The sequence below is a fragment of the Methylobacillus sp. genome (assembly GCF_036844465.1).
Lineage (GTDB): Bacteria > Pseudomonadota > Gammaproteobacteria > Burkholderiales > Methylophilaceae > Methylobacillus.
Genome location: NZ_DAIUFW010000007.1, coordinates 57672 through 110324 on the forward strand (window position 1 = coordinate 57672; position 52653 = coordinate 110324).

Genomic DNA, 52653 nt, shown 5'->3' on the forward strand with positions numbered 1-52653 from the left:
ACGCCGATATTCATAAATAAAGGGAACCACGATACGGGAACGCAGAAACTGTTCGTTGACGGCACTGGCAATGATCAATTCCAGCGCAGGTAGATCCTGCAACAATTGATTGAGCACAGGCGCCACCTGCGTCACATGTCCGTAGCCATGACCCGAGATATAGACAAGCAGGCGCTGCCTGCGGGAAGATGCAGTCACAACTGCCGCCTAATTGAGCGCTGCTGCCGTGACTGGCGCAATGACTGGCTGATAGGTCCAGGATTTGCGCCAGGCATTGACCACAAGATTGGGATATTCCGGCTTGCCCAGGCTGCCATTGTAGCGACCCAAGGCGCGGAACAGGTCGCCCTGCTCGATATCTAGATAATGCCGCAGGATGGTGCAACCGTAGCGCAGGTTAAGACGCATATGGAACAGGTTATGGTCGTTCACGCCGATCGCCTTGACCCAGAACGGCATGACCTGCATGTAGCCGCGCGCGCCCACGGACGACACCGCATATTTCTTGAACGCGCTTTCCACATGGATCAGCGCCAGCACCAGTTGAGGGTCAAGTCCAGCCCGCATGGCCTCGTAATGCACGGTACGCAGAAAATCCTCGCGCATCTGCATGTCGGGAATGCGCTTTTGCAATCGCCTGGACATGGCTTGCAGCCATGCCTGCCCTTCCTCTTCGCTGGCAAACACCAGCCGGGGAGCAGCGCTGTCGCTGATGGAGCGCTGCATTAAGGCACGCACGCTGTTGGACAATGGCTCCTCGCGCTGCCCGCCTGCCATGCTGCCTGCGCTGACGCAGAGCAGTACCATGGCAGCCAGCACAGGGAGCCAGCGCATTACACCGTTTCCCGGATTACACGCACGATGTCGGCCAGCGCCACTGTCTCGGCACTAGCAGCAGTACGTGCCTGGTATTCGACCTGACCTTCCTTCAAGCTGCGGTCGCCGATGACGATACGGCGCGGAATACCAATTAGTTCCAGGTCGGCAAACATCACACCTGGGCGTTCGCCGCGGTCGTCCAGCAGTACATCGACCCCGGCTGCCTGCAGCTCCGCGTATAGCTGATGGGCCGCTGCCTGCACGGCTTCGCTCTTGTCATAGCCAATCGGCGCAATCGCCACGGCAAAAGGCGCCATGGCGGACGGAAAAATAATGCCGCGTTCGTCGTTGCCCTGCTCAATCGCCGCGCCGACGATGCGGGACACGCCGATACCGTAACAGCCCATTTCCATGACCTGTTTCTGGCCGTTTTCATCCAGATAGGCCGCATCCATGGCTTGCGCATATTTGGTGCGTAATTGGAAGATATGCCCGACCTCGATGCCGCGGCACAGGCTGATCACACCCTTGCCGTCCGGGCTGGGGTCGCCTTCCACCACGTTGCGGATATCATCTACCGCCACAGGCTCGGGCAGGTCGCGGCCAAAGTTGACGCCAGCCAGGTGGAACTTAGGCTTATTCGCGCCGCAAACGAAATCACTCATGACGGCGACACTACGGTCGGCCACCACCTTGACCTTGTCCGACACCCCTACAGGGCCAATGAAGCCTGGCGGACAATTGAGATGGTCGCGGATTTCCTGCTCGGTGGCGAAACGGAAATTTTCCAGCCCCGCCACCTTGGCAGCCTTGATCTCATTCAGCGCATGGTCGCCGCGCAGCAGCAGCAGGTAGAACTGAGTACTGCCATCTGGCTGCGTTGCCATAACCGCGATGGATTTCACGGTCTGTTGCAGGGTGATACCCAGCAAGGCCGCCACATCCTCGCAACTGGTTTGCTTTGGCGTATCCACCTCGCGCATGGCTTCGCTGGCTGCGTCCCTCGGCGTGGCAGGCGCCAATGCTTCTGCCAACTCCACGTTGGCGGCAAAGTCTGAGTTTTCGCAATAGGCCAGTGCATCCTCGCCGGAATCCGCCAGCACATGGAACTCATGCGAACCGTCGCCGCCAATCGCGCCGGTATCGGCACGCACAGCGCGGAATTTCAGGCCCAGGCGATTGAAGACATTGCTGTAGGCCTGGTACATGGTGTCATAGGTCTGCTGCAATGATTCCAGGCTGGTATGGAAAGAATAGGCATCCTTCATCATGAATTCACGCGCGCGCATCACGCCAAAACGCGGACGTATTTCGTCGCGGAACTTGGTCTGGATCTGGTAAAAATTCAGCGGCAACTGCTTGTAGGAGCGAATTTCGCGGCGCGCAATGTCAGTGATCACTTCCTCATGCGTGGGGCCAAAACAGAAATCGCGCTCATGCCTATCCTTGATTTTCAGCATCTGCGGGCCGAACACCGCCCAACGTCCGGTTTCTTCCCATAGCTCCTTGGGCTGTACGGCAGGCATGAGCAGTTCCAGCGCACCAGCACGGTTCATTTCCTCACGCACGATGGCTTCCACCTTGCGCAATACGCGCAGGCCCAGTGGCATCCAGGTATACAGGCCAGCGCCCAGACGTTTGATCATGCCGGCGCGCAGCATGAGCTTGTGGCTCGGTAGTTCGGCTTCCTGCGGGGCTTCTTTTTGTGTTGCTATGAAAAATTGTGACGCGCGCATGTAGTAGCTTCTTTAAGAATGACGAATGCAGCGGATTTTATCGGGAAACGCGCCCTGCGTCAGCCGTCACACCTTGCCGACCAGCTGATATAGCTTGTCGCGTAAAGCCGCAAACTCAGGCTCCAGATCAATGACGTAATAATTTGCGGAGTGGCCGAAGCTCAAGTTGACCGCATAGCCGAGGGCAATGGGGCGCGTAGGGAAAGGTCCGCGTGCCACGATACCCCGCGTCAGGCTGCCTGACACCAATATCACGCGTGACAACGGGGGAATATCGCCATATTGGGAGGCATTGGAGGAAGGCGTGAGGTCCACGAACTGATAGAACAGCTTTTTTACGTTATCTGTCTCCAGACTGTCCAGATTCTCCATATATTCCTCGATGGCAGCCTGGTCTTCATCATCAAAAACACCCACCAGCCGCATTCCCTGAATGACGTTTCCTCTAAATAAGGCTTTCATTTCATTACCTTTCCCCGATATGGTATCTATTGATATAACGGCATGCCGCTAATAAAACTGAAAATATGAATCCTGTCTTGAGTGCCAGTGACACCCTGTCACTCAAGATGAATGCGAGCAAAAAATGTTCCAGTTGTTTTGCAGAGCCTTGCGCACAATTACAGCAAACTGTTATACCCTTGTGACTAACTGGCTCAATTGCTGTTCAGGCAGATAGCAAACCGTATCTGTCCATTTGTTCAACATCGTTATAGATTGCCGTTTCACCATGACAACACTGACCTCCACAGAATGGGCAGCCTGGGTACAGGCCATCGGCTCGATTATTGCCATCTTTGCCGCCATTGGTATTTCTGCCTGGCAGAATTACGTGGATACGCGCCGCCGCAGCATGGAGCAACGTGGATATTCCAAGCGGCTGATGTCAGTCACCCATAAGCTGGCTTACGATATTTACCTGACACTGCACAACATTGAGCAATTGCGTAGCAATCCATTAAAAAACGAAACGCGCCAGATGCGCGACTTCAACCGCAGCAAACTGGGCCGCTTGGAACAGGCACTGCATGCCATCCCGCTGCATAACCTCGGCACCATCACCGCCGTGGAGCAGGTCATGCTCATCTTTTCGCAAATTGAAGCAGCCAACACCCTGCTGGCCCCGGAACCTGCCGATATGAAGCACCATATCGACCATGTGCCATGCAGTGAGATCTATGGCCGCGCCTGGCGGCCCATCGTGGAAGCCTGCCGCGTGGCCAGCTACACCCTGCGCGGCGAAGTGCTCAACTATACCTGAGGATTCGCGTCCCAAGCCAATGCAGGTCAAAGCACGATAGGCTTGTTGGGTAATTCGTTCTTGTCCTCCGGCGTAGCCGGATAATATTGCTGCAAGGACTTGCCGATTTCGCTGATCGCATCAATCACGCCTTCTTCGAACTGCCCCTGGCGGAACCTAGACTGCATGGTACGGCAGATATGTTCCCAACCATGCTGTCCCAGATGATGGTTGATGCCACGATCGGCAAGAATTTCAACATCATGATCCGCCATCAACAAGTAGATCAGTACGCCGTTATTCTGTTCTGTATCCCAGATACCCAATTGCGAAAACAGGGCAATCGCCCTGTCTCGCGGCGATATACCTTGCAGGATAGCCAGTGGATGCAGATCACCCTCCACCACGAAACGGATTTCTCCATCATGGGTTTTCTCGCTGGCGGCAATCGCCTGCTCGATGCGGTGCAATGCCGCCTTGGGAAAATGCCGCCGTACATGCCATGGTGTATTGAACACGTGAGCCAGCAAGCGCATCAAGGTATTCCGTTTTTTCATCGCTTACCAATCGCCTGAGGCGCCTCCTCCACCAAAACTGCCACCGCCGCCGGAGAATCCACCGCCTCCCCAGCCACCACGGCCGCCACCAAAACCTCCACCACCATAACCGCCCATCGGGACAGCACCCATGGCTGACCCCACCATGGTAATGAAGAAAGCGACAAAACCCAGTGCGGCAGCAAACAGCAAACCGCCGCCAAACAGCATGACCGCGCCACCGACCAGACCGCCATTGAGGGTACTACCAAGAAAATTACCGAATATGGAACGCAGGATGCCGCCCAGGATCAGGCCGCCAAACAGCAACAATGGCAGCATTTCGCTAAATCCGGCCTCTTGCGAACCTCCCTGGCGCTGCGGCGGCGCTGGCAAGCCCTCACCGGAAATCAAGCGAGTAAGGTAGCCAATCGCCGCATCAATGCCGCCATAGAAATCCCCTTGCTTGAACGCAGGTGCCATCACATCAGACACAATACGTTTGGCAATCACGTCAGGAATCGCCCCTTCGAGGCCATAGCCTACCTCGATGCGCATTTTGCGATCATCTTTCGCCACCAACACCAGCACGCCGTCGTCCACCTTGCCGCGTCCGAGCTTCCATGCTTCCACCACGCGCAGGGAATATTGTTCTATCGTCTCGGGCGCCGTAGTAGGCACGAGCAGCACGGCAATCTGGCTGCCTTTTGCTTGCTCGAACTGCATGAGTTTTTGCTCAAGCGCAGCCTGCTCCTGCTGGCTCAGCGTACCGGTCAGATCCGTCACTCTGGCAGTGAGTTGCGGCACGGCTACTTCATCCGCCTGCGCCAGGCTGGCGATTGCCAGCCATAGCCAGAGCAGGGGCGTCAACAGAGCAGCATATGATGGCTTGTTGAGAAGATTCAAACCGTTGTCCAATTACTTATCAAAACTGACGGTAGGCGCTTTGGAAATCTCGCTCTCGTTTTCTACCGAGAAGTTTGGTTTTGGATTGTAGCCAAACATCTTGGCCGTCATATTGTTAGGGAATTGACGAACGGCAGTGTTATAAGCCTGCACGGATTTAATGTAGCGGTTGCGCGCCACGGTGACACGGTTTTCCGTGCCTTCCAGTTGCGCCTGCAAATCGCGGAAATTAGCGTCAGCCTTGAGCTGGGGATAGTTTTCCGCCACCGCCATCAAACGTGACAAGGCAGAGGTCATCTGTCCCTGCGCGGCCTGGAAGCGGGCAAATGCCTGTTCGTCATTCAATAGTTCAGGTGTAGCCTGGATGCTGCCTACACGGGAACGTGCATCTGCCACTTCAGTAAGTACTTCCTTCTCGTGAGATGCATAACCCTTCACGGTATTCACCAAGTTGGGCACTAGATCAGCACGGCGCTGGTACTGGTTCAACACCTCGGACCAGTCTGCCTTGACCTGCTCATCCAGGCTCTGGAACGTGTTATATCCACAACCGCTCAAGGTCAGCACCATCAGCACGGCAACCAGCTTCAGCCAGATTTTCTGCATGTTCAATTTCTCCATTTCAAGTATGTATCCACTTCATTCAAATTCTGTAGCAGCAGCTACTGCCCAGATGGGGCCGCAACCGCTGACTGCAAGCCTTGCATGGTTTCCCGCGCAAAGCACAAATCATCCCAAGCCTTGGCCTTGTCAGGCATATTGCGCAACAGGTAGGCAGGATGGTAGGTCACAACCACCGGCACACCGTGAAAATCATGCAACTTGCCACGCAGGCCTGCAATGCTTTTATCACTGGAAAGCAATGACTGCGCCGCAAACTTGCCCAACGCCACAATCAGTTTAGGCTGGATCAGCTCCACCTGCCGCTTGAGGTAAAGATCGCATTTCACCACTTCTTCACCGTGCGGGTCGCGGTTCGCAGGCGGGCGGCATTTCAGCACATTGGCTATATAGACATTCTCGCCACGTTTGAGTTTGATCGCGGCCAGCATATTATCGAGCAGTTTTCCGGCTGGCCCGACGAACGGTTCTCCACGCCTGTCCTCCTCCACTCCTGGCGCTTCGCCGATAAACAGCCATTCCGCCTGCGGATCGCCCACGCCGAACACCGCCTGGGTACGCGTGGCATGCAAGCTGCATGCGTTACATTCTTGCACGGTGGCTTGCAACGCCTGCCAGTCCAACGCCATAATTTCCGTGCGCCTGTCCTTGACTGGCGTGTCCACTTGCTCCGCATTCGCCCAATCAGGCCCGACGCTGGCGGCGTACTCCTCCCATACAGGCATATTTTCAGTGTCATATATCGGCGGCTCATCCATGCTGGCGGCCTCCGCTGGCGCATCATCCGTTTCCTGGCTTGCAGGTGCAGTGACAGTAGCTTCTTCAACCGCAACTACAGGGACTAACTCAATTGGTTGCGCAGCCTCAGGTTCAATCAGCCCGATTGCAGGTTCAGCCAATACTGGCTTGATTTCCACTTCTGTCTTGGCAGGCACTGGCGGCACACGCAGCTTCCAGATCGGCAGCAGCTCCAGTTCCCGCAGCATATCCTCACGGGTCAGGCTCATTTCCACTCCATCACAGCGAAGCTCCCATCAGTACGGCATCCTCACGGCCATTGAGCGCAGGGTAATAGCCGCGCCGGACCGCCATTTCATTGAATCCCATGCTTTCATACAGCCCGAGCGCAGACTGGTTGGAAGGTCGCACCTCCAAAAACATATTCAGCGCTCCGCGTTCGCGCGCGATATCCATCATGTGCGCCAATAACTGGCGGCCATGCCCCTTGCCTTGCCAGGGTGCGGCAATGCTGATATTGAGCAGGTGCGCCTCATCCAGCACCAGCATGAGCACGGCATAGCCTAGTATCTGCGCCTGTTGTTCGTAGACCCAGCATTCGTAGCCAGATTTCAGGGAATCATTGAAATTACCCCGGCTCCAGGGGTAAGGAAAAATAGTCGGCTCGATACGCGCCACTTCATCCAGGTCGCTCTCCTGCATAGGCCTGAAACTGGCCTGTGCCTGCAATACCGCATTCATTGGCTGGCTGTCCTGGCTTCGCGTTCGCGTATGGTCATGGCAACCTTGTTGCGGATATAGATAGGTGCGGCCTCGCTGGCCGGTCGCCCCCGCCCTACCATAAAGCTCGGCAGCGCCAGTCGCGCGATAGCGGCAGCCTGTGGAAATACGTCCGGCAACCGATTGTTTACTTGTTCCGCATAGATTTGATCCAGCGCTGCGCCATATGCCCGCCAGCCGCTGCCAGCCGCTGTCCAGCCTGTACCGGGAATCATAGGCACATCCGTCGGCGCATAGAGGCCAGGCGCTACCACTTCCTCCCAGCAGCCTGTTGCGGTTTTCTCGTAAGCAGCGTGATAAACCTCGCTCATGCGCGCATCCAAACAGGCCACCACTTTATCTGCACCGGGCACATCCTCTGCCAATGCCAGCAAGGTGCTGACGCCAAGCACCGGAAGATCTGCGCCGAAAGCCAGCCCCTGCGCCACGCCGCAACCGATGCGCAAGCCGGTGAAGGAGCCCGGCCCGGCACCGAAGGCAATTCCGTCGAGATCGTTCAGTTCCACGCCTGCCTCATCCAGCAGCTCGCGCAGTAAGGGCAGGATGCGCTGCGAGTGCGTCTGGCCTGCCAGCAGCCCGCGTGAAATTACCTTGCCGTCCAGCAACAAGGCAAGCGAAAGGTATTCGGTAGAGGTATCGAGGGCGAGGAGTTTCATGCCGGATATATCACGCTGGACCATCAGAGGAAGAAGCGAAGAATTTTACTACATCTTCCACATCACGCGTCCGGCGCATGGGCGGCATGCTCTGCCAGATACGGCGGCCATAGGGCTTGCTGATCAATCGCGGGTCGCAGATCATCAGCACGCCGCGGTCACTTTCGTCGCGGATCAGGCGACCCGCGCCTTGCTTGAGGGTGATCACAGCATAAGGCAGCTGGTATTCCATAAAGGCGTTTTTGCCTTCGGCATTCATCTTGTCGATGCGCGCCGCCAGTACCGGGTCATCCGGCGGCGCGAACGGCAGCTTATCGATAATCACGGCAGACAGTGCTTCGCCGCGCACGTCCACGCCTTCCCAGAAACTTTGCGAACCCACCAGCACGGCATTGCCCAGCTTACGGAAACGCTCCAGCAACTCGCTGCGCGAGGTATCGCCCTGCATCAGCAGCGGATACTCCAACCCTTCCTCCGCGAACGCATCCTTGAGCAAGGCATGCAGTTCGCGCATGGCGCGCAGGCTGGTGCAAAGCACAAATGCCCGGCCACGGCTGGCCTTGATCACCGGCAACGCCACCGCGGCTACCGCGGCATTGTAGGCGGCGCTGTTCGGCTCGGGCATGCCTTGCGGCACATAGAACAATGCCTGCTGACCATAATCGAACGGGCTGTCCCAGCGTCCGGTCGTTGCCTCCTGCAAGCCCATCTGCGCCAAGTAATGGCTGAAATCGCTCTTCACCGCCAGCGTGGCCGAAGTGAATATCCATGAACGCGGCTGCGCGTTGAGCTGCTTGCTGAAACTTTCAGCGACAGAAAGCGGCGTTGCATGCAATTGCACCGACTGGCTGAACACCTCCACCCAGCGCACGAGGTTGCTATCCGTCGCCGCAATCCAGCGTTGCAGCAACACTTGCAGAGCCAACGCCCGCTGCCAGCAGTTTTCCACTGCCGGGTCGCGCGCTGCCTGAGACTCCAGCACACCAGCAAGCTCGATTAGCTTTTCCTGCATGACTGCATAGGCAGCATCGAAATTGCGCAGCGCCAACACTTTCTGCACTGGCAGCCTTGCGCCCTCGTAAGCGAAAATCAGCCTGAAGTCGCGCACGGCCTTTTCCAGCGCTGCCGTGGCATCCGGCAGCGCCGTGCAATCCTTGATCGTCGTCAGGTATTCGTTATGCGCATCCCGCGCCAGTTCCATGAGTTGGCTGGTGGAATAACCCTCGCCGAAGAACATGCCCGCCACTTCAGGCAATTGGTGGGCTTCGTCAAAGATTACGGTATTGGCCGAAGGCAGCAACTCCGCCACGCCCTCATCGCGCAGCATCACGTCGGCAAAAAACAAGTGATGGTTCACTACCACCACATCGGCTGCCATGGCACGCTTTCTGGCTTCCATGACAAAACATTCTTTATAAAATGCACACTCCTGTCCGCTGCAATTATCGCGGGTGGACGTGACAGAGGGCCAGATGGTGGCACTTTCCGGCACCGAGGTCAGCTCGCTTTTGTCGCCGGTAGCACTGTTCTCGGCAAAGGCCTGGATTTTATGCACATAGGCGGCATCTTCGCGCGAATAAAATTTGCCCTCGCTCATGGCGCGCTGTAAATGGAAATGGCAGACGTAATTGGCTCGCCCCTTGAGCATGGCGACGGTGACCGGCACCTTGAGCGCATCGCGCACGGCGGGCAGGTCACGGTTGAACAGCTGATCCTGCAGGGTCTTGGTGCCGGTGGAGACAATCACCTTGCCGCCGGAAAGCAAGGCGGGCACCAGGTAAGCGAAGGTCTTGCCAGTGCCCGTTCCCGCCTCGGCCACCAACTGCCGGTCATGTTTGATGGCCTCGGCAATCGCCTGCGCCATTTCCTGCTGCTGCACCCGCGTGCGATAACCCGGAATGGTCTCTGCCAATGAGCCTTGCGGGGAAAAAACATGATCCAGGTCGTTCAACGCTATCTTTCCGTTATTCTGTCAGCAGAATATTTGGGCTAAACCATTATTATAAACGCGCCGCGCAAGATGCACCTGACCAGCTGTGATACAGTGCGCCGCAATTCGCTTACAACCCGTTCTGATGAACAATCCGCCTGAAACCGCTACTTTCACCATTCCCTGCCGCCATGATAATTTCGTGGGCTGGCATCGAGGGCGGCCATTTTATGCGGTATGGCTCATCATGGCGGATACCGCTGCTATCCGTGAAATGACACACAACCTGCGACACGCCTTGGGAGATTGGCTGTTGCCGGATTACAGGCGCCAGCCGCATATCACCCTCGGCATTCGCGGCTTTCCGCAATATCGGCAACAGGATGCACACAGTTACACGCCCGATCTGTTCCAGCAGGATATCGCTCGTTTACAGCAATTACCCCGCGTGGCCTTGTCACTTACCTGCCAGGGAGCTGATAGCTTCACGACCGCGCCTTACCTGGCCCTGACTTCAGGACGGGAAACCCTGCTCGATTGGCATCGCATCTTGTCGCCTCGCCATACGGGCCATCCCTATATACCGCATATCACCGCCGGGTTTTATCGCCGGGCGATTCCGCTGCGCGACATCCACGATGCCCTGGCGATCTTTTCCATGCAGTCTTGCGCGCTCACGGTTTCCCGGATCGAGCTGGCGGCCTACGCCAGCGCGGAGACCGCCGGACAGTTGCAAACCATTTGCCGTTTCGACCTGCACTCCCGGCAACTGGACATCGTGCGCCCGAACCTGCTGCCCTGGCTGTCAGGATAGTATCTGGCCGCCAATCTTGCCCTTCACGCCGCACACCCAGGGCGACAAAATGACGTACACTAGTTTTTTGCTCAAGATACAGGTGCTTCAACCATGGAATACCGCACACTCGGCACGTCAGACCTCAACGTTTCCGCCATCTGCCTCGGCACCATGACCTTCGGCGACCAGAACACCGAAGCCGAGGCCCACGCCCAGCTCGATTACGCCCTCGCGCAAGGCATCAACTTCATCGACACCGCCGAAATGTACCCCGTGCCGCCCAAGGCTGACACCTGCACCCGCACTGAAAGCATCATCGGCCCCTGGCTCAAGCGCCAGCCGCGCGACAAGATCATCCTCGGCAGCAAGGTGGCGGGCGGCAACCGCAAGTTGGACTGGATACGCGGCGGCCCGGAAGCCGTGGACCGCGCCAACGTGCGCACCGCCATCGAAGGTTCGCTCAAGCGCCTGCAAACCGACTACCTCGACCTCTACCAGATCCACTGGCCGGAACGCAACGTGCCGATCTTCGGGCAATACCAATTCGACCCGGCCAAGGAAACCAAAGCCTGGGTATCCATCCAGCAGCAGCTCGAAGCCCTGGCCGAACTGGTGCAGGAAGGCAAGGTACGCTACATCGGCGTTTCCAACGAACAGCCCTGGGGCGTGATGGAGTTCCTGCGCATCTCCGCGCAATACGGCCTGCCGCGCATCGCCTCCATACAAAACAGCTACAGCCTGCTCAATCGCGGCTTCGAGTTCGGCATGACCGAAATCGTCTACCGCGAACAAGTCAGCCTGCTGCCTTATTCACCGCTGGCCTTTGGCCACCTCAGCGGCAAATACATCGACGACCCGCAAGCCCAAGGCCGCGTCAATTTGTTCCCTGGCTATGCCCAGCGCTACACCAAGCCCAACGTCACCCCAGCCAGCGCTGCCTATGCCGGCCTCGCGCGCAAGCACGGCATGAGCCCGGCAGAACTGGCGCTCTCCTTCGTCTACCACCGCTGGTTCGTCACCAGCACCATCATCGGCGCGACCAGCATGGCGCAGCTCGAAGAAAACATCGGCGCATGGCAAAAGCCGCTATCGGAAGACATTCTGCGGGAAATCGAGTCGATTCACCTGCGGTACATGAATCCGGCGCCGTAGTCGAACAAGGAACGGCGGGATCACGCCCTTCCGGCATTCCTGAAATTTGCAGGATATTGCTCGACTACGCTCGTATTTGGTATTCCCCGCCTCCCATGTTTTAATCCTCTTCATCCCGACCATTCTTCGGCCAACCGCCTTTAACTTAGATGGAACCTCATGCGTATTACCTTTTTCAGCACCCAGTCTTATGACCGCGAGAGCTTTCTCGCTTTGCCGCACCCGCCCGAGATGGAGTTTGTTTTCCAGCAGCCCAAGCTGACGCTGGATACCGCCGTGTTGGCGGCCAAGTCGGAGGTGGTCTGCGCCTTCATCAATGACGATCTCTCCGCGCCCGTGCTGGAGAAGCTCTCCGCCAACGGCACCCGGCTCATTGCCTTGCGCTCCGCAGGCTACAACCATATCGATCTTGCCGCCGCGGCGCGGCTGGGGCTGGCCGTGGTGCGCGTTCCTGCCTATTCGCCCCATGCGATTGCCGAGCATACTGTGGCGCTGATCCTCGCACTCAACCGCCATCTCACCCGCGCCTACAATCGCACGCGCGAGGGCGATTTCAGCCTGCGCGGGCTGACGGGCTTTGACCTGGTGAACAAGACCGTCGGTGTGATCGGCACTGGGCAGATCGGCGCGGCCTTCGCCCGCATCATGGCCGGGTTCGGCTGCCGGGTGTTGGCCTACGACCCTTACCCCAACCCGGAAGTGGAGGCGCTGGGAGCGCAATACCTCGCGCTGGACGACGTACTGGCGCAATCGCAGATCGTGAGCCTGCATTGCCCGCTGACGCCGGATACCCAGCACCTCATCAATGTCGAATCACTGCAACGCATGCAGCGCGGCAGCATGCTTATCAACACCAGCCGCGGCGCATTGGTGGATACGCCTGCCGTCATCAACGCCTTGAAGAGCGGGCATCTCGGCTACCTTGGCCTCGATGTCTATGAAGAAGAGGCGGATTTGTTCTTCGAGGATTTATCCGACTTCCCGTTGCAGGACGACATACTGGCGCGGTTGCTGACTTTCCCCAATGTCATCATCACAGCGCACCAGGCCTTCCTGACGCGTGAAGCATTGGACGCCATTGCCGGCACCACGCTTGCCAATATCAGCGCCTGGGCGGAAGGTAAGCCGCAAAACCTGGTCAGGCTGGAAACATGAGCCTGATTCCCAGCCAGCTTCCCGACGGGCTGGAAGCCTACAAGCGTACCCCGGACTTCACGCCGGACAACCTGCCGGCCGCCCTGCAATCGCAGCATTCCACCAAGGCCGGCGTCTGGGGCCTGCTGCATGTGTTGGAAGGCCAAGTCGTCTACCGCCTGGCGCCGCCGAATGAAGCATCAGCGATTGCCAATGCGGGGGAAACCATCGTCATATTGCCGGAGATCGTTCATTGGGTGGAATTCGGCATCCCCGGCAGGTTCTATGTGGAGTTTTACCGCGCAGCGGCAATTGAGTAGCAGCTTTCACGCTTCGCGGCGGCTCGGTCACGGCTCCGCGCTCTACCGAAACTGCGACTGCTACCCATCAGGCTAGAGAACAGATAGCGCTGAACAAGACTGCCCCAAGGGCCTAAGGGCTGATGACGCCTTTGCCTAGTGCCTTTCCACGACCCAGTCCAGCAAGCGATCGATCCGCGGCGCAATCAGGATAATGGACAGGAACACCACGGGCCATGCCGTGATGAAAGCACGGGCCCATTGATGCAGGAAGAGAAGCGCAGGCACGCCGCGCAACGCCAGGATCACCGCCGACACGATCAGCGAGGTTACCGCCGACATGACAAAGGCGAACAATGGCTTGCGGTACCGGGAGTGCAGGCGCCTGCCATGCGGCGGCAACCTTACCAAGGCAATGCTTCGCCCTGATGGAAGAATCCGCCGGTTGGCCCTTCCGCGTCCAGCGTGGCGAGTTGTGCGCTGGTCTTGCCGCTGCCATCCACCTCCATCGGGGCGTTGGCGCCGCCAAGCGCTGTCTTCACCCAGCCGGGATGGGCCGCATTGACCTTGATCGCCGTGTGCTTGAGCTCGTGCGCAAGATGCACGGTATAAGCGTTCAAGGCGGTTTTAGAGGTGTTGTAGGCGACGCTTTTCGCCTGCTCGATAGGCGAATCCGGCATGCTGTGCAGGCTGAGGGAAGCGAGGATGCTCGACAGGTTGACGATCCGCCCGGCCTTGGAACGCTTGATCAAGGGCAGCAAGGCCTGGGTCAGCTCGATCACGGCGAAGAAATTGACCTCGAAGGTATCGCGCAACACGTTGCCTTCCACTTGGCTGCTGTTGTTGCCGCCGACCAGGTTCTCTTTCAAGATGCCTGCATTATTCACCAGGATATCCAGCTTGCCGAAATGCTGCTCGACAAACGCCGCCACCTGGGCGGCGGCCCCAGGCTTGCCCGCTTCGTAGGGCACCACGGCCGCCTTGATGCCAAGCGCCTGCAATTTTTCCGCCGCGGCTTCCCCGCCTGCAAGGTCGCGCACAGCCAATATTACTTGGATGCCTTGGCCTCCCAGCTCCTTCGCGGTTTCAAAGCCGATGCCGCGGTTTGCGCCGGTAATCAATGCAACCTTATCTTCCGTATTGCTCATGCTGATCTCCTATATTTATGTACCAAACGGTAAATAAATAATAAGCGGCTTGAAATTGTATTGTCAACTATTTTTTAACCAAGTGGTACAATATTATTAATTCGATAGTGATTGCGAGTATGAACATGGCTGACACCAAGAAACCACGGGGCCGCCCCATCAAATTCGACCCGGAGGCATCCCTGGAGATTGCGATGCGATTGTTCTGGGCCCATGGCTATGAAGGCACCTCGGTCGCAGAATTGACCGATGCCATGGGAATCAACAAGCCAAGCCTGTATGCCGCGTTCGGCAGCAAGGAGGAATTGTTCGAGAAAGCGCTGCAGCGATACATCGCCGGCCCGATTGCATTCGTTTCGGCCGCGCTCGGCGAACCCACTGCCTACCGCGTGGTGGAAAAGCTATTGTCGGAAAGCGTCCATTTCCTTACTGCGCCGGATTCGCCCCGCGGCTGCATGGTCAATACGGGGTCGCTGAGTTGCAGCAAAGAAACCGCCACGGTCAAGGAAACACTGGCGAAATACAGGCAACAGTTCGAAACTTCCCTGACGGCGCGCCTGCAACGCGCCCAACGAGAAGGCGACCTGCCTGGGCAAACCAATCCTGCCACCCTCGCCAAGTACATCGCCACCTTGCACCAGGGCATGAGCACACAAGCCGCCAGCGGTGCCAGCCGCGAAGCACTGCTGGATATGACAAGGCTTGTGCTGGACAACTGGCCATCTCGTTGACCTTCCTGCATCAAGGTGTTACTTTATTGCTACCAACACTAGCAGTATGCCAATGACAACCACCAGCCTCAAATTGCCAGACAACCTGAAAACGCGCATCAAGCAACTTGCCGATGCGACAGGAAAGACTGCGCATGCCTTCATGCTGGACGCGCTCACAGAACAAACCTTGCGAGAGGAAAAGCGGCAGGCGCTGATCGCCCGCGCCCTGGAGGCAAAAGCCGAACATGGACAATCCGGCACCGCTTATACGGCAGAAGATGTTCATGCCTACCTGCGCAACAAGATACAAGGCCAGCATACAACCAGACCCAAACCCATCAAGCAGACACGATGACCAGCATCGTCTACTCCTCGGCTGCATTGGAGGATATTGAAAGGCTGGTGGATTTTCTGCTGGAGCAATCAGCCGAATGGGCCATGGCCACCTTCGATATCATCGATCACGGTATCTCGCTGCTGGCGTTGCACCCGGATATCGGCCGGCCAATATCCGGCACGGACTTGAAGGAGCTCGTTATTTCACGCGGGCGAAGCGGCTATATCGCGCTGTATGAATTCGACCCGCTCACTGACCAGGTATTGATACTGGCGATCAGGCACCAGCGCGAGCTTGAATGAAAGTAATATTGAAATCGCCAGAACCTGGATTCGCTCAACTCATACTGCCCACCTCGAGCAGATGCGTCTTACACAAGCAATGCAACTAAAGCCCATCATCCAAATACTGCACGTCAACCCTGACCCGCAGATACCTGCCTAACTCAGACAACTCCACCACATCAATCCTGCGCTCCCCGGATTCAATCTTGGCAATATAGGACTGAGGTTTGCCAAGTTTGCTGGCAAGCATTGCCTGCGTTAAACCTTCCCGCTTCCTGGCATGCACTAACAACTCCAGCAAGGCTTGGTATTCCGGCGTATCGGTAGATTTCATTCAGGCACCTGTCTTTGATGCCTTGAATAAATAATCCCATTCTGGAATAATCCCAAAATAGGATTTTAAAAGAAAAATTTAACTACCTAGAAAATCTCACGATTGGAGTAAACAATGTCGTCCAGCACACACAAAGTCACACTAGATATTCCAGATATCCCACATGGACATGGGCTATCTTTCAAGCGGGGAGTAGCAGATGGATTACTCGATACCAAAGAACATGAGAGCCTGCCTCATGATACTCACTCAGCCAGCTATCAACGTGGGATAGCCCTTGGCATTACATTCAAAAATGAAATTGCGAAACTCGTAAAATCCTAAGAATTATCTCTCATGGCAGCTAATCAATTTTTACGCTATGCGCGTAATTTCGTTTCCACATTTTTTTGTTTCTTTATTTTTCAAACTGCATATGCTGAACCAGTTTACCCATGGATCGCTACGGCTGCAGGCCCACTGGAGCTTGGAAATGCAATTCTTCTTTTAATGCCAGATGAAAAAACAGAACAAATAAGCTGGGACCATCAGGCTAGCGGTCCCATTGTTTGGTTAACTGATGGTTTTAAGACCGAGGGTGAAAACTCTTACAGACAAGGACTTCTTCAAATTAATGTTCTTGGTAAACCTTCATATGTTTTGTTAAGGAAAAAGAATATCCTGGCCTGGACTATTACTTATTCGACCTCATCAAATCCAAAATTTGGTGTAGAGAATATTTCACTATCACCTGGAGCAGGCAACCATCAACCTTGCTTTGGCACCCTGTTCGAGGGATGTAGCTTTGAGCTTTTACCGTCTCTTCAGAAAACGGGCATTGAAGTTCATACCACTTGTGAGGCCCAAAAGTATCAGGAACGGATTGCCGTATATCAGGCGTCTTATCCTAACAAACGAACCACAAACATAGTATTCATGGAGTCTGGCGGTTCTGGAGGCTCAAGTTCTAACGTAACAATGACACTCGCAGAGCTAAATGAGAGCGTATGTAAAGAATTTATTAAGAATTTACTATGAATAAAACTCTCATCATTTCGTTGCTGGTATATCTATTCTTATTACAAGGCTGTACTTCTTGGCAGGAAATGGAGAGTCGTAGATACAAATACCAGATTGGAATGACCAAGCAACAGGTTCTTGGCAGTATAGATGGCTACCCTATGCGCACACTCAAACAAACCACTGCGTTAGGAACAGAAGAAATCTGGATTTATGCGGGGCCAACGTATCTATACTTTGATCGGTCTGGAATATTAAGACGTATTGACTCTCCCTTTTAACCGAATTTAATCACCAGAAAATTTAGTAGTCTTCAAGGCCGCTTGGCGAAGAACTGCACCGGCTGCGGTTGCGGCAGTTGCAGCACGTTCTTGCGCACCTTGCCCATCACGTGCATTTCGCAGCGCTTGCAGTCGAACTTGAGGCTGATCCTGTCCTTGCCGCTGACGAGGGTCATGGGTTCGGCAGTGATGGTGCCTTGCACGCCGATCACGCCCTTGGCTTCCTTCGGGCACATGGCGAAGCTGTAGCGCAGGCAGTGCTTGGTGATCATCACCGGCACTTCGCCCAATTCCTCGTTCGCCTCGTAGGCGGCGGCAATCGCCTGCACGCCGTGCTTTTCGTAGAACTCGCGCGCTTTCTTGTTGTAGACGTTGGAGAGGTAGCTCAGCGTATCCTGCGGGTATTGCGCAGGTGGCTCGGCGGGCTTGCCGGGCCTGGGGCGCTCGTAACCAAGCAAACGCGTGGCTTGTAGCTGGGCCACCGCTTCGCGCCGGAGCTGATTGACGACGGAATTGGGAATGAACCATGCCGTCTTGAGGTCCAGCGCCACTTCACCAGCGGAAAACTCGGTATTGCCGAGCTTGGCAAGGTTTTCGCGGATATTGGCTTGTGCCTTTTCCGCCTGTTCGGCGGGCTGCTTTTCCGCGCTCGTCTGCACATAGGCCATGAAGCCGTCTTCGTCCTGCATGCTGAGCGCGAAGCCGTCCGCCGTTTCGTGCAGCGTCATTGCCACAGCTATCTTGCGCTGGGCGGAATCCTTTTCCAGCAGGCGCAGGAAAGCATGATCGCGGTTGCGGTAGACCTTCATGTTGCGGCGCATGTCGGCAGGCATTTCGTTCGGGTAAAGCCGATTGCCCTGCACAGTGTTGATGCGCATGCCGGTGAGTTCCTTGTGCACGTCGAAGAAGCAGACGCCGTCGCCGTTGTGCAATTCCAGCGAAGTTTCCACTTCAAAATAATCCGGCCCGACTTTGGTGACGCGGCCGATTTCCTCGCCCGCGAACTTGGGCGTATCGAACGCGCCGACATCCTCGCCGCGTCCGTGCAGGAAGTATTCGGTGGTGCTGCGGTTGAAGGTTTTTTCCGGCTGCGGCACGAAGCTGAAGATCGCGCGACCCGAGGAAGCGCGGCGATAATGCGGGGTGTCCTCGATAATCTCATCCAGCAACTGGCGGTAGTAGGCCGTGGCGTTCTTGACGTAGGCGATGTCCTTGTAGCGCCCCTCGATCTTGAAAGCGCTCACGCCCGCCTCCGCCAGCGCGCGCAGATTGGCGCTCTGGTCGTTATCCTTCATCGAGAGCAAGTGCTTATCCTTGGCGAGGATACGGCCCTGGCTGTCTTCCAGCGTGTAAGGCAGGCGGCACTCCTGCGAGCATTCGCCGCGGTTGGCGCTGCGCCCGGTGTGGGCATGGCTGATGTAGCACTGGCCGCTGAACGCCACGCACAACGCGCCGTGGATGAAGAATTCCAGGTTGCATTGGGTCGCATCGGCCACTTTGCGGATGGTGTTGAGGTCCATCTCTCGCGCCAGCACGATCTGGGTGAAACCGACCTGGTCGAGGAACACGGCCTTTTCCACGGTGCGGATGTCGGTCTGGGTGCTCGCGTGCAGCTGAATCGGCGGAATATCCATCTGCAGCAGGCCCATGTCCTGCACGATCAGCGCGTCCACGCCCGCATCATACAATTGCCAGGCGGTCTGCCGTGCGGCTTCGAGTTCGTTGTCGTGGAAGATGGTGTTGAACGCCACGAACACTTCGGCATGGTAGCGGTGCGCATGCGCCACCAGCCGCGCAATATCCTCCACCGAGTTTTCCGCCTTGGCGCGCGCGCCGAAGGCCGGTCCGCCGATATACACGGCATCGGCGCCGTGGTTGATCGCGGCAATGCCGTAATCGGCATTCCTGGCCGGGGCGAGCAATTCAAGATGGCGGCGGCTTTGGGTCATGTCGTCAACAAATGTAGGTGATGCATGGATGGAAAATGGATGCGCAATATACCATAATCACGCAATGGATAGCGCCGGATTGCCCAAGCGCATCAATATGATACAAGCAAAAACAACAGGTTCAGGAGACATTTCATGCGCATCAACACTATACGCAACATCTGCTTCACCATCTGCATTCTGTGCATACTCGCGAGCCTGCTGCTCGGCGTCGCCATGATTTGGGACTGGATCAAGGATTCCGACTTCATCCACAAGAGCTTCATGACCCTAGGCGTGCTATTCGTCGCCTCGTTGCTGACCTTGACGGTTGCCAAGAAGCTGGGGGTGGGCGGCGATTAAATGCTAGCAGCTCTCAGAACGCAAACCCAGAACCCCAGCTACACCTTTCTTTCGCCCCGAAAATAGCTGGTAGCTCAGATACTAATCGCGGCCAGAACGCCAGATAGACACCATCAGCATGACGCCGATGACGAATGCAAGGAAAAACCCGAGAAATCCGAATGCAGGCAGGCCGAACAGCTCAGGTCCGCCTCGTACCGTCATGACGATGGAAGAACCGACGATCAAGGCTGCCGTGATCATAGCCATGGCCAGGCGGTTGGTGCTGTGGTCAAGCTGGTGCCCGAAGTGATCGAGGCGCTTCAAATCGAGGTTGAGCTTGAGACGTCCGCGCCCGGCCTCCTTGAGTACCTGGGAAACGTCGCCCGGCAGATCGGCCACGGCGCCAATCGCCTTGCCCATGCCACGGCTGCCCTTGCGCCAAAGGGTCTTGGGCATGTAACGCTCAATGATGATCTTTTTGACGAAAGGCGTGAGGTGGCTGACGATCTGGAAATCCGGGTCAAGCTGGCGCCCCAGCCCTTCCAGCGTAATCAGCGCCTTGAACAGCATCGTTAAATCCGGCGGCACGGAAAGCTGGTTCTCACGCATGATGGTAGTGAGGTCATTGAGCAGGATGCCAAAACTGATGTGCTTGAGCGGCGCATTGTCATAGGTGCAGATGAACTCATCCACGTCCGCTCCCAGCTTGGCCTCATCCACCACGACATTACCCGCCCAAGCGATGAGGATATCGCGCAGGGTATCAATGTCGCGCGATACCAACGCGGAAAGCAGGTCTGCAATCTCGTTGCGCCTCTCCACGCTGATACGCCCAACCATGCCGCAATCAATGACTGCAATCTTGTTCTCGGGCAGGTAAAAGATATTGCCCGGATGGGGGTCAGCATGGAAAAAGCCGTCGATCAGCACCATCTTCATGACGGCATCGGCCCCGCGCGCAGCCAGTAATGGTAAGTCCATGCCTGCCTCACGCGCTTCTTCCAGGCTGTTGCCGGGAATCCCATTGATCTTTTCCATCACCAGCATGCTTTCACTGGTGTAATCCCAGTAAATCTTGGCAAAAGAGGTATTCTCGTCCTTGAGAAAATTGCGTGCGAAACGCTCCGTATTACGCCCTTCCAGCGCAAAATCCAGTTCCCGTTTCAACGATTTGGCGAATTGGTCAACAATCTCAGTCGGATTGAAGCGCTTGGCCTGCTCTACTTCAGACTCGATCAGGACGGCAAGATGGTGCAATAGCCTCAGGTCGGCATCGATGTTTTCCTTGATTCCCGGCCGCCGCAGTTTGATGATGACCGGCGTGCCATCCTGCAAGCTGGCCTGATACACCTGAGCAACGGAAGCCCCCGCAACAGGGGTAGTATCAAAATCGCGGAATACCTCAAACGGGGAGCGGCCCAATGCCTCCTGCAATACCGGCATCATTTCTTCGAACGGCGCCGGCGGCACCTGATCTTGTAGCTTGGAGAGCTCGGTAATCCAGTGCGGCGGAAAAATATCCGGGCGCGTGGCCAGCACCTGCCCCATTTTCACAAAGGTTGGCCCCAACTCCTGCAATGCCATGCGCGCGCGCACTTCAGAAGGCAATTGCATGATTTCCTGCGACGCCTCTGAATTAAGGGCATCGCCCGCCCGGCGCAACCAGCTACGCTTGCCCAGGCGCTCTGCAATATCGCCCCAACCGTAATACATGAGAGTGCGTGCAATCATCCGCACACGCTTGAAATCGCGCATTACCGAAATTGTTTCACGCAGCATAGTTTTCCCGGCAAAAAGTTGTTGGTCTTATTCGTCGCGGTCCAGACGGCTGGCCCGCTGTTCAATACGTGTCGCCACTTTCATCAGTTTATGGCTGGCTGCATGGGCAAGTCTTGCGCCGGCGTGTTTGACGGCTTGCTTGCCTGTTTGCTTGATGCGATGCCCTGCATCATGAATATGCCGGGTAACAGAAGATGCCAGCAATCGCGCTCGCTCACGCGGGCTCAACTTGAAGTGTCTGGCATACTCTGACAGGGTTTGTTCCATTTCTTCAGGGCTCAGGTGATGCAACAGCTCGCGCCGCCTTGCATCTTCATGCTTTGGCGTCGGTACCTGCACAAGTGGATAAGTGCTTGGATTCATGATGTCATGCCTTCATTCCAGCGTCGAATCGCTATTTTACACCAAGCCATAATCTTGGCTCCCCCCTTCCGAACAAGACAGGCGAACGATGGCTGAGTTTCATGAAAAATTAAAGTATTGGTTTACAGCACCGAAAACAACCTTATAAGATATAGGGATGCCTATGAAATTAGCCGTTATTTTCTCAGCGCTGGTTCTGCTCAATGCGACATCTAACGCTCTCGCTGCCGAGTTTCCTTCCTCAAGGCAACTCCAGCAAGAAGCCGTTGAAACCGCCCAGGAATGGACAGATGCCATGCAGGAAGTGCTCATCAATGCATTGAGCCTAACCGGTATCAAATACAACTATGGCGGAAAATCCCCGGAAACCGGGTTCGATTGCAGCGGATTTGTGCGTTATGTATTTCAGCAGTCCACCAGCATGACCCTGCCGCATGGTGCAAAAGCCATCAGCCAGCTTGGCCAGCCTGTGTCACAGGAACAATTGCAACCTGGCGATCTGGTTTTCTTCAATACCTTGAGATCCGCGTTTTCACATGTAGGCATCTACCTCGGCAACCATAAATTCATCCACGCGCCCAGTTCAGGCGGTAGTGTTCAGGTTGTCGATATGTCGGAAGGTTACTGGGCAAAGCGCTTCAATGGCGCGCGCCGCATCGACAACGGCCATTAGCACCGACTTCCAGAAGATATTTTAAGATATATCAGATCTGAAGCTGGCGACCTTTAACCTAGGGCCGTATCCAGCATCATCATCAGTACAAAACCAATAATCAGCCCGCTGGTCGCAAAGACTTCATGTCCTTTGCGATGAGATTCAGGGATAATTTCGTGACTCACCACAAACAGCATGGCACCCGCCGCCACACTTAAGCCCCACGGCAACAAGGTGGCTGAAGAACTTATGATCGCCGCGCCCAATACTGCTCCCACGGGTTCAACCAGGCCGCTGGCGATACCAAGCATGATGGCAGTCTTGCGTGAGTAACCCACGACTGCCAGCGCCATCGCCACGACAAAGCCTTCCGGTATATCCTGAATCGCAATCCCGGTTGCCAACGCCCCGCCCCGCACCACATCACCGCCCGCAAAACCCACGCCAATTGCCAATCCCTCAGGGACGTTATGCAAGGCAATGGCGAATACGAACAGCCAGGTACGCTTCAATGCCAGGGTATTTTCACGCTCCATACCCTTGATGAAATGCTCATGAGGTATCCAGTGTTCCAATGCCAGCAACAGGGCAGCGCCAATGATAATGCTCCCGCCGACGATTGAAGCGGCGCCCCAAGGGCCGGCTCCCTGCGCCTGCGCCGCCTCGATGCCGGGCACGATCAGCGAAAAAGCGCTGGCGGCCAGCATGACGCCAGCGCCGAAACCAAACAAGGTGTCCATTACGCGATCAGGCAGCCGCTTCCAGAACAATACTGGCAATGTTCCTGCGGCAGTTGCCAATGCCGCCACCATACCTCCCAGAAAAGCATCACGCACCTGGGGAACGCCCCAGGCTGCCTGCCCCCACTCGCTCAGCCAAGGTACCAGCAGAACCAGCACCATGCCTGTCAGCCCCATCATCCAATACCAGATTCTTGGTCGGCTGTTAGCGATCATATGAGGAAAGTTCATTTTGCGTGATTATCTGTATGGATTAAGCCGTAGGGTTAAGCCAGGGCAGCCTGATAGCGACGTGCCACTTCATTCCAGTTGATGACATTGAAGAAGGCTCCGATATACTCTGGACGGCGGTTCTGGTAGTGCAGGTAATAGGCATGCTCCCAGACGTCCAACCCGAGAATCGGAGTATTGCCCTGCGACAGCGGACTATCCTGGTTGCCTGTACTTTCCACGACCAGCTTTTTCTCTGGCGTGACGGAAAGCCATGCCCAACCGCTGCCGAAACGAGTCAAAGCTGCTTTGGTAAATGCTTCCTTAAATGCATCAAACCCGCCAATGTCCTTCTGGATGGCTTCTGCCAACGCGCCGGTTGGCTCGCCGCCGCCTTGAGGAGACATGACTTTCCAGAACAGGCTGTGGTTGGCATGACCGCCACCATTATTGCGTACCGGACCGCGCAGGTTTTCCGGCAAGCTATCCAGTTTTACCAGTATTGCTTCTACTGGCTCGTTAGCAAACTCCGTGCCTTCCAGAGCCGCATTGACATTATTGATATAAGTCTGGTGATGCTTGGTGTGGTGAATTTCCATGGTTTGCGCATCGATATGAGGCTCCAGCGCAGTATAAGCATAATCCAGCGGGGGTAAGGTATACGACATTATTTCACTCCTCAGTGTTGAAAATTGAAAGGGGAATAGAAATCCAGATACGGCAAGCGCTTATCTTAAGCCTTTTTAGACAGAAAATCTCGTTGCCTTGGGGTCAATGCATGGTTTGTGTTTGTAGTGCGCAGAATTGTCCGCAGGCATGCAACGTCTTCTCCACCAGTGGAGAAACCTGCTGATACAGGCGGTTGAAAGTCAGTAATGCGTGGTAGGTATGACGCCCGTGGCGCTGCGCAGCATCACGCAGTTCGCCATGAAAGGCGGGATCGGAACAGATGCATGAAAGGCAACGATGCACTTCGCACAAGCGGCACGCCGCCGTATGCACATCACCTTGCCGGATGTGGGCATCTGCAAGGTTGTGGTGAGACACTACATAAGCAGCCAAGATCTGGTCTACTGAAAATCTCCCATGCGAAGGCTTCTCCCCTGCCTTCGCCTGCACATATTCCCTGAGCAGTAATTTAGCCTGCCTGAGCGCAAGCTGGTATTGCTGTAAAGCCAATTGCGTCCGGTTCTCGGTATAAGCCTCGTTTCCTTGGCGAATGGCATGCTCCCAAGTCGATAACAGTTTTTCCACTTTATCGTCAGAGGGACGCTGCCAGTAGCGCTGATACTTAGCTGCACTCATGATTGGAACCGATACCGCTTCTTATATAACAATAATGATAATAATTATTATTTATTTAAAATAACAATACAACTCCTTCCTGCTATTAAATCTGCTCGACCAAGCTAAGATTCAGCTTATTTGCAGGTTCTGCCTGGCGAATAATGGCCCTTGCACGCAATCTACTCCCAGCTTGCGCGCCCAATCCAAGGTAGCGCATGACTCCACATCGGTCATCACGGTTTGCACACCAAGCTTGCGCGCCGCTCCCACCAGCCAATCCACCATTGCCTGAGCCGCCTTGCTATCCAGCTGGCGCAGAGCATGACTGCTGAATTGCACCATGGCCACGCTCAGGAAAGTATTCAGGGAAAACATGCCCCAGCATATCCCTGCATCCTCCAACGCCACCGTCAAGCCCGACTGCTGCAACGTCTCCATGACTTGCTGGGAGCGCCAAATATCCTGTTGCGCATCCTGCTGAACCAGGTTGACCACGATCTCACGCTCGGACCAAGCATATTTCCTGAACAACGCCAGAATGGGGTTATCTGCACCCTCCCCTCCCGCGAAAAAGCTATCGACATTTAAGTCCAACATCAGCCAGCCATCGCCCGGAAATTCAGTGATCTGCATTTTTTTCAGGCCCAGTTCCAGGTGCAATAGCAGCAAGGGATGGTCGCGCAAGCTTATGTACAATCTGTCCGCGCGCAAGGTCTGCCCGCCTCGCGACCGGTATTGCGTGCATGCCTCATACCCCAGCACCTCAGATGACTGTACGTCTATGATGGGCTGGTAACAGGTCGCAAACTGACTGGCGATCATGGCATCCAGCAACTCGCTGGAAATCATGCCGCGCTGCTGCACAGGAGTTTCGCGCCCGCGGCGCAATGCGTTTATTTCAGAGTGATTAAATGCATTCATTTGTGATGTACCTTTACACTGCATTTCAGTTAAGACACATCATAAATGATAATGATTTACATTTAAATAGGTTTGCTAAATTTTTACCGTTTCAAACTTTATCATCGCTTGGCTACTTTCTGTCGCTATGCCCCAAATCACGTTCAGGATCAATGCGGTCGCGCACCAACTGCTTCAACTCCTTGGATTCAGGAAACCGCCCGTGCTCCTTGCGAGAAAACAGCAGCTCACCATTCAGGCTGACTTCAAAAATACCACCCGTTCCCGGAACCAGCGCCACCTTGCCAAGGTCTGATTCAAAAGTTGTGAGCAACTCCTGCGCCAGCCAGGCCGCACGCAACAACCAGCGGCACTGTGTGCAATATTCGATTTCCACCTCATGTGAATCCATTTTGTACCGTCTCCGTGTCAAATTTGAAGAATTTAGCGCCCAAATGATTGAAAAGCAAAAAATGTCTGTGCGATACTTTGCATCGTTTTGCATTGACAAAATAAATAGCGGAAAATGAACCCAAAACTTCCTGATCCGCCCTAGATAACCTTTACAATCCACCATTGACCTTTTTCCACCGAGGAATTGTTTTACATGCGCAAACTTAAGAAGATCGGCTTGATTGTTGCAGGACCGCTGCTTGGAGTCATGCTGAGCCTGAGTTACTCCGCCATTGCGGACAAAGAAGCCAAGCCGCAATTGCCGCTGGATGATCTGCGGACGTTTGCCGAGGTCTTTGGCAAGATCAAAAGCGACTATGTAGAACCGGTAGAAGACAAGAAACTACTGACTGAGGCCATCAACGGCATGCTGTCTGGCCTGGATCCCCACTCTGCTTATTTGGATGCTGATGCCTTCAAGGATTTGCAGGCTGGCACGCAGGGCGAGTTCGGCGGCCTGGGCATTGAAGTCGGCATGGAAGACGGCTTCGTCAAGGTCGTAGCCCCAATCGAGGACACTCCGGCCTACAAGGCTGGACTCAAGAGCGGCGACCTCATCATGAAACTGGATGACACACCAGTGAAAGGCATGACGCTCACCGATGCCGTCAAACGCATGCGCGGCAAGCCGGACACCAAGATCACCCTAACCGTGTTGCGTAAGGGCGAGGCCAAGCCGCTCACCTTCGTACTCACACGCGCCATCATCAAGACCCAGAGCGTGAAATTCAAGCTGGCCGAGCCTGGTTTCCCTTACATCCGCATCACCCAGTTCCAGGAACATACCGGTGAAGACTTGGCCAAAGCACTTAAAACCCTGCGCGAGCAGAACAAGGAATCCTTCCAGGGCCTGATCCTCGACTTACGCAACAATCCAGGCGGCCTGTTGAATGCCGGCGTAGGCGTTTCTGCCGCATTCCTGCCCAAGGATGAGCTGGTAGTTTATACCGAAGGCAGGGGGGAAGAAGCCAAGATGCGTCTGACTGCCAACCCGGAAAACTACGTGCGTGGCGGCGCGCGTGCGGATTACCTGCGTGACCTGCCTGCCGATCTCAAAACCTTGCCTATCGTCGTGCTGGTCAATGGCGGCTCTGCTTCTGCTTCTGAAATCGTGGCAGGCGCTTTGCAGGACCACAAACGCGCCGTCATCATGGGCACCCAGACCTTTGGCAAGGGCTCCGTGCAGACCATCCTGCCAATGAACAACGGCGCAGCTATCAAGCTGACGACAGCGCGCTACTTCACGCCCAAGGGCCGCTCCATCCAGGCCAAGGGGATTGTTCCCGACATCATCGTGGAAGAAGCCACCGTGAATACTCAGGACCATGGCGCGATGCTGCGTGAAGCTGACCTGACCCGCCACCTGAGCAATCCCAAGGATGGGGAAGAACCTGTCGTAGTGCCTGCCCCAGCGCCTGCGGAAGAGAACAAGCAAGAGCCAGCACCTGCGCCAGCAGATGACAAGGAGCAAAAGGATAAGCCTGCTGCCCCGATCGAGCCTGGCTCCAAGGCTGATTACCAGTTCAACCAGGCGCTCAACCTGCTCAAGGGCCTGCATATACTGCAACGCAAATAATCTAGCTCCAGGCCGCCAGTTGGCGGCCTGTCAACTTTTTACTTTTTCTCTCATGCTAGACCGCTTCATTATTGCCTTCGATAAAAGCCTGCGTACATTGTTGGCCACCCCAGCCAGCCAGCGCCCATGTCCTGGTCATACCCTGCCTGAAACACTCACAGAAAAACAGGATAAACAGCACGCCGCAGCGCTCATGCGTGTCAACCATACCGGCGAGGTATGCGCGCAGGCGCTTTATATCGGGCAAGCCATCACGGCACGCAATCCTGCAACAGCTGCCGCGCTTAAATCTGCCGCCCAGGAAGAAACCGACCACCTGGCCTGGTGTGAAAAGCGCATCAAAGAACTAGGCAGCCATACCAGCCTGCTAAACCCATTATTTTATGGTAGCTCCTTCAGCTTGGGCCTATTGGCTGGTGTGCTAGGCGATCGCTGGAACCTCGGCTTTGTCGCAGAAACCGAGTACCAGGTCGGCAAGCATCTGGCCCATCACCTGGAAACATTACCTACTCACGACCAGAAAAGCCGTGCCATCGTCAGCCAGATGCAGGAAGACGAAGCAGGCCATGCGCAACAGGCTATCAACCACGGCGCAGCCAAGCTGCCATTGCCGGTCAAGGCAAGCATGCGCATGCTGTCCAAGATCATGACAACAACCACATATCACTTATGAAAACATTCAGCGAAACCTTGGCTGGACTTGAGCCCAGCGACCATTTGCAAAGCATCGAACTGCTCGACCAAGACGGCCATGTCGTCGGGAAAATTGAAAACAAACCCGGCAGCCAAGGCTCAGTCAAGGTTTACCAACACCTGTTGCAAAAATTTGGCCACCTGGATACAACAGCGGCTCAATACGGTTTGGAGCTTTATGCCGAGCACACTGCAGATGCAGAAGCCAACCCTGGCAAGCATCCCAATATCGATCGCCTGCTCGACATCATCACGAATAACGCTACCCTGCAGCTCAGAGCTATCTAAATTATTTGGAAAATGCCACAAAAAAGCCCCGCATGCGGGGCTTTTGTTTTATTCATTTAATCCATCAAATCAGGGTTTACCCGAAATCGGCGGGTGATAGATGATCTGCACATGCGTGCCGGCAGGATCAGCACAATAGAAGCTGCGCGCACCGTCACGGTGGGTTTTGGGCGGCATGAGTATCTTGATGCCATGTTCAACGCAGTGCGCATGCCATTCATCTACCAACTCAGGCTGACTGATGATAAAACCGATATGGTCGAGGCGCTGCTTGCCGCTGACGGCCTCCTGGCTACGATGCAAAGCCAGATTGTCATGACCGGAGGTCAGATAGTAATTATCCGCATCCGGCTGCCATTCGATTTCCATGCCGAGGATGTCAACGTAAAAATGCAGGCAGGCTTCGATATCCTGCACGAACAGGGCCACATGGCGCAGCCCCTGCATGCCTTGTGGCCGACTCAAAGCTCCGCCTCGCGGATTTCAAAATCGTGCGTCACTTCCGCCGCCTTGCCCAACATGATGGAAGCCGAGCAGTATTTTTCCGCCGACAGCTTGACCGCACGCTCGACTTGGGCCGGGTTCAAGCCCTTGCCGGTGACGACGAAATGCACATGAATCTTGGTGAATACCTTGGGAATTTCGTCAGCGCGCTCCGCGCTGATTTCCGCCACGCAGTCAGTAATTGGCTGGCGGGATTTTTTCAGGATGGTCACCACGTCGAACGAGGTGCAGCCGCCCATGCCGATCAGCAGCATTTCCATGGGACGCATGCCGAGATTGCGGCCACCCGCGTCAGGAGCGCCATCCAGCACTACCGCATGACCGGTTTCCGACTCTCCCATGAAACAGACATTCTCAACCCATTTAACCCGTGCTTTCATCTTGCTTGACCTTCATTTCACTTCGACATTCATCACAACCAGAAAAAACGCCTGAGACATAGTGTCATCAGGCGTTGCGCTTCAGGGCAATTTACTTGATGCCCAGCAGTTCCACATCAAACACCAGGGTAGCGTTCGGAGGAATGACACCGCCCGCGCCACGCGCACCGTAGCCATATTCCGGTGGAATGATGAGGGTGCGCTTGCCACCTACTTTCATGCCGGCAAAGCCTTCATCCCAGCCGCGGATGACCTGACCGCCGCCCAAGTAGAAAACGAAAGGTTCGCGACGGTCCAGCGAGCTGTCGAACTTGGCGCCCTTGCCGTCAGGCTTGCTGGGGTCATACAGCCAGCCTGTGTAATGCACGGTGACATTCAGGCCAGCCTCTGCCTCGCGGCCTTCGCCCACTTGGGTATCAATTTTCTGCAATTCAGTGATGTTATTACTCATTACAACTTTTTCCTTGTCACTATTGGTATCGGCTGAACAGCCACTCATGGTTAGCATAGCCAGCACAAAAGCACTCGCCAGCATGGCAATTGGTTTCATGGATTACTCCGATAGCAGGTTGCACAACACCAACGCACAGGCAACTCGCACTTGCGCGCCGCACGAAGGCAATATCATACAGAGATTATGCCAGGCTGTGCGCTCGGGACTGCCTCAGGGCTGTTGGTACACCCAGTCGATCAGCGCATCCTGGGCCGTGCGCGAGGCCGTGGCCTTGGGATCATTCACCATGATAACCGTCACCCAGCGCCGCCCTTTGCGGTCATGCACATAACCCGCCAGCGCGCTGACGCCATTGATAGTGCCCGTTTTCAAATGCGCGCTGCCGCGCGCGGGGCTGTTGCGCAGGCGGTTGGCCATGGTGCCGTCCACCGAGGGAATGGGCAGCGCGGAAAGATATTCCGGCATCACCGGGCTGGCATAGGCAGCCCGCAGGAAATCCGCCATGTGCCTGGCCGTGATCTGCTCGTCACGCGACAGCCCGGAGCCGTTCTCCAGCACCAATTCGGGAAAGTGTAGCCCTTTGCTGGCCAGCCATGCGCGGATGGCGAAAATACCGTCCGCCTCGGTCGCGGGGCTGGCAACGCGTTCCGCCGCTATGGTCAAAAATAGCTGTCGCACCATGAGGTTGTTGCTGTATTTGTTGATAGTGCGGATGATTTCGGACAAGGGCTGGGAATCGTGCGTCACTAAGTGCTGCGCGTTTTCCGGCAAAGCCCCATAGCGCCATCCGCCTTGCAGTTTGCCACCTAGCGACAGCCAGCTGCTGCGGAACAGGCCATAGGCATACGGCCCATCTTCCAGCACGTTCAGCTCCAGGGTCTTGCTGCCGCAGGCCGCTGGATACTGGCCTTTGAAAGTCACCGCCACCCCGTCCGGCTGTGGCTCCACCACAAAGCGCAGATTGCTTTTCCAGTCTCCGCATTCGCCGCGCACCAGGTTCATTTCATCGCGGATACGAATCTCGGGCAGCGCAGGGTCTGCCTCTATGGTCAGCTTGTTTCCTGCGGGCAGGAAATAGAACGAGGTGGATTTGATATTGACGGCCAGTGCGCTGGGCGTGGCGTTGTAGGGCGCATGCGGCTTGCTATCGAATTCGGCAGCATCATGGAAGCGCCGGGCAAAATAATGGGTATCGAACACGATATCGCCGCGGATTTCGTCCACGCCCGCCAGCTTCAGGTCTTCCAGCATCGCACGCATGTCCGCCGCCAACAGATAAGGATCGCCGCGCCCTTGAATGATCAGGTTGCCATGCAGCACGCCATTTTCCAGCCTGCCATCATGGTAAACCCCGGTGCGCCAGCGATAGGCCGGGCCCAGCAGCTCCAGCCCAGCATAGGTGCTCAGCAGCTTCATGGTTGAAGCCGTCTTCATGGGCCGGTCGCTTTGATGATTAACCAACGGGGTTTGCTGATCAATCCGTTGCACGTAAACCGAAACATTTTCGGCAGGAATACCATTCTTTCTCAGCAATTCGCTGACCGGCCCCGGCAATGCAGCATGCGCGCTGACACCCGCCAGCAGCAGGAAACATCCCAGCCACAACCTCATAGACTCTCCTTGAGCGCTGCCATGGCTTGTTCCAGCATCCAGTCCATTTCGCTTTCGCTAATGACATATGGCGGCATGAAGTACACCGTATTGCCCACGGGCCGCAGCAACAGGCCGCGTTGCAGTGCTGCCTGGTAGAACCTTTGCTGGAATCCTGGCTGATCAGCCATCACATCGAATGCCCAGATCATGCCAAGGTTGCGCACATGGGCAATCGGTAAATCCTGCCATGCCGTCAGCTTGCGGTTGAGATAATCGGTTTTGCAGCGGTTGGCGGCCAGCACATCCTGCTGGACGAAAATATCCAGCGTTGCCAGCGCGGCGCTGCAGGCCAGCGCATTGCCGGTATAGCTATGCGAATGCAGGAAACCCCGCACGACGCTGTCGTCGTAAAAAGCAGCATAGATATCGTCCGTCGTCTGCACGACGGAAAGCGGCAGATAACCGCCGGTAATACCTTTCGACAAGCAAATGAAATCAGGCAATATGCCCGCCTGTTCCACCGCGAACATGGTGCCGGTGCGACCAAAGCCCACAGCAATTTCATCCGCAATCAGATGGATATCATAACGATCGCAAATCGCCCGCAAGCGTTGCAGGTATATCGGGTGATACATCGCCATGCCGGTGGCGCACTGCACCAAGGGCTCCACGATCACAGCGGCAAGCTCTCCCGCATGTTTGGCGACATAAGCCTCGGCATCGTCAGCGCATCGTAGCGCATATTGCTCAGGGCTCTCGCCAGCTTCCGCCAACCGCCAGTCCGGGCTGGGCAAGACGGCCGATTCCCGCAGCAATGGCGCGTAGGTATCCTTGAACAATGCTACATCAGTGACAGAGAGTGAGCCCAGGGTTTCGCCGTGGTAGCCGTTTTGCAAACTGAGGAAACGTGTTTTCCCAAGCTGGCCGCGGTTGCGCCAGTAGTGGAAGCTCATCTTGAGCGCAATCTCGGTGGCAGAGGCGCCGTCGGAAGCATAAAAACTGTGACCCAGGCCAGTCAGCGCGGAAAGGCGTTCGGACAATCGCACGACCGGCTCATGGGTAAAGCCAGCGAGAATCACATGTTCAAGCTGTTCCAATTGCGCCGTGATGGCGCCCTTGATCTGCGGATGATTGTGCCCGAACAGGTTGACCCACCAGGAGCTCACGCCGTCCAGGTAGCGCTTGCCATCAAAATCCTCCAGCCACACGCCCTCCCCGCGCCGGATAGGCACCAGCGGCAGGGTTTCGTGCTGCTTCATCTGCGTGCAGGGATGCCAGACGGCGGCCAGGCTACGCTGCAACAGGGATGCGTTACTATCCGCCATGCGCTCTAGAAATTTTAGTGCAGCACATAGGGTGCGGCTTCATTAGCCAGCACGATGCGGTCCGTTGCCAGCCCCAAGTCCCAGCTCGCTTCCTGCGATGCCAATTGCAGCATGGTCGTAAGAGCATGGCTCAATTCAGCGGTCATGGCCAAGCTATAAATCTCGCCAGCCTGACTATGCAACTCCAGCAGAGACTCCGTATGGTCCATATTGACCAGCTTGCAGTCAGTAATCAACACAAACGGCCCGGCATCGGTAGTTTTTGCGTCGTGATAGGCGCCGGACATCATGGCTCCCTGGCGCATCATGGGCAGAGCGATGGCACTCTGTGCGAAATGTTCCACCAACTCTTCCGCAGTTACAGCCATCATCTCCGGCATCGTCGCAGGAGAAAGCTCGCTGTCCTGCAACAATCCCCACAACACTCGGACAATGCGCCGTGTCAGCCAGGCATTCAGCTCCGTATCGTCCAGGTTGACTTTCAGCAACATGCGATCCTGCTGGGCACTGTAGCTCAAATGCAACTGATGGACCGCCATATCCTCAAACTCTTCCGACATCAAACCACTCCTGCACGACAAATCATCACGATCAAGACCGTGATTATAAGGCACACCGGGTTTCTTTGGACTGATTTACCTATCAACCCAAACACTTATCAATACAGCCAAATTCTGGGCACAAGCAGGATATTTGCATGCAATTTAACCGTCATCACTGAATACAAGCGTCAGGCAGCTTGACGGCTCAAGAGAAACGGAACTGGTGCCCCAGGGAAATTACCCGATCACAAGAGACTGGAATCCAATTTCTGTAGTCAATTAGCTTTAGCCGGAAGGTAATTTGGCAGCGCCATATGCGCCAAGGAAAGTTGTCACTGCGTTTTGCACCCAAATATCCATTTGTGCGGCTGAAGGCTTGGCAGCTGGATGGGGCAGACATTCCAGCTGCGCCTCGCCACGCACCATGCTGATGAACAACGAGGCCGCTGCGCCAGCGCCGATGGATTGAATGTTGACCTCGCCTGCTTGCGCAGCTTCGGTCAGGCAAGCCGCTATCTTTTCATTCACCACCTTGGGGCCTGTCAGATAGAACCGGCGCCCCACGTCAGGAAACCGTGGTGCTTCGGCCACGACAACGCGGAACAAGGCCATGGCGGAAGGTGAAAGCACCAGCCGCAAATAGGACATGCCCAGGTCGGCAAGGGCCGTGGCAATGCCGCCAGCAACAATCTGTATGGTAGGGACGATTCGGTCATCACCGCGCATTCGCGCTCGATTACTGCAGTGAACATCGCTTTCTTGCTGGGAAAGCAGGCGTACATCGTGGCCTTGGATACGCCTGCTTCAAGTAAATTCATCCTCCCTTGCCCTTTGGAATGCCGATGGCTTGATCGACAATGACCTTCGACAATTCCCGCCACCGCTCCGCTATTCCTTGCTTTCCTCTCATTAGTATCAGACAACCTCTACGGATTAAAGCTGTGACTCCAGCGGCAGCAACCCAATGATTCGCGCGCTAAGCCGGCGCAGCAACGAGGCTTCAGGTTCGTAGTCGTAGCGGACGACTTGCCCATCCTGGCTTGCACGCCATTCCAGCTTGTCCCCTGGCGTCAAGCGGACCTGATAGCTGCGCGCAGGCGCTGTGTCGCGCTTCCAGACCTCTTCCATCTTCGCCACCAGGTCTGCGGAATCGAACAGCACTCCCATTTCCGTGTTAAGGGAAGTCGAGCGCGGATCGAGGTTCATCGAGCCGATGAACCCCAAATGACCATCGGCAGTGAAAGCCTTGGTATGCAGGCTCGCCCTGCTCGATCCGCGCAGGGAAATATGGCTTTCCCGATTCTCCGGCCGCAGCTCCCAGAGCCCGATCCCCGCCCGAAGCAGCGGAACACGGTAACGCGCATAGCCGCCATGGACCGCTGCCACATCGGTGGCGGCGAGGGAGTTGGTCAGGACCGACACTGAAACGCCTTTTGCGGCAATGGCGGTGAGTATCGCCGTGCCTTTTTCTCCAGGGATGAAATAGGGCGAGGTAATGTCGAGTCGTTCCCGAGCAGCCTCGAACAGCGGGAGCAATTCGTGCATCAGCCAGTTCTCACCGCGCCTGCCCAGCACCTTTTGCGGCGGATCGGCGGCTACCCGTGCGGTTTCCGTCCAATAGGGCTGTTCTTGCTCGGGATCGAGAAGCGAAATCCGCTCGGCAAGGCGCCCCAGGTAAGGCTGGGCCGCCGCCTCGCTCGCTGCGGCGCTCAAGCCGGAGGCTGCTTGCGCAAGCGCCGCCTTGGGATCTTTCAGCGGCGAAAGCCTGTCGATCGGCAGCGCCACGCCGCTGTTCCAGTAGTCGTCGAAAATCTTCTCGGTCTGTGCGACGGCAGACCCCATCACCAGCACGTCCATATCACGGAAATTGGTGTTCTCCGATGCATCGAAATATTCGTCTCCGATGTTGCGCCCGCCCAGGATCGCGATACGCCCGTCGACGATCCAGGCTTTGTTGTGCATGCGCCGCGTCACGCTGTATGCCCGCAATGCCATTTCGATGCCGCGCCGCAAACTGTCTGCCCGTGCCCGGGTCGGGTTGAAGATGCGAATATCGATCTGCGGATGATGCGCCAACGCGATCATTGCGTCCCAGGTGTTGCTGGTGCCGATGTCGTCGATCAATATCCGGACGCGCACGCCGCGCTCCGCCGCTGCCAATGCATCGGCCAGAAGCAGGCGGCCCGTCAGGTCGTCGTGCCATATGTAGTACATCAGGTCCAGAGAACGCCCAGCCTTGCGTGCTGAAAGGCCGCGCGCGGCAAAGGCGTCCAGGTTCTCGGCCAATAAATGCAGGCCGCTTTCGCCAGGGTGCGCATCCGTCACGGCGCCGATGCGCTGGTCAAGCAGCATCTGCCTATCCTCCACCGGTAGCGCGTAGGAAGCTTCTCCCTGGACCCGGGCCGCGAAGACGCCATAGACCCAGGTCGCAAGCGCCGAGGCTGCGACGAATCCCAGGCAGGCTAGGACGATGATCCGTATCATGGACATCTTTCAGTGCGGTGCCCAGAAAGAATCAAGGAGCCGTATAAAAGCCATGCAGTATTGATAGGCACAGCCATCACTATACCCATCGGTACCAATCATTAGCAAGATAAGACTCCCTCACCTCACTCTAATTCATCAAAAACATTTAACAATCATTGACTTAACTTTCAGATACCGTCACGGCTACAGTACCGATAGGTTTTCGTCTGATTCTGCCTGCTGATCAAACTAGCACTTCTAAAAACAAAGGCTCATCAAAAGCCTTTGTTTTAACTGTTTTCATACACACCTCAATTGCTTATTTGGCCAGCCACGGCCTTATCCAGCATGGCTCGCAACTCCATTGGATGGACAAGGCCAGAGATACGCGTGATGATGTTCCCATCTCCATCCATCAGCACTGTAAACGGCAAAATCCCTTTTGTATTGCCCAAGTCGCGGCTGATGGCCATGGCATCAAATTCAGCCGCAACGAATGTATAGCTGGCAGGGATGGCTTGCAGGAATTCCTGTATTGCAGGCAGATCATCCGCCGCGATACCGATCACGGCTACACGACGTTGCGCATAGTCCTGGCTAATGGCCGACAAATCGGGAATTTCCTTTCTACATGGCGCACACCAGGTCGCCCAGAAATTGACCACCGTCACTCTGCCTTGTAATCCCGCGAAATCAAATGCCTTGCCTTGCTGGTCGGGATAACGATGTGAGTAGAAATCCTCCTGCTGGCCCGTATAATTTTCATCCACCACCTGGCTTCGATAGAGATAAACTCCACCACACGCCATCAGGAGCAATACAACAATCACAATGACTCGACGATAAATGCCCATGGTCACCTACGGCCTTTCGACAGGGGAAAGATAATAAGCCGCCCTCGCCTCCTGGGCGAGCCTTGCCATATTGGAGCCGGTGAGCGCCTTCATGAAGGCAACCAGATCCTGCTTCTCGACAGCGGTTAATCGCAACGGCTTCAGCAATGGGTCCAGCAGCGGGTTCTCTTCTCCGCCCTTGTCATAGAACTCGACTACGTCTTCCAGCGTCATCAAGGATCCATCATGCATGTAAGGCGCGGTCAATGCGACATTCCTCAATGTAGGCGTTTTGTATGCCCAGCGGTCGTCAGGGTTTTCCGTGATTTCAAAGCGCCCGACATCGTTGGGGATAGCTTCGCTGGCTTCATCCACCAGCGTCAAGTCCGCTTCGACAATGATGCCGGGAGCAAGCTGAATCGGCATGGTGTTGTTCTCCTGGTCGTAGGGCACGTTATTCAGTTTGTAGCCGATGCCGGTGTTGTGGAATTGCTGGTCGGTGAAGAGGGCGTTTTTCTCGCCCATGGTGTGGCATACGATGCAGCGGCCCCTGCCGGCAAATACTTTCATGCCGTTGATTTCCGAGGCGGTCATGGCCTGTTTGTCCCCACCGTACATGTAGCGGTCGAACCTGGAGTTGCCGGACACCAGGGTGCGCTCGTAGGCGGCGATGGCTTTGGTCAGCCTGTCCAGCGTGGCCTTGCCGCCAAAGGCGGCTTCGAACATGCCGTCATAGTCCGGCAGCTGGCTGACTTTTTCCACTACATAGCCCACGGCGGGATTGCCCATTTCGTTGAATGCGACGATGGGGTCAATGACCTGGTCTTCGAGGATGGGTTCGCGACCGTCGTGAAACAGCCGGTGCATGAAGGCTGCATTGACGACAGTGGGTGCGTTGCGCCGGTGGGAACGGCCTTCGATCCCCACGGACCTGGCCAGTTCATTGACGGTGAAACCTTGCTCGGGTACATGGCACATGGCGCATGAGATGGTGTTGTTGTGGGAAAGGCGACGGTCCATGAATAGCTTCCTGCCCAGCGCTACTTTTGCCATGTTCAAGGGATTGTCTTCGGGAATGTGCAGCTCGGGTAGCCCCAGTATGTCTTCTACCGGCAGCTGGTAAGTTTCGCCCTGCAAAGCGGCTGGCTTCTGTTCACCCAACTTGAAAAACAGGGCGCATATCAGCGCCCCCAACAGCATTGCCGCCATTACGATCATGGCTTGTTTATATTGTTTCCTGATGGCCATTGCCTACCCTAAATTTGCAAAAACAGCTGTTAATGCCGTGTCTGGTCAGCCATTGCCAAGGTATAAATATCGTTCAGCAGCACTTCCGGCGACAGATCCAGCGCGGAGTATATCTCCCGCACATACCCCTCGCGGTCGATCAGAAATACTTTCAGCACATGCTGATATTGCATGGTTGCCTCCCCGGTTTCCGCATCCAAAACCACCTCCACGTTCTGGCCGAAGCCATCAATGATGGGCATGAGATGATCAACATCCTGCGTGGTCAGGAAGCGCCACTCCGTCGCAGGTTTCGCCTTGCCTTGCTGCATGCTTTTCTCCATCCCTGCCATCATGACTGGCGTGTCGCGCATCGGGTCGAAACTGATATTGACAAAGCGCACCGCGCTGGCCAACGCAGGCGTTTTCTCCAGATAGCCTCTTAATGCATGCAAGGTGGTGATGGCGAACGGACATCCCTTGGCATCCGAACATGACTCATAGAAAAAAGTGAGCAAGGTGTACTTGTTTTGCGTGAACTGCGCCAGCGGAACGGCATTGCCCTGGCTGTCCAGCACCTCGTAGCTGGATGCCTTGAAAATCCTGTGCAGCTCGTATGTCCCGGCAGGCGCCAAGCCCTGCCGGGCGATCCGCGATTGCAGTTCAGCATCCATCCCATATCCCGCCTGCCTGTCAGGGCCATAGAAGGCATAGACCAGACAGGCGGCGGCTACCGCCGCCAGCCCTGCGAAGAGCCATCTGCCCCACCGTTTACGCATCATCTCCATATCTTACTGGGCGGGATCGGCGAGAAATGACGGCCCATTACGGATTGGCAGCGAACTTCAAGGCGCTTTCTGTGGACGCGCGCAACGGTTTCAAGGTCTTGAGGTCGCGCGCCTGGAATTTCATATGGTGCGCACGGCCCAGCTTCAGCTTGTAAAAGTCTATTTCGAAACCAGGCTTCAGTTCCTTGCCATCCCAGTGATACATCTTGAGGAATTGCTCGTCGTCCTTGGCTTTTTTATCCCAGTTGGCGAGCAGGGAACTCGTGAAATACACCCGCTTGCCGTCAAAGCTGGGGGAGACCATATTTACCTGTGAGCCAATCTTTTTTACATAGATTTCCTTGGGTTTGAGCGGGTTGGTCATGTCCCAGTAGCGGGTAGTGCCATCCATCATGGTGTCTATCCACATGCCTTTGCCATCGCCCGTCATGGCAATGTCGACCGGAAGCGGTATTTTGGAGGGGTCGCCGATGGTGCCGATCTCGTGCTGCTGCCATTCACCCTTGTCATCCTGCATGTAGACATAGGCCTTGGAGGTCAGCGCCGTGGTGGTGACGGCCCAGTTGGCGCCATTGGCGAACGACCAGCGGGCTTCCAGCGGCGCGCCCGGGGTGTTGAAGATCTTGATCGGCTTCATGGCTTTGTAGTCCCACATGACGGTGGTGTTGCCGAATTGCTTCATGGCGTCGGGGTCTTTCACGACCTTGCCGAGGTCGGCCATGTAGTTGTTCCAGCCGGTGAAGGAGGTGGTGAGCATGACGCTTTTCTGCGGGTTGATGGCGGCGTCGTAGCCATAGCCGTCGCCGCCGTTGGTGGTCGGCATCAGTGTGGTGCTGACATAGTCGCCGGCATTGTTGTAGATGGCTATGCCGGTTTGTCCGCCGTGGTCCTTGGCGTTGGACAGGGCGGCGACGATCATGCGGCCGGGCAGGGCGTAGAAGGTGTGGGGGCCGACCAGGCCGGTCTTGGCGACGTAGTCATTGATGGTCTTGACCAGCTTGGGCTTGGCGGGGTCGGTGCCCACGTCGAAGATGAAGATTTTGTTGCTGTCCAGCGCGCCTGCCCACATGTAGCGCCGGTCGTCGGTGAAGCCCATGTGGTGGGCTTCGCCTCGACCGCCGACAGAGAGGGTGTTGATGACCTTGCCGTAGGTTTTGGAGCTAGGGTTGGTATCCACAGTGACCAGCTTGTCGGATTCGTCGCCCATGCCCTTGACGCCCAGCGTCCAGACATAGACAAAATCCTCTTGCCCTTGCACCAGCGGCGTATAGGGGGAACAACTGGTTTCATCCGCCAGTGCAGTGGGTAATGGCATCGTCACGCCAAGCGCCAATACCATGGTGATTATCCGAGTGATTTTTCCGGGTGCAGCTATTCCAACCATCGTTTTTCTCATTTTCCTCTCCTTTGCAAAACATCGCATGAACCTTCGGCAAACGGCATACATGTCTTCATTTTCTACATCCGCTTGTCATCCGAAGTGATAAAACACACTCATCGCAACACAATATGCAAACAATGCGCACATTGCAGGGAAAAAGCAAGGCGAGGCCACAGCGCATGCCCCGCGTCAGGAGCTCCTCTCCTCCTGACGCCAAAAAGCAACATGACATGCACACTCACTTCAAACTATTTTTCTGCAAGACCAGGCCGGTTTGGGGCATGAGGTCCTGATGCAGGCGCGCGACAAATTTCTCCAGCTTGCTGCACAGGATCCGAAGCTGTCGTTGGTTCGTCCCAATGGCCTCAATGACGAACCTCAATATGAAATCATCATTGACGAAGAGCGCGCCCGCGCCCAGCAAATCAGCCTGACCGAGATCAACCAGACCATGTCCGTGGCCTGGGGCTCAGCCTACGTGAATGACTTCATTGATCGTGGCCGAGTGAAGAAAGTGTATGTACAGGGCATCAGCAGCGCCCGCATTGCGCCGGAAGACTTCAACAAATGGTTTGTGCGCAGCAACAGCGGCCAGATGGTGCCTTTCTCCGCCATTGCATCTGGTCGCTGGATCTATGGCTCACCGAAGCTCGAACGTTTCAACGGTGTGCCCGCAGTAGAAATTGTCGGCCAGCCTGCTCCTGGCGTCAGCACTGGTGAAGCACTGGCCTCCGTGGAGCGGATCATGCAGGAATTGCCTGCCGGTATTGGGCTGGCTTACACAGGCATCTCATACGAAGAAGGACAGGCAGGCTCGCAAACCACGCTGCTCTACACACTATCAGCATTGGTCATCTTCCTTTGCCTGGCAGCACTGTATGAGAGCTGGTCCGTGCCCGTGGCAGTCATGATGGTGGTTCCACTGGGCATTATTGGCGCAGTAGCAGCCACATTATTGAGAGGCCTATCTGCCGATGTTTTTTTCCAGGTGGGCTTGCTGACCACCATGGGGTTGGCTGCCAAGAACGCTATCCTGATTGTGGAATTTGCCAAGGAGCTTAAGGACAAGCACGGTAAAACCACAGTCGAGGCCGCAATCGAAGCGGCAGGCCTCAGATTGCGTCCCATCATCATGACCTCGATTGCCTTTCTGTTTGGTGTGCTGCCCATGGCGCTTGCCAATGGCCCCAGCAGTGGCAGCCAGCATTCGATCGGCACAGGGGTAGTGGGAGGCATGCTGACGGCCACATTCCTGGCTATCTTCTTCGTGCCCTTGTTCTACGTGCTGGTCGTGGATGGCATCAGAAGGAAAAAGCCAACTGCCCCACCACAGGAGCATTGATGTCATGCGTGAGACATACAACCCTACACGATCAAGCAAGATAGAAAAGGTATAGCCGTGCAGACATTGATCAACGGGTGCAGGAGTGGAATTACCGCGCTACATTGCAAGCTATCCGGAGTGCGGTCAATCAAGAGCCAAAAGTTTCCACGGTATTGGCACAATACAAGGAAAGCGCCCATCCCTTCCAGGCCAAATGATACAGCGGGAGGGGAATCCCCTCCCATGCTGTTTACCTTTCCATTCGAGCTTTTACAGCGATCATGCCATGACAACTACTTGAGGGATTGTTTTGGACGCAGGCCGATCAGCCGCCACATGGAAAGCGTCAGGACGAAACCTTCGAAACAAAGAACAAAGGGGCAGGAAACAGTGCTCCTTACCCCTCTGGACAAAAACTCTTCAGCCGCCTAGCTGGCCGGATACATCAATTCCGCAGTCCATTCTGCCTCCGGCTGCGCATATAGCTGCCAGAATCTTTCCCCGACACCCTCCGCCTCCTTGGATCCCGCGGTCACAAAAGTCGCCACCGTTACCGTGGCAATATGCACACCCTCTTTCCGCAAGCTCTCGAACAGGCCGAGGGTAAGCGTGCGTATGCCAGCCTTGCCTATGCTCAAGGATAGGTAATCTGGGCTGGGGTACAAGGCGAAACCGCCGCCAGTCAGCAAAATGGTGCCCGACTTGTTTTGCGTCATTTTCGCGCTTGCTGCCTGGACAGCCGCCAGCGCGCCACCGATATTCACCGCCAGGTCGCCGACAAAACTCTCGCGCGGCTGTGATTGCAAAGTCGCCTGTCTTAGGTTGGCGGCGTTGTAATGCAATACATCAATCGCGCCGTATTGCTGCTCAACCGCGGATACCAAGGCTGCCACTGCCGCAGGATCGCTGGCATCTACCGTCCTGGTTTCCGCCTGATACCCTTTATCCTGCAATTGCGCTGCCAGCGCAGCTGTTTTGTCTGCATTGCGCGCACTCAACACGATGCGAAAACCTTCGCGGGCGAAGCGTTCTGCAGTAGCCAACCCATTCCCCGGGCCTGAACCGATACTCAAAAAAGTTTTCATATTGCCTCCTATATCATGCAATCGTTGATCAATTACGGCAGGTTTCCCCGCCCTTCCCACACTTAAACCGTCAAGACAATCTTGCCGAACTGCTGGTTGGATTCCAGGTAACGATGCGCCGCCACGACCTCTTCCAGCGGGAATGTCTTTCCCACCAAGGGTTTCAGCTTGCCGGAAGCGAGCCCATCGACAATAAAGGTTTTGACGCGCTCGATCGCTACCTTGTCCATGGTGTATTCAAACAGTTCATAACCCCGAATGGTCAATCTCTTGCCAAACACGTCCAGGAATGGCAATGATGCAGGTTCTGGACTCAACGCACCGTAGGCAATCAAGATACCTGATGGGGCGGCAGCCTGGACCAGTTGTCCAAATACCGGCCCGCCCACCGGGTCGAATACCACGCGAGCGCCCGCACCATTGGTGATGCGCCGCACCTCCGCAACGATATCCTGAGTATCGGTGGCGATGACATGCCTGGCTCCCATTTCCAGCAAACGCTGCTTTTTATCCTCGCTGCGCGTCAATGCGACAGGGATAGCGCCCACCATATTCGCCAACTGGATGGCGGCCAGCCCCACACTGCTGGAAGCGGCAGGAATCAATAGCACATCATCCTTCGCCAGCCTGGCAATTGCGACCAGCGCGCCATATACCGTCGCATACTGCATCCAGGTCGCAGCCGCTTCTTCCCAACTCAGGCCCACAGGATGCTTGACCACGGCAAAAGCGGGCGCCACCACTTGCTCGCCATACATTGCATAATCATTCATCATGAAGGCAGGAATCACGCTGACGGCATCTCCCGCAGCGAAACCTGTCACTCCGGCACCCACCGACTCTATGATCCCTGATGCTTCATACCCTATCCCGGAACCAGGAAAGGTCGGCCCAACCACATACGCCCCCGAACGAAACATGGATTCGGCACGATTCAACCCGATAGCCTTCACATTGATACGCACCTCTCCTGCATTGGGTGTGCGCACAGGCACATCCACCACCTTGAGCACCTCCGGCCCGCCCACCTGGTCAAACTGCACTACTCTTGCCATGACAAACTCCTGTGATTAATTTACAGGCATTGTGCTGACTTATTTACAACAGATAAACCATGTAATATTGAAAATATTATTTACCAATAGTAATCAATTATGGACCGCTTCAATAGCATGCAAGTATTCATTGCCGTGGTGGAATTCGGTAGTTTCACGGCTGCCGCCAATGCGCTGAGGCTTTCGCAGGCCATGGTGAGCAAGCATATCAATACATTGGAAGATCGGTTGGGCTCCACCTTGCTGAACCGCACTACCCGGCGTTTGCATCTGACCGAAATAGGCAGTAACTATTACCAGCGCTGCAAGGAAATCATCCGGCAAGTGGAAGAGGCGGAAGCTGGCGCGGAAATCATGCGCGGCAGCCCCAAAGGCAGCTTGAAAGTGAGCGCTTCCATCTGGTTTGGCGCATTTGCCCTGGCACCGATCATCAGCGATTACTTGTTGCAATATCCCGAAGTCAATATCAACCTGGATTTATCCGACCGCTTCGTGGATATTATTGATGAAGGGTTTGATGTCGCCATCCGTATCGGCGAACTGCAAGACTCGATGTATATCGCCCGCCAGCTTTCCCTGTTCGAACTGGCCATTTGCGCCTCACCGGCATACCTTGCCAGGGCAGGTATGCCCCATCACCCGGCCGACCTGCAATCGCACCAGTGTCTGGGGTTCACCAACTGGAGAAATCACAGCGGCTGGAAAATCCTGCAACAAGGGGCGGTTGGCAGAAAACCATTGTCTTCCCGGTTCGACTCCAACAATGGACAGGCTTTGCGGGCTGCAGCACTGAAAGGCATTGGCATCATCATGATGCCCAAAGTACTGATGACCGAAGACCTGGAAAAAGGCACACTGGTAGAAGTGCTGAAAGCCTATACACCAGCCCCAAGGCCAGTGAATGCGGTTTATCCCAAGGAAAAGCAGACCACGCCCAAACTAACCGCATTTATCGAGTTTCTGACCGAGGCTTTAAACAGCCCGCATTAAGGGAATCCGCTGTTCGGCAAACGACCTCGGCGCTTTCAGGATATGGCCTATGTACGATCAATCGCCTGCAGCACAGACTGCATCAAGCCGGGAAACTTCTGCTCGATTTCGGCAAGGCGCAGGGAGTTCAAGTGCTCTTTACCCTCAATGAGAGTTTCGACCAGTCCGGCAGCACGCAATATCTTGAAATGATGCGACATGCTGGACTTGGGCCGGTTCAGCTCCAACTCGTTGCACGCCATTTGCCGCCCTTCCCGCGCCAATAGTGCAATGATCTCAAGCCGCGCAGGATCGGAAAGCGCATGCATGATGTCCGTCAACTCGATCTGCTCGATGGAAGGGTGTTTGATTTGTCTCATGGGCAAAATTTAACATAGTCGTTGCCATAGTCCTATGGTTCGAATATATTGGAACCATAGAAGTTAAACCTGAATCAATTTCCACATTCAACCCAGATCATCAACATTCATCACAATCAAGAGAGATCAATATGGCAGATTTATTCTCATCCTACCGCCTGAAAGATGTCGAACTAAGAAATCGCATCGCCGTGCCACCGATGTGCCAGTACAAGGCCATCGACGGCTTGGCCAACGATTGGCACACCGCGCATTATGCGGCGCTGGCGCGCGGTGGCAGCGGGCTGGTGGTGGTCGAAGCCACGGCCGTCGCGCCGGAAGGCCGCATCACTCCACATTGTCTTGGTCTCTGGAATGACGCCCAAGCGGAGAAATTGCGCGAGATTGCAGCCCTGATCAAGGCCGCTGGGGCTGTACCCGGCATCCAGATCGCCCACGCGGGCCGTAAGGCCAGCGCCAACATTCCCTGGGAAGGCGATGATCATATCCCTGAAAACGACCCGCGCGGCTGGCAACCCATTGCGCCCTCGGCCAAGGCGTTCGGCGGCTTGTTGCCGCGCGTGCCTACCGCCATGAGCGTTGCCGACATCCAACGGGTGCAGCAAAACTTCATCGACGCCGCCCGACGTGCTGTAGAAGCGGGGTTCGAATGGCTGGAGCTGCACTTCGCGCACGGCTACCTGGCGCAAAGCTTCACCTCCAGCCACTCCAACCTGCGTACCGATGAATATGGCGGCAATGCGGCAAACCGGGGCCGCTTCACGCGCGAAACCCTGGCTGCCGTGCGCAAGGTCTGGCCGGAAAACCTGCCATTGACCGCACGTTTCGGCGTGCTGGAATTCGACGGGCAAGATGAGCAGACCTTGAGCGAATCCATCCAGCTGGTCAATGACTGGAAACAGCTTGGCCTGGACATGCTCAGCGTCAGCATCGGCTTCAGCACGCCCGAGGCCAGGATTCCCTGGGGGCCTGCGTTCCTTGCCTCGATTGCCCAGCGCGTGCGCAACGAGGCCAATATCCCTGTTTCATCTGCCTGGGGCTTCGGCGCGCCCGACCTTGCCGACCAGGCCATCCGCAACGAACAGCTGGACATCGCGATGATAGGCCGTGCCCACCTGGAAAACCCGCACTGGACTTACCAAGCGGCCAAAGAGCTGAACAAGGAAAATCCGGCCTGGGTGCTTCCGCCTCCTTATGCCCATTGGCTGGCACGTTACCATGACCCAAGGCAACGCTGACAATCTCTGCCATCCCGATTAGCCCAACCGGCTAATCGGACTGAACACAATCAACCTTTCTGCACATAAGGCAGGATCAATCTACACACATCTTTCATCAATCAGCTGCTTATGAGCGAGCATTCTGAATCAGCATTTTCGCCAATGACTTGGCATGACTGATAGATTCACTGCTTTCCTGATTCCGCTCCGTGATGGCAGCTCCTTCCACGACCAAAGCCAATTGCATAGCCAAAGTCTCGGCTTGCGTGATGCCCGCTTTAACCGCCAATTCGGCGATCTGACTTCTCAACTGCTTGGAAAACTCACACGAAACCTGATTGACGGGATTATCCGGCTGAGGGAACTCAACCCCGGCGCTGATGGAGGCAAAGCCCTTGAAATCCTTGTCTCCAATAATATCCAGGAGAGCGGAAACCCAGGTTTCAAGGTCCGCCAATGCATTTTCTTGCCGTGAAACATCGGCCAGCTTTTGCCAGAGTTTCTCATCCTGGGCGCGAAGATACTCGATGATGAGCAGTTCCTTGGACTTGAAATATTTGTATAACGTCACCTGAGGGATTGCAAACAGCAAAAATGTCGTTTGCAACTTAACTTCAGACTCCCACCTCATTCAAATCAGACACTTGAAAATAATATAGCAAAATCAATTTCTTAGAGTTTGCAACTCAATATGAGATCGAACATATTTTTTGCAATCAAATTCGAGATTTAGCTAAGCATATGTTTTTGTAAGAGAATTAATAATCTCCTGGACTGGGCTTGAATTGCCCCTTTTATCTCAGCCATGTCTGGACTTACCATCTTAAACAACGATGCCCCATATAGGCCATGATGGCACTGGGTACAATCATCCCGAGTACATACCACACAGCCAAGAATGGTGCCGCCATTTCTGGGCAATGCAATGCATACACACTGGCTCCAGCGCTTCCGGCCAGCCATCCGGCAATGGCACCAGTCAACACCGGCCTGGTTGGCGCAAGATTGCGTAAAGCCAATAACGCTGTAGCACCCACAGGCAAGGCTAGAAACATGATATTCATGATGCAAACCCGCCAGGTTTTTCCCCATAACAATTCGGGACGCACCGCTAGGTCTGTGACATTCCAGGTCCAGATAGCCCATCCCCACAACACAACGATGGGAATAGCCAGCACCCAATACCCAAGCAAGGGCAATTTTCCGGGATGTGCCAACGCGAACACAAATATAAATCCAATAATGACATTGGCCATGGGCACTCCCAGTTTCATCCAGAAAGCAAAACTGGTACTGATTTCTTTTAAATCAGGTCTGACGCCATAGATCATCAACAGTAATATGAAAGATATCGCCACACCTGCCAGCAATGCCGAGCTGATGCGTTTTTCGGCCGCATATTGTGGAACCGGTTGTGCGCCTGTTGTGATGATCTTGATCAATTCATCGGTTTTCATGCTTGCTCCTTCCACATTTTTGCCAGTGCTTTCATGCCACGATGTACGCCAACCTTAATCGCGGATACTGACATTCCCGTCATGGCTGCTGCTTCTGCAACTGACCGACCCTCCAACTTTGTATGCTGTATGGGTAAGCGTTGATGTGCTGGTAATGCATCAAGCATCGTGCCTAGGTCTTTCTTTGACTCATTGGCGGCTTCATCGGAAATTGCCAGCCATTCGGCATCATCCTCCAAAGGCTCATGCAGGGCTTCAAGTTTGGATCGGCGACGGAAGTAGTCGATCATTTTGTAGCGTGCCACGGCATACAGCCATGGGGTCAAGGGTTCACTTCTGCGATATGTATGACGTTGGGTATGAATGGCCAGCAAAGTCTCCTGCAGTAAATCTTCCACTTCATCAGGAGCACTACTAAGACGCCGCCTTAAATACGCCCTCAGTACTGAACTGACCTGCTGTAGAAAGCACTGATAGGACTCAGCATTACCGTCAAGGGCTCTCAGCATCAAATTGCGCAGTTCTTGTTCCATCATGATCTAGAGAATTCGCTGAAGAAGGGGTAAAGGTTACAGATAGCCATAGAAAAATATTTAATTATTTTTTAAGCCTCAGTGTAACCATGAGTTGTTCAAGAGCGTATTAGCAAGAGAACATTGTGTTTTGCCTCACCAGGTGCTCACGATGTATCTCAACCTCAATAGGAGCCTTACCATGAACATCAAACACTTGGCTGCATTAGCCACCGCCATTATTGCCACTTCTACATTTGCTGGTAGCCCTGCAGAAAAAAAATGTAGTGCTGGCACATGCAGTAAAAAGGAAGTCTCTTCGGAGAAGAAAGATGCCTCATGCTCGAAAAAAGAGGCTACCACCGAGCAAAATGATGCCTCTCCCTCCAAGAAAGAGGTCTCTTGCAGCAAAAAAGAAGCCTCCTGCTCTAAGAAATAAGGACATTGCCATGGCTGGACTGGGTTACCGAGGTGAAATGGCAAACTGGGATATGTCGTCAGTGGAGGCTGATTTTTTTGAAGTAGCGCCTGAAAACTGGATCAAACGAGACAGATCACCACTCTACAAGCTATTGGAATCAGGTCGCCCAGTCAGGCTGCATGGTGTATCACTTAGCCTTGGTGGACAAGCTCCCATCCAGCAGGAGTTTCTGATGGATGTACGTGAACTGATGAAAGACCTAGGTACAGACTACTACTCTGATCATCTGGCAGCCAGTGGCGATGCCCATCAACTGTATGATCTATTTCCTATCCCGTTTACTCACAGCGAAGTAATCCGCATCAGTGACCGCATCAAGCAAGTGCAGGATATATTGGGCCTCAGGATCGCCGTAGAAAATACCACTTACTACACCAATGTTGGAGAAATGAATGAGGTGGAGTTCTTGATGCAAGTGGTTGAAAGAGCCGATTGCAACATATTGCTCGATATCAACAACATTGCCGTGAACCACAAGAATCACTTCCTGACGGACGTGCATAATTTTGTATCCCATGTGGATATGCAGCGCGTCACTTATATGCACGTAGCTGGCCATGAGTTTGATGCGCGTTTTGGTTTGTATATTGATACCCATAGCCAAACCGTGGAGACCCAAACCAGAGAAGTTGCACTTGCATTACTCCAACAACATCACATCCCCATTTTGCTCGAGTGGGACAACGACATTCCAGCTCTGACCACCATCAATCAAGAACTAACATGCTTGAAGACTTCTATCTCTACATAAGAGGGGCGACTGAGGTCATTCCGCACGGATACAGCGAAGCCGGGATGCGGGCTTATCGCCATCTTGTACTCCTTGGGGCTAGCCAAATGATAGAAGCGCACTTTCCGGCGATCCGCCAGCAATTGGGTGAGCCCGCATGGAAAGAATTAATACAGGCCTTCGTTCGCCAGTCTGCCTGGACATCGCATTATTATGGAGATCTCAAAGATGAATTCCTGGCATTCCTTGCACACGAAAGCGACAGAGAAGATACATGATCTTGGGTTACTCGGACTCAGGGTATGGGCTGCTCAGGAGTTTATTGGGGCAGGTTATACAAAACTGAGTGGTGGGGTTAATGCACCAGAATGGTTCAGTGGCTTGCAGTTTCCCTTTCCGCTACATTTCCTTGGCCCTGATCCGAATTGGATAGCTGCGGGGGTGGGAGAACTCTTATTGGGAGTTGCCTTACTGCTTGGCGTGTACAGTCGATTAGCAGCTCTAGGATTGTTGTATATCACCTTTGTAGCGATATATACCGTCCATTTTGATTTAGGCTGGGCTGGGTGGAATCAGATTGATACAGAGGCAGGTCTCGGGTTCAAGGTACCGCTGATGCTGGCTTTAATGCTATTTACGATATTAACTCAGGGAAGTGGACGTTATAGTGTTGACGAGAAATTCTTATCAACTAAAAAATACTTCAAACCGCTTGATTGAATAGGACACTAATAGGTACACAGACTCTTGCTGGTTAACGCCATTGCTCTGTTTCATGCACACAAACCCCGAAGCGAATGCAGAGCGATATTTTGCCTACTTGCGACACCTCGATAACAATCTGCTTGGCTCATCTGCACACTAGCCTTTGGTCGTGCACTCGGGTAGCTTCATGCAATATCCGTGGCAGCGGCGCAATGGCGAAGCCATACGGCGTCAGTTTGCTCACTATTGATTCTATAAACTGGGGTTCGTCCTTTGGTTTCAGAAGAAGCGTCAAACTGAGTGCTGGAGGAAATTCAGGCTTACAGCCACAAGTTCGGTAGAACACATCTCTCCGCTCGTCTGCAATTTAAATCCAAATTTATCTAGCGAATTGTTCTCACTCGTTTACATCATAGTAGGCTTGGGAGCTTGGTGCATCAATCTTGCCTTGCCCTATGATGAAAAACAGCCGGTTTTCATCCACAGAAATATGATGTGTCCTGCTTTCCGAAGGCACTTGATAGTCCGCCGCAAAAGGCTTCAAGGCCCGGCAAATCAAATAGAACTGCTCTTTCGCCGTGCTCTCGAAACCGATGCATTCACTTTCCAGATCAGTATAGGCGCTGATCTTCCCGCGTTTTTGCACAGAATGAATCAATGTGCGATACGTCATGCGACCATGCTTGATCTCGACCTGCCCCTGCGATTGACCAAGGGCACTCACCCCAAATTTGATCCGGGTTTGGGATAGCTCTTCAATACTTGTCGATAGATACGTTTTTCCATCCTTTTCCGACAAGGCGTCTGCGAGATCGTGGTGTTCTCCACAGCCTTGCAAGGCTAACAGTATGAAACTGGTCGCCACCGCTCCAGCAGTTGTGTATTGCATGCGTTCTCCCCTTATATCCTCTCAAGCTAGCGTTAGTCGATGTCTGATGAAATGCGTCTGTGGGATTGAATATAGAAACCTCCTATTAGCAACCCCAAGACAGCTGCCACGAGTGATCCAGATAAGACGCCAAGTTTTGCGGCACTGAGCAGTCCGTCATCCTGGAATGCGAGCATGGATACAAAAATGGACATGGTGAAGCCAATCCCGGCGAGTACCCCAATCAGGCATACGCCAGACCATGTGACACCAGCGGGTAATCTGCACCATCCCAATCGCACCATCAGCCAGCTCACGCTGATCACGCCAATCGGCTTTCCAAAGATCAAGGCGATGGCGACGCCGAACATGACCCACTGTGCCCCATCCTGGTGGAGGTTGACTCCTTGCAGGCTGACCCCGGCATTGGCCAGGGCGAATAATGGCATGATGCCGAACGCCACCCAGGGGTGAAGTGCCATTTGGATGCGGGTCACCGGCGGCAGCAATTCGCGCTGGGCAATACGGAGTCTACGCAGTGGTTGTGCCATTTGCAGGTGGTCTGAGGATGCTTCCTTGAGCAACTGGCGATGAACGCGTGAGACCAGTGCGAGAGGCCGTCTGCGAACTCTCGAGGAAAGCACCGGGGTCATGAGCCCGAGGACGACGCCAGCCAAGCTGGGATGGGCTCCGGTGATGAACAACCCGATCCAGATGATGGCACCAGGCAGTACGTAGGCATAAGCGGAACCTATGCCCATACGCTGTAGCAGGATGACGCTGGCTATGCCTATGCCAGCGAGAGCGAAACCGCTGTAATCCAGCCCACCTGAATAGAACAAGGCAATGATCAAGACGGCAATGATGTCATCAATCACGGCCAGGGCGAGCAAGAATATCCGGACATTGCTGGGAATGGAGCGTCCCAACAACGCGAGCACCCCAACGGCAAAGGCAATATCAGTGGCGGTCGGTATGGCCCACCCCTGTTGCCTGGCAGGGTCAGTATTCAAGGCCAGATAAATGAGCGCGGGGATCGCCACACCACCTAATGCCGCGGCAAATGGCAAGGCGGCTTGCTTGAGGCTGCTTAATGCTCCTTCGTGGATTTCACGGCGGATCTCCATGCCCACCACGAGAAAGAAGAGGGTCATGAGGACATCGTTGATCCAGAAATGCAGAGACTCGGAAAATAGCGACTGGCCCAATCCGATAGACAGCGGGGTATGCCAGAGGTGATGGTAGCTTTCGGCGAATGGGGAGTTCGCCCAGATGAGGGCAATCAAGGCGGCAATCAGCAATACGATGCCGCTGACTGCTTCGATATGAAAAAACCGCTCAACCTTGGCGAAGGCGAACTTGGTCAGTAGCTGGGCGCGGGATACCCGGCGGCCAGGGCGTTGCTGATGCATAGGCGTACAAGCTCCGCGTGGCGGCCCGACCTAACGCATTAACCTGTCTCGCCGCGTTATGCGGCTAACACCCTTTTTTATTCTACATCCTCAATTCTATCAGGCCAAATTTAACAGGCGCTTTGAGGCTGTCGTAGTTGTTAACAAAGACGATCTGGATAATTTTTATACAATTTTTACTCTTCGATCTTCAATTATTACAACCTCTTTATTCGCTACTTATTACTCTGCTTAGGCATGCATCTTCATTTGATGCTCAACCTTTTGGGAGTAATAGCAATGAACGTGTTATATGCGATTAGCAGC

66 protein-coding genes (1 of these 66 cut by a window edge) are annotated in these 52653 nt (G+C 54.9%); 24 read left to right on the forward strand and 42 right to left on the reverse strand.

The window, feature by feature from the left end; genetic code table 11:
* The 4 genes from V7Z75_RS10290 to V7Z75_RS10305 form a co-directional block, all read right to left on the reverse strand.
* Positions 1–198 carry the beginning of a hypothetical protein gene (locus tag V7Z75_RS10290; RefSeq protein ID WP_334108536.1) on the reverse strand. The gene continues 924 nt to the left of window position 1, outside the view, so 198 of the gene's 1122 nt are visible here — the first part of the coding sequence; it begins with the start codon at positions 196–198; its stop codon lies beyond the left edge, outside the window.
* Positions 199–207: 9 nt separating this feature from the next.
* Positions 208–834, reverse strand: coding sequence for a lytic transglycosylase domain-containing protein (locus V7Z75_RS10295; RefSeq protein WP_334108537.1), 627 nt, complete (start codon positions 832–834; stop codon positions 208–210).
* Positions 834–2555 (reverse strand): proline--tRNA ligase, encoded by a 1722-nt coding sequence (locus V7Z75_RS10300; RefSeq protein ID WP_334108538.1) that lies wholly within the window; start codon positions 2553–2555, stop codon positions 834–836. The genes V7Z75_RS10295 and V7Z75_RS10300 overlap by 1 nt, the downstream gene beginning before the upstream one ends.
* 66 nt (positions 2556–2621) lie before the next feature.
* On the reverse strand, positions 2622–3017 hold the full coding sequence (locus V7Z75_RS10305; protein ID WP_334108539.1) for a hypothetical protein: 396 nt from the start codon (positions 3015–3017) through the stop codon (positions 2622–2624).
* 268 nt (positions 3018–3285) lie between these two features.
* Between V7Z75_RS10305 and V7Z75_RS10310 the strand changes: the two genes are divergently transcribed.
* Entirely contained in the window at positions 3286–3816 is a 531-nt protein-coding gene (locus tag V7Z75_RS10310; RefSeq protein WP_334108540.1) for a hypothetical protein, read from the forward strand.
* A gap of 26 nt (positions 3817–3842) precedes the next feature.
* On the opposite strand, the gene V7Z75_RS10315 is transcribed toward V7Z75_RS10310, so the two are convergent.
* The 7 genes from V7Z75_RS10315 to V7Z75_RS10345 are packed head-to-tail and all read right to left on the reverse strand — an operon-like array spanning position 3843 to position 9983.
* The gene (locus tag V7Z75_RS10315) at positions 3843–4352 is read right to left on the reverse strand and encodes a TPM domain-containing protein (RefSeq protein WP_334108541.1); all 510 of its coding nucleotides are present in this window, start codon (positions 4350–4352) and stop codon (positions 3843–3845) included.
* A gap of 3 nt (positions 4353–4355) precedes the next feature.
* Complete coding sequence (locus V7Z75_RS10320) at positions 4356–5237, reverse strand: TPM domain-containing protein (protein ID WP_334108542.1); 882 nt, start codon at positions 5235–5237, stop codon at positions 4356–4358.
* Between the two features lie 12 nt (positions 5238–5249).
* A complete protein-coding gene (locus V7Z75_RS10325; RefSeq protein WP_334108543.1) occupies positions 5250–5843 on the reverse strand; it encodes a LemA family protein in 594 nt (197 codons plus the stop codon).
* Between the two features lie 56 nt (positions 5844–5899).
* Complete coding sequence (locus tag V7Z75_RS10330; RefSeq protein ID WP_334108544.1) at positions 5900–6865, reverse strand: uracil-DNA glycosylase; 966 nt, start codon at positions 6863–6865, stop codon at positions 5900–5902.
* Positions 6866–6875: 10 nt separating this feature from the next.
* Positions 6876–7337 (reverse strand): ribosomal protein S18-alanine N-acetyltransferase, encoded by a 462-nt coding sequence (gene rimI / locus V7Z75_RS10335; RefSeq protein ID WP_334108545.1) that lies wholly within the window; start codon positions 7335–7337, stop codon positions 6876–6878.
* A complete protein-coding gene (gene tsaB / locus V7Z75_RS10340) occupies positions 7334–8032 on the reverse strand; it encodes a tRNA (adenosine(37)-N6)-threonylcarbamoyltransferase complex dimerization subunit type 1 TsaB (RefSeq protein ID WP_334108546.1) in 699 nt (232 codons plus the stop codon). Before tsaB ends, rimI begins: the two co-directional genes overlap by 4 nt.
* Positions 8033–8042: 10 nt before the next feature.
* Positions 8043–9983: an ATP-dependent DNA helicase gene (locus tag V7Z75_RS10345; protein ID WP_334108547.1), complete on the reverse strand. Its 1941-nt coding sequence runs from the start codon at positions 9981–9983 to the stop codon at positions 8043–8045.
* Positions 9984–10107: 124 nt separating this feature from the next.
* Here V7Z75_RS10345 and V7Z75_RS10350 point away from each other — a divergent pair, with 124 nt between their 5' ends.
* The 4 genes from V7Z75_RS10350 (at position 10108) to V7Z75_RS10365 (ending at position 13364) form a co-directional block, all read left to right on the forward strand.
* On the forward strand, positions 10108–10776 hold the full coding sequence (locus tag V7Z75_RS10350; protein ID WP_334108548.1) for a 2'-5' RNA ligase family protein: 669 nt from the start codon (positions 10108–10110) through the stop codon (positions 10774–10776).
* Positions 10777–10869: 93 nt separating this feature from the next.
* Entirely contained in the window at positions 10870–11910 is a 1041-nt protein-coding gene (locus V7Z75_RS10355) for an aldo/keto reductase (RefSeq protein ID WP_334108549.1), read from the forward strand.
* A 159-nt stretch (positions 11911–12069) separates the two neighbouring features.
* On the forward strand, positions 12070–13065 hold the full coding sequence (locus V7Z75_RS10360) for a 2-hydroxyacid dehydrogenase (RefSeq protein ID WP_334108550.1): 996 nt from the start codon (positions 12070–12072) through the stop codon (positions 13063–13065).
* A complete protein-coding gene (locus tag V7Z75_RS10365) occupies positions 13062–13364 on the forward strand; it encodes a DUF1971 domain-containing protein (RefSeq protein ID WP_334108551.1) in 303 nt (100 codons plus the stop codon). The genes V7Z75_RS10360 and V7Z75_RS10365 overlap by 4 nt, the downstream gene beginning before the upstream one ends.
* Positions 13365–13499: 135 nt before the next feature.
* On the opposite strand, the gene V7Z75_RS10370 is transcribed toward V7Z75_RS10365, so the two are convergent.
* Together V7Z75_RS10370 and V7Z75_RS10375 are read right to left on the reverse strand one after the other, a co-directional pair.
* On the reverse strand, positions 13500–13685 hold the full coding sequence (locus V7Z75_RS10370; RefSeq protein ID WP_334108552.1) for a DUF2798 domain-containing protein: 186 nt from the start codon (positions 13683–13685) through the stop codon (positions 13500–13502).
* A gap of 62 nt (positions 13686–13747) precedes the next feature.
* Positions 13748–14491 carry an SDR family oxidoreductase gene (locus V7Z75_RS10375; RefSeq protein WP_334108553.1) on the reverse strand — a complete coding sequence of 248 codons (744 nt, stop codon included), beginning with the start codon at positions 14489–14491 and terminating at the stop codon, positions 13748–13750.
* 125 nt (positions 14492–14616) lie between these two features.
* Here V7Z75_RS10375 and V7Z75_RS10380 point away from each other — a divergent pair, with 125 nt between their 5' ends.
* The 3 genes from V7Z75_RS10380 to V7Z75_RS10390 are packed head-to-tail and all read left to right on the forward strand — an operon-like array spanning position 14617 to position 15843.
* Positions 14617–15222, forward strand: a complete 606-nt coding sequence (locus tag V7Z75_RS10380; protein ID WP_334108554.1) for a TetR/AcrR family transcriptional regulator — start codon at positions 14617–14619, stop codon at positions 15220–15222.
* Between the two features lie 52 nt (positions 15223–15274).
* Positions 15275–15559: a CopG family ribbon-helix-helix protein gene (locus V7Z75_RS10385; RefSeq protein ID WP_334108555.1), complete on the forward strand. Its 285-nt coding sequence runs from the start codon at positions 15275–15277 to the stop codon at positions 15557–15559.
* Entirely contained in the window at positions 15556–15843 is a 288-nt protein-coding gene (locus tag V7Z75_RS10390; RefSeq protein ID WP_334108556.1) for a type II toxin-antitoxin system RelE/ParE family toxin, read from the forward strand. The genes V7Z75_RS10385 and V7Z75_RS10390 overlap by 4 nt, the downstream gene beginning before the upstream one ends.
* An 85-nt stretch (positions 15844–15928) precedes the next feature.
* Here V7Z75_RS10390 and V7Z75_RS10395 read toward each other — a convergent pair whose 3' ends face one another.
* The gene (locus tag V7Z75_RS10395; protein WP_309564318.1) at positions 15929–16159 is read right to left on the reverse strand and encodes a helix-turn-helix domain-containing protein; all 231 of its coding nucleotides are present in this window, start codon (positions 16157–16159) and stop codon (positions 15929–15931) included.
* A gap of 114 nt (positions 16160–16273) precedes the next feature.
* On the opposite strand from V7Z75_RS10395, the gene V7Z75_RS10400 reads away from it, so the two are divergent.
* The 3 genes from V7Z75_RS10400 to V7Z75_RS10410 are packed head-to-tail and all read left to right on the forward strand — an operon-like array spanning position 16274 to position 17439.
* Positions 16274–16483, forward strand: coding sequence for a hypothetical protein (locus V7Z75_RS10400; RefSeq protein ID WP_334108558.1), 210 nt, complete (start codon positions 16274–16276; stop codon positions 16481–16483).
* Positions 16484–16495: 12 nt separating this feature from the next.
* Complete coding sequence (locus V7Z75_RS10405; protein ID WP_334108560.1) at positions 16496–17176, forward strand: hypothetical protein; 681 nt, start codon at positions 16496–16498, stop codon at positions 17174–17176.
* Positions 17173–17439: a hypothetical protein gene (locus V7Z75_RS10410; RefSeq protein WP_309564316.1), complete on the forward strand. Its 267-nt coding sequence runs from the start codon at positions 17173–17175 to the stop codon at positions 17437–17439. The genes V7Z75_RS10405 and V7Z75_RS10410 overlap by 4 nt, the downstream gene beginning before the upstream one ends.
* Before the next feature lie 32 nt (positions 17440–17471).
* Here the strand turns inward: V7Z75_RS10410 and V7Z75_RS10415 are convergent, their stop codons facing one another.
* Positions 17472–19388, reverse strand: coding sequence for a peptidase U32 family protein (locus V7Z75_RS10415; RefSeq protein ID WP_334108562.1), 1917 nt, complete (start codon positions 19386–19388; stop codon positions 17472–17474).
* 135 nt (positions 19389–19523) lie between these two features.
* On the opposite strand from V7Z75_RS10415, the gene V7Z75_RS10420 reads away from it, so the two are divergent.
* Entirely contained in the window at positions 19524–19730 is a 207-nt protein-coding gene (locus tag V7Z75_RS10420) for a hypothetical protein (RefSeq protein WP_334108563.1), read from the forward strand.
* 81 nt (positions 19731–19811) lie between these two features.
* Here the strand turns inward: V7Z75_RS10420 and V7Z75_RS10425 are convergent, their stop codons facing one another.
* Together V7Z75_RS10425 and V7Z75_RS10430 are read right to left on the reverse strand one after the other, a co-directional pair.
* Entirely contained in the window at positions 19812–21491 is a 1680-nt protein-coding gene (locus tag V7Z75_RS10425) for an ABC1 kinase family protein (protein WP_334108565.1), read from the reverse strand.
* 27 nt (positions 21492–21518) lie between these two features.
* Complete coding sequence (locus V7Z75_RS10430; protein ID WP_334108567.1) at positions 21519–21854, reverse strand: hypothetical protein; 336 nt, start codon at positions 21852–21854, stop codon at positions 21519–21521.
* Between the two features lie 163 nt (positions 21855–22017).
* Here V7Z75_RS10430 and V7Z75_RS10435 point away from each other — a divergent pair, with 163 nt between their 5' ends.
* Complete coding sequence (locus V7Z75_RS10435) at positions 22018–22527, forward strand: C40 family peptidase (protein ID WP_334108568.1); 510 nt, start codon at positions 22018–22020, stop codon at positions 22525–22527.
* 53 nt (positions 22528–22580) lie between these two features.
* On the opposite strand, the gene V7Z75_RS10440 is transcribed toward V7Z75_RS10435, so the two are convergent.
* The 5 genes from V7Z75_RS10440 to V7Z75_RS10460 form a co-directional block, all read right to left on the reverse strand.
* A complete protein-coding gene (locus tag V7Z75_RS10440; protein WP_334108570.1) occupies positions 22581–23465 on the reverse strand; it encodes a ZIP family metal transporter in 885 nt (294 codons plus the stop codon).
* 50 nt (positions 23466–23515) lie between these two features.
* Complete coding sequence (locus V7Z75_RS10445; RefSeq protein WP_334108571.1) at positions 23516–24127, reverse strand: superoxide dismutase; 612 nt, start codon at positions 24125–24127, stop codon at positions 23516–23518.
* Positions 24128–24230: 103 nt separating this feature from the next.
* The gene (locus tag V7Z75_RS10450; RefSeq protein WP_334108572.1) at positions 24231–24764 is read right to left on the reverse strand and encodes a hypothetical protein; all 534 of its coding nucleotides are present in this window, start codon (positions 24762–24764) and stop codon (positions 24231–24233) included.
* Between the two features lie 111 nt (positions 24765–24875).
* The gene (locus V7Z75_RS10455) at positions 24876–25667 is read right to left on the reverse strand and encodes an EAL domain-containing protein (RefSeq protein WP_334108574.1); all 792 of its coding nucleotides are present in this window, start codon (positions 25665–25667) and stop codon (positions 24876–24878) included.
* Positions 25668–25779: 112 nt separating this feature from the next.
* Positions 25780–26058: a SelT/SelW/SelH family protein gene (locus V7Z75_RS10460; protein ID WP_334108575.1), complete on the reverse strand. Its 279-nt coding sequence runs from the start codon at positions 26056–26058 to the stop codon at positions 25780–25782.
* A gap of 195 nt (positions 26059–26253) precedes the next feature.
* On the opposite strand from V7Z75_RS10460, the gene V7Z75_RS10465 reads away from it, so the two are divergent.
* Genes V7Z75_RS10465 through V7Z75_RS10475 form a run of 3 tightly spaced genes read left to right on the forward strand, consistent with a single transcriptional unit; the run spans position 26254 to position 28656 of the window.
* Positions 26254–27675, forward strand: coding sequence for a S41 family peptidase (locus tag V7Z75_RS10465; protein ID WP_334108577.1), 1422 nt, complete (start codon positions 26254–26256; stop codon positions 27673–27675).
* Between the two features lie 52 nt (positions 27676–27727).
* A complete protein-coding gene (gene coq7 / locus V7Z75_RS10470) occupies positions 27728–28348 on the forward strand; it encodes a 2-polyprenyl-3-methyl-6-methoxy-1,4-benzoquinone monooxygenase (RefSeq protein ID WP_334108578.1) in 621 nt (206 codons plus the stop codon).
* The gene (locus V7Z75_RS10475) at positions 28345–28656 is read left to right on the forward strand and encodes a DUF2322 family protein (protein WP_334108580.1); all 312 of its coding nucleotides are present in this window, start codon (positions 28345–28347) and stop codon (positions 28654–28656) included. Before coq7 ends, V7Z75_RS10475 begins: the two co-directional genes overlap by 4 nt.
* Positions 28657–28725: 69 nt before the next feature.
* Here the strand turns inward: V7Z75_RS10475 and V7Z75_RS10480 are convergent, their stop codons facing one another.
* From V7Z75_RS10480 to V7Z75_RS10535, 12 genes are all read right to left on the reverse strand, one after another.
* The gene (locus V7Z75_RS10480; protein WP_334108739.1) at positions 28726–29103 is read right to left on the reverse strand and encodes a VOC family protein; all 378 of its coding nucleotides are present in this window, start codon (positions 29101–29103) and stop codon (positions 28726–28728) included.
* Positions 29104–29117: 14 nt separating this feature from the next.
* Positions 29118–29540 carry an OsmC family protein gene (locus V7Z75_RS10485; protein ID WP_334108581.1) on the reverse strand — a complete coding sequence of 141 codons (423 nt, stop codon included), beginning with the start codon at positions 29538–29540 and terminating at the stop codon, positions 29118–29120.
* 91 nt (positions 29541–29631) lie between these two features.
* Positions 29632–30090, reverse strand: a complete 459-nt coding sequence (locus tag V7Z75_RS10490) for an FKBP-type peptidyl-prolyl cis-trans isomerase (RefSeq protein ID WP_334108583.1) — start codon at positions 30088–30090, stop codon at positions 29632–29634.
* A 114-nt stretch (positions 30091–30204) separates the two neighbouring features.
* A complete protein-coding gene (dacB, locus tag V7Z75_RS10495; protein WP_334108584.1) occupies positions 30205–31605 on the reverse strand; it encodes a D-alanyl-D-alanine carboxypeptidase/D-alanyl-D-alanine endopeptidase in 1401 nt (466 codons plus the stop codon).
* Complete coding sequence (locus tag V7Z75_RS10500) at positions 31602–32912, reverse strand: adenosylmethionine--8-amino-7-oxononanoate transaminase (protein ID WP_334108586.1); 1311 nt, start codon at positions 32910–32912, stop codon at positions 31602–31604. The genes dacB and V7Z75_RS10500 overlap by 4 nt, the downstream gene beginning before the upstream one ends.
* A 14-nt stretch (positions 32913–32926) precedes the next feature.
* Positions 32927–33472: a hypothetical protein gene (locus tag V7Z75_RS10505; RefSeq protein WP_334108588.1), complete on the reverse strand. Its 546-nt coding sequence runs from the start codon at positions 33470–33472 to the stop codon at positions 32927–32929.
* A 267-nt stretch (positions 33473–33739) separates the two neighbouring features.
* On the reverse strand, positions 33740–34180 hold the full coding sequence (locus tag V7Z75_RS10510) for a TetR/AcrR family transcriptional regulator C-terminal domain-containing protein (RefSeq protein WP_334108589.1): 441 nt from the start codon (positions 34178–34180) through the stop codon (positions 33740–33742).
* Positions 34181–34387: 207 nt separating this feature from the next.
* The gene (locus V7Z75_RS10515) at positions 34388–35938 is read right to left on the reverse strand and encodes a phospholipase D family protein (RefSeq protein ID WP_334108591.1); all 1551 of its coding nucleotides are present in this window, start codon (positions 35936–35938) and stop codon (positions 34388–34390) included.
* Between the two features lie 293 nt (positions 35939–36231).
* A complete protein-coding gene (locus V7Z75_RS10520; RefSeq protein WP_334108592.1) occupies positions 36232–36774 on the reverse strand; it encodes a TlpA disulfide reductase family protein in 543 nt (180 codons plus the stop codon).
* Between the two features lie 6 nt (positions 36775–36780).
* A complete protein-coding gene (locus V7Z75_RS10525) occupies positions 36781–38001 on the reverse strand; it encodes a cytochrome-c peroxidase (RefSeq protein WP_334108594.1) in 1221 nt (406 codons plus the stop codon).
* Positions 38002–38030: 29 nt separating this feature from the next.
* Entirely contained in the window at positions 38031–38762 is a 732-nt protein-coding gene (locus V7Z75_RS10530) for an SCO family protein (protein WP_334108596.1), read from the reverse strand.
* A gap of 43 nt (positions 38763–38805) precedes the next feature.
* Positions 38806–40164, reverse strand: a complete 1359-nt coding sequence (locus V7Z75_RS10535; RefSeq protein ID WP_334108597.1) for a selenium-binding protein SBP56-related protein — start codon at positions 40162–40164, stop codon at positions 38806–38808.
* Between the two features lie 241 nt (positions 40165–40405).
* On the opposite strand from V7Z75_RS10535, the gene V7Z75_RS10540 reads away from it, so the two are divergent.
* Positions 40406–41491: an efflux RND transporter permease subunit gene (locus tag V7Z75_RS10540; RefSeq protein WP_334108740.1), complete on the forward strand. Its 1086-nt coding sequence runs from the start codon at positions 40406–40408 to the stop codon at positions 41489–41491.
* Positions 41492–41556: 65 nt separating this feature from the next.
* The gene (locus tag V7Z75_RS10545) at positions 41557–41691 is read left to right on the forward strand and encodes a formaldehyde-activating enzyme (RefSeq protein ID WP_442919910.1); all 135 of its coding nucleotides are present in this window, start codon (positions 41557–41559) and stop codon (positions 41689–41691) included.
* 210 nt (positions 41692–41901) lie between these two features.
* On the opposite strand, the gene V7Z75_RS10550 is transcribed toward V7Z75_RS10545, so the two are convergent.
* Positions 41902–42558 (reverse strand): SDR family oxidoreductase, encoded by a 657-nt coding sequence (locus tag V7Z75_RS10550; RefSeq protein WP_334108599.1) that lies wholly within the window; start codon positions 42556–42558, stop codon positions 41902–41904.
* A 62-nt stretch (positions 42559–42620) separates the two neighbouring features.
* Positions 42621–43613, reverse strand: a complete 993-nt coding sequence (locus V7Z75_RS10555) for a zinc-dependent alcohol dehydrogenase family protein (protein WP_334108601.1) — start codon at positions 43611–43613, stop codon at positions 42621–42623.
* Positions 43614–43730: 117 nt separating this feature from the next.
* Between V7Z75_RS10555 and V7Z75_RS10560 the strand changes: the two genes are divergently transcribed.
* On the forward strand, positions 43731–44603 hold the full coding sequence (locus V7Z75_RS10560) for a LysR family transcriptional regulator (protein ID WP_334108603.1): 873 nt from the start codon (positions 43731–43733) through the stop codon (positions 44601–44603).
* A gap of 47 nt (positions 44604–44650) precedes the next feature.
* On the opposite strand, the gene V7Z75_RS10565 is transcribed toward V7Z75_RS10560, so the two are convergent.
* A complete protein-coding gene (locus V7Z75_RS10565) occupies positions 44651–44962 on the reverse strand; it encodes an ArsR/SmtB family transcription factor (RefSeq protein WP_334108604.1) in 312 nt (103 codons plus the stop codon).
* A gap of 131 nt (positions 44963–45093) precedes the next feature.
* Here V7Z75_RS10565 and V7Z75_RS10570 point away from each other — a divergent pair, with 131 nt between their 5' ends.
* Entirely contained in the window at positions 45094–46200 is a 1107-nt protein-coding gene (locus V7Z75_RS10570) for an NADH:flavin oxidoreductase/NADH oxidase (protein WP_334108606.1), read from the forward strand.
* A gap of 109 nt (positions 46201–46309) precedes the next feature.
* Here the strand turns inward: V7Z75_RS10570 and V7Z75_RS10575 are convergent, their stop codons facing one another.
* The 3 genes from V7Z75_RS10575 to V7Z75_RS10585 form a co-directional block, all read right to left on the reverse strand.
* Complete coding sequence (locus V7Z75_RS10575) at positions 46310–46753, reverse strand: TetR/AcrR family transcriptional regulator (RefSeq protein WP_334108608.1); 444 nt, start codon at positions 46751–46753, stop codon at positions 46310–46312.
* A 244-nt stretch (positions 46754–46997) separates the two neighbouring features.
* Entirely contained in the window at positions 46998–47639 is a 642-nt protein-coding gene (locus V7Z75_RS10580; protein WP_334108609.1) for a DUF1109 domain-containing protein, read from the reverse strand.
* Complete coding sequence (locus V7Z75_RS10585; RefSeq protein WP_334108611.1) at positions 47636–48175, reverse strand: sigma-70 family RNA polymerase sigma factor; 540 nt, start codon at positions 48173–48175, stop codon at positions 47636–47638. Before V7Z75_RS10585 ends, V7Z75_RS10580 begins: the two co-directional genes overlap by 4 nt.
* Positions 48176–48353: 178 nt before the next feature.
* Here V7Z75_RS10585 and V7Z75_RS10590 point away from each other — a divergent pair, with 178 nt between their 5' ends.
* From V7Z75_RS10590 to V7Z75_RS10605, 4 genes are read left to right on the forward strand one after another with little or no spacing between them, the layout of a single operon-like run.
* Positions 48354–48590 (forward strand): hypothetical protein, encoded by a 237-nt coding sequence (locus V7Z75_RS10590; protein WP_334108613.1) that lies wholly within the window; start codon positions 48354–48356, stop codon positions 48588–48590.
* A 10-nt stretch (positions 48591–48600) separates the two neighbouring features.
* On the forward strand, positions 48601–49383 hold the full coding sequence (locus tag V7Z75_RS10595; RefSeq protein WP_334108614.1) for a DUF692 domain-containing protein: 783 nt from the start codon (positions 48601–48603) through the stop codon (positions 49381–49383).
* Positions 49356–49640 carry an HvfC/BufC family peptide modification chaperone gene (locus tag V7Z75_RS10600; RefSeq protein ID WP_334108616.1) on the forward strand — a complete coding sequence of 95 codons (285 nt, stop codon included), beginning with the start codon at positions 49356–49358 and terminating at the stop codon, positions 49638–49640. Before V7Z75_RS10595 ends, V7Z75_RS10600 begins: the two co-directional genes overlap by 28 nt.
* On the forward strand, positions 49591–50082 hold the full coding sequence (locus V7Z75_RS10605; RefSeq protein ID WP_334108617.1) for a DoxX family protein: 492 nt from the start codon (positions 49591–49593) through the stop codon (positions 50080–50082). Before V7Z75_RS10600 ends, V7Z75_RS10605 begins: the two co-directional genes overlap by 50 nt.
* 382 nt (positions 50083–50464) lie before the next feature.
* On the opposite strand, the gene V7Z75_RS10610 is transcribed toward V7Z75_RS10605, so the two are convergent.
* On the reverse strand, positions 50465–50956 hold the full coding sequence (locus V7Z75_RS10610) for a hypothetical protein (RefSeq protein WP_334108619.1): 492 nt from the start codon (positions 50954–50956) through the stop codon (positions 50465–50467).
* A 32-nt stretch (positions 50957–50988) separates the two neighbouring features.
* Complete coding sequence (gene nhaA / locus V7Z75_RS10615; RefSeq protein WP_334108620.1) at positions 50989–52347, reverse strand: Na+/H+ antiporter NhaA; 1359 nt, start codon at positions 52345–52347, stop codon at positions 50989–50991.
* Positions 52348–52653 lie beyond the last annotated feature (306 nt).

What these genes read in the sequence shown, in the direction of transcription:
- V7Z75_RS10295 (WP_334108537.1), bottom strand. Translation starts at nt 834, where the DNA reads ATGCGCTGGCTCCCTGTGCTGGCTGCCATGGTACTGCTCTGCGTCAGC.
- V7Z75_RS10300 (WP_334108538.1), bottom strand. Translation starts at nt 2,555, where the DNA reads ATGCGCGCGTCACAATTTTTCATAGCAACACAAAAAGAAGCCCCGCAG.
- V7Z75_RS10305 (WP_334108539.1), bottom strand. Translation starts at nt 3,017, where the DNA reads ATGAAAGCCTTATTTAGAGGAAACGTCATTCAGGGAATGCGGCTGGTG.
- V7Z75_RS10310 (WP_334108540.1), top strand. Translation starts at nt 3,286, where the DNA reads ATGACAACACTGACCTCCACAGAATGGGCAGCCTGGGTACAGGCCATC.
- V7Z75_RS10315 (WP_334108541.1), bottom strand. Translation starts at nt 4,352, where the DNA reads ATGAAAAAACGGAATACCTTGATGCGCTTGCTGGCTCACGTGTTCAAT.
- V7Z75_RS10325 (WP_334108543.1), bottom strand. Translation starts at nt 5,843, where the DNA reads ATGCAGAAAATCTGGCTGAAGCTGGTTGCCGTGCTGATGGTGCTGACC.
- V7Z75_RS10330 (WP_334108544.1), bottom strand. Translation starts at nt 6,865, where the DNA reads ATGAGCCTGACCCGTGAGGATATGCTGCGGGAACTGGAGCTGCTGCCG.
- rimI (WP_334108545.1), bottom strand. Translation starts at nt 7,337, where the DNA reads ATGAATGCGGTATTGCAGGCACAGGCCAGTTTCAGGCCTATGCAGGAG.
- tsaB (WP_334108546.1), bottom strand. Translation starts at nt 8,032, where the DNA reads ATGAAACTCCTCGCCCTCGATACCTCTACCGAATACCTTTCGCTTGCC.
- V7Z75_RS10350 (WP_334108548.1), top strand. Translation starts at nt 10,108, where the DNA reads ATGAACAATCCGCCTGAAACCGCTACTTTCACCATTCCCTGCCGCCAT.
- V7Z75_RS10355 (WP_334108549.1), top strand. Translation starts at nt 10,870, where the DNA reads ATGGAATACCGCACACTCGGCACGTCAGACCTCAACGTTTCCGCCATC.
- V7Z75_RS10360 (WP_334108550.1), top strand. Translation starts at nt 12,070, where the DNA reads ATGCGTATTACCTTTTTCAGCACCCAGTCTTATGACCGCGAGAGCTTT.
- V7Z75_RS10365 (WP_334108551.1), top strand. Translation starts at nt 13,062, where the DNA reads ATGAGCCTGATTCCCAGCCAGCTTCCCGACGGGCTGGAAGCCTACAAG.
- V7Z75_RS10370 (WP_334108552.1), bottom strand. Translation starts at nt 13,685, where the DNA reads ATGTCGGCGGTAACCTCGCTGATCGTGTCGGCGGTGATCCTGGCGTTG.
- V7Z75_RS10375 (WP_334108553.1), bottom strand. Translation starts at nt 14,491, where the DNA reads ATGAGCAATACGGAAGATAAGGTTGCATTGATTACCGGCGCAAACCGC.
- V7Z75_RS10380 (WP_334108554.1), top strand. Translation starts at nt 14,617, where the DNA reads ATGGCTGACACCAAGAAACCACGGGGCCGCCCCATCAAATTCGACCCG.
- V7Z75_RS10385 (WP_334108555.1), top strand. Translation starts at nt 15,275, where the DNA reads ATGACAACCACCAGCCTCAAATTGCCAGACAACCTGAAAACGCGCATC.
- V7Z75_RS10390 (WP_334108556.1), top strand. Translation starts at nt 15,556, where the DNA reads ATGACCAGCATCGTCTACTCCTCGGCTGCATTGGAGGATATTGAAAGG.
- V7Z75_RS10395 (WP_309564318.1), bottom strand. Translation starts at nt 16,159, where the DNA reads ATGAAATCTACCGATACGCCGGAATACCAAGCCTTGCTGGAGTTGTTA.
- V7Z75_RS10400 (WP_334108558.1), top strand. Translation starts at nt 16,274, where the DNA reads ATGTCGTCCAGCACACACAAAGTCACACTAGATATTCCAGATATCCCA.
- V7Z75_RS10405 (WP_334108560.1), top strand. Translation starts at nt 16,496, where the DNA reads ATGGCAGCTAATCAATTTTTACGCTATGCGCGTAATTTCGTTTCCACA.
- V7Z75_RS10410 (WP_309564316.1), top strand. Translation starts at nt 17,173, where the DNA reads ATGAATAAAACTCTCATCATTTCGTTGCTGGTATATCTATTCTTATTA.
- V7Z75_RS10415 (WP_334108562.1), bottom strand. Translation starts at nt 19,388, where the DNA reads ATGACCCAAAGCCGCCGCCATCTTGAATTGCTCGCCCCGGCCAGGAAT.
- V7Z75_RS10420 (WP_334108563.1), top strand. Translation starts at nt 19,524, where the DNA reads ATGCGCATCAACACTATACGCAACATCTGCTTCACCATCTGCATTCTG.
- V7Z75_RS10425 (WP_334108565.1), bottom strand. Translation starts at nt 21,491, where the DNA reads ATGCTGCGTGAAACAATTTCGGTAATGCGCGATTTCAAGCGTGTGCGG.
- V7Z75_RS10430 (WP_334108567.1), bottom strand. Translation starts at nt 21,854, where the DNA reads ATGAATCCAAGCACTTATCCACTTGTGCAGGTACCGACGCCAAAGCAT.
- V7Z75_RS10435 (WP_334108568.1), top strand. Translation starts at nt 22,018, where the DNA reads ATGAAATTAGCCGTTATTTTCTCAGCGCTGGTTCTGCTCAATGCGACA.
- V7Z75_RS10440 (WP_334108570.1), bottom strand. Translation starts at nt 23,465, where the DNA reads ATGATCGCTAACAGCCGACCAAGAATCTGGTATTGGATGATGGGGCTG.
- V7Z75_RS10445 (WP_334108571.1), bottom strand. Translation starts at nt 24,127, where the DNA reads ATGTCGTATACCTTACCCCCGCTGGATTATGCTTATACTGCGCTGGAG.
- V7Z75_RS10450 (WP_334108572.1), bottom strand. Translation starts at nt 24,764, where the DNA reads ATGAGTGCAGCTAAGTATCAGCGCTACTGGCAGCGTCCCTCTGACGAT.
- V7Z75_RS10455 (WP_334108574.1), bottom strand. Translation starts at nt 25,667, where the DNA reads ATGAATGCATTTAATCACTCTGAAATAAACGCATTGCGCCGCGGGCGC.
- V7Z75_RS10460 (WP_334108575.1), bottom strand. Translation starts at nt 26,058, where the DNA reads ATGGATTCACATGAGGTGGAAATCGAATATTGCACACAGTGCCGCTGG.
- V7Z75_RS10465 (WP_334108577.1), top strand. Translation starts at nt 26,254, where the DNA reads ATGCGCAAACTTAAGAAGATCGGCTTGATTGTTGCAGGACCGCTGCTT.
- coq7 (WP_334108578.1), top strand. Translation starts at nt 27,728, where the DNA reads ATGCTAGACCGCTTCATTATTGCCTTCGATAAAAGCCTGCGTACATTG.
- V7Z75_RS10475 (WP_334108580.1), top strand. Translation starts at nt 28,345, where the DNA reads ATGAAAACATTCAGCGAAACCTTGGCTGGACTTGAGCCCAGCGACCAT.
- V7Z75_RS10480 (WP_334108739.1), bottom strand. Translation starts at nt 29,103, where the DNA reads ATGCAGGGGCTGCGCCATGTGGCCCTGTTCGTGCAGGATATCGAAGCC.
- V7Z75_RS10485 (WP_334108581.1), bottom strand. Translation starts at nt 29,540, where the DNA reads ATGAAAGCACGGGTTAAATGGGTTGAGAATGTCTGTTTCATGGGAGAG.
- V7Z75_RS10490 (WP_334108583.1), bottom strand. Translation starts at nt 30,090, where the DNA reads ATGAAACCAATTGCCATGCTGGCGAGTGCTTTTGTGCTGGCTATGCTA.
- dacB (WP_334108584.1), bottom strand. Translation starts at nt 31,605, where the DNA reads ATGAGGTTGTGGCTGGGATGTTTCCTGCTGCTGGCGGGTGTCAGCGCG.
- V7Z75_RS10500 (WP_334108586.1), bottom strand. Translation starts at nt 32,912, where the DNA reads ATGGCGGATAGTAACGCATCCCTGTTGCAGCGTAGCCTGGCCGCCGTC.
- V7Z75_RS10505 (WP_334108588.1), bottom strand. Translation starts at nt 33,472, where the DNA reads ATGTCGGAAGAGTTTGAGGATATGGCGGTCCATCAGTTGCATTTGAGC.
- V7Z75_RS10510 (WP_334108589.1), bottom strand. Translation starts at nt 34,180, where the DNA reads ATGCGCGGTGATGACCGAATCGTCCCTACCATACAGATTGTTGCTGGC.
- V7Z75_RS10515 (WP_334108591.1), bottom strand. Translation starts at nt 35,938, where the DNA reads ATGATACGGATCATCGTCCTAGCCTGCCTGGGATTCGTCGCAGCCTCG.
- V7Z75_RS10520 (WP_334108592.1), bottom strand. Translation starts at nt 36,774, where the DNA reads ATGGGCATTTATCGTCGAGTCATTGTGATTGTTGTATTGCTCCTGATG.
- V7Z75_RS10525 (WP_334108594.1), bottom strand. Translation starts at nt 38,001, where the DNA reads ATGGCCATCAGGAAACAATATAAACAAGCCATGATCGTAATGGCGGCA.
- V7Z75_RS10530 (WP_334108596.1), bottom strand. Translation starts at nt 38,762, where the DNA reads ATGATGCGTAAACGGTGGGGCAGATGGCTCTTCGCAGGGCTGGCGGCG.
- V7Z75_RS10535 (WP_334108597.1), bottom strand. Translation starts at nt 40,164, where the DNA reads ATGAGAAAAACGATGGTTGGAATAGCTGCACCCGGAAAAATCACTCGG.
- V7Z75_RS10550 (WP_334108599.1), bottom strand. Translation starts at nt 42,558, where the DNA reads ATGAAAACTTTTTTGAGTATCGGTTCAGGCCCGGGGAATGGGTTGGCT.
- V7Z75_RS10555 (WP_334108601.1), bottom strand. Translation starts at nt 43,613, where the DNA reads ATGGCAAGAGTAGTGCAGTTTGACCAGGTGGGCGGGCCGGAGGTGCTC.
- V7Z75_RS10560 (WP_334108603.1), top strand. Translation starts at nt 43,731, where the DNA reads ATGCAAGTATTCATTGCCGTGGTGGAATTCGGTAGTTTCACGGCTGCC.
- V7Z75_RS10565 (WP_334108604.1), bottom strand. Translation starts at nt 44,962, where the DNA reads ATGAGACAAATCAAACACCCTTCCATCGAGCAGATCGAGTTGACGGAC.
- V7Z75_RS10570 (WP_334108606.1), top strand. Translation starts at nt 45,094, where the DNA reads ATGGCAGATTTATTCTCATCCTACCGCCTGAAAGATGTCGAACTAAGA.
- V7Z75_RS10580 (WP_334108609.1), bottom strand. Translation starts at nt 47,639, where the DNA reads ATGAAAACCGATGAATTGATCAAGATCATCACAACAGGCGCACAACCG.
- V7Z75_RS10585 (WP_334108611.1), bottom strand. Translation starts at nt 48,175, where the DNA reads ATGATGGAACAAGAACTGCGCAATTTGATGCTGAGAGCCCTTGACGGT.
- V7Z75_RS10590 (WP_334108613.1), top strand. Translation starts at nt 48,354, where the DNA reads ATGAACATCAAACACTTGGCTGCATTAGCCACCGCCATTATTGCCACT.
- V7Z75_RS10595 (WP_334108614.1), top strand. Translation starts at nt 48,601, where the DNA reads ATGGCTGGACTGGGTTACCGAGGTGAAATGGCAAACTGGGATATGTCG.
- V7Z75_RS10600 (WP_334108616.1), top strand. Translation starts at nt 49,356, where the DNA reads ATGCTTGAAGACTTCTATCTCTACATAAGAGGGGCGACTGAGGTCATT.
- V7Z75_RS10605 (WP_334108617.1), top strand. Translation starts at nt 49,591, where the DNA reads ATGAATTCCTGGCATTCCTTGCACACGAAAGCGACAGAGAAGATACAT.
- V7Z75_RS10610 (WP_334108619.1), bottom strand. Translation starts at nt 50,956, where the DNA reads ATGCAATACACAACTGCTGGAGCGGTGGCGACCAGTTTCATACTGTTA.
- nhaA (WP_334108620.1), bottom strand. Translation starts at nt 52,347, where the DNA reads ATGCATCAGCAACGCCCTGGCCGCCGGGTATCCCGCGCCCAGCTACTG.